This is a genomic window from Herbaspirillum frisingense GSF30 (assembly GCF_000300975.2).
Classification (GTDB): Bacteria; Pseudomonadota; Gammaproteobacteria; order Burkholderiales; family Burkholderiaceae_D; genus Herbaspirillum; species Herbaspirillum frisingense.
Window position 1 is genome coordinate 1 of record NZ_AEEC02000003.1, and the last position, 55,023, is coordinate 55,023.

60 protein-coding genes and 1 pseudogene (1 of these 61 only partly in view) are annotated in these 55,023 nt (G+C 62.5%); 33 read left to right on the forward strand and 28 right to left on the reverse strand.

Annotation, left to right across the window (positions count from 1 at the left end):
• Together HFRIS_RS02765 and HFRIS_RS02770 are read right to left on the reverse strand one after the other, a co-directional pair.
• Positions 1-252, reverse strand: a pseudogene (locus HFRIS_RS02765) (molecular chaperone SurA); the annotation flags it as partial.
• 25 nt (positions 253-277) lie between these two features.
• Positions 278-2,563 (reverse strand): LPS-assembly protein LptD, encoded by a 2,286-nt coding sequence (locus HFRIS_RS02770; protein ID WP_039874126.1) that lies wholly within the window; start codon positions 2,561-2,563, stop codon positions 278-280.
• A 97-nt stretch (positions 2,564-2,660) separates the two neighbouring features.
• Here HFRIS_RS02770 and HFRIS_RS02775 point away from each other — a divergent pair, with 97 nt between their 5' ends.
• The 5 genes from HFRIS_RS02775 to upp all read left to right on the forward strand — a co-directional run bounded on the left by HFRIS_RS02775 (position 2,661) and on the right by upp (position 7,800).
• Positions 2,661-3,692, forward strand: coding sequence for an aminoglycoside phosphotransferase family protein (locus tag HFRIS_RS02775; protein WP_006461701.1), 1,032 nt, complete (start codon positions 2,661-2,663; stop codon positions 3,690-3,692).
• Positions 3,693-3,702: 10 nt separating this feature from the next.
• Positions 3,703-4,419 carry an N-acetylmuramate alpha-1-phosphate uridylyltransferase MurU gene (murU, locus tag HFRIS_RS02780; RefSeq protein WP_006461702.1) on the forward strand — a complete coding sequence of 239 codons (717 nt, stop codon included), beginning with the start codon at positions 3,703-3,705 and terminating at the stop codon, positions 4,417-4,419.
• Positions 4,416-5,762, forward strand: a complete 1,347-nt coding sequence (locus HFRIS_RS02785; RefSeq protein ID WP_006461703.1) for an aminopeptidase P N-terminal domain-containing protein — start codon at positions 4,416-4,418, stop codon at positions 5,760-5,762. Before murU ends, HFRIS_RS02785 begins: the two co-directional genes overlap by 4 nt.
• A gap of 130 nt (positions 5,763-5,892) precedes the next feature.
• A complete protein-coding gene (locus HFRIS_RS02790; protein ID WP_006461704.1) occupies positions 5,893-7,041 on the forward strand; it encodes an FAD-dependent monooxygenase in 1,149 nt (382 codons plus the stop codon).
• A gap of 111 nt (positions 7,042-7,152) precedes the next feature.
• Complete coding sequence (upp, locus tag HFRIS_RS02795) at positions 7,153-7,800, forward strand: uracil phosphoribosyltransferase (protein WP_006461705.1); 648 nt, start codon at positions 7,153-7,155, stop codon at positions 7,798-7,800.
• An 89-nt stretch (positions 7,801-7,889) separates the two neighbouring features.
• Here the strand turns inward: upp and HFRIS_RS02800 are convergent, their stop codons facing one another.
• The 5 genes from HFRIS_RS02800 to HFRIS_RS02820 form a co-directional block, all read right to left on the reverse strand.
• Complete coding sequence (locus tag HFRIS_RS02800; protein ID WP_209442996.1) at positions 7,890-8,405, reverse strand: hypothetical protein; 516 nt, start codon at positions 8,403-8,405, stop codon at positions 7,890-7,892.
• 180 nt (positions 8,406-8,585) lie between these two features.
• Complete coding sequence (locus tag HFRIS_RS02805; RefSeq protein WP_006461706.1) at positions 8,586-10,025, reverse strand: NAD(P)(+) transhydrogenase (Re/Si-specific) subunit beta; 1,440 nt, start codon at positions 10,023-10,025, stop codon at positions 8,586-8,588.
• Entirely contained in the window at positions 10,022-10,336 is a 315-nt protein-coding gene (locus tag HFRIS_RS02810; protein WP_006461707.1) for an NAD(P) transhydrogenase subunit alpha part 2, read from the reverse strand. Before HFRIS_RS02810 ends, HFRIS_RS02805 begins: the two co-directional genes overlap by 4 nt.
• Positions 10,337-10,398: 62 nt before the next feature.
• Positions 10,399-10,761 carry an aspartate 1-decarboxylase gene (gene panD, locus HFRIS_RS02815; protein WP_006461708.1) on the reverse strand — a complete coding sequence of 121 codons (363 nt, stop codon included), beginning with the start codon at positions 10,759-10,761 and terminating at the stop codon, positions 10,399-10,401.
• 90 nt (positions 10,762-10,851) lie between these two features.
• On the reverse strand, positions 10,852-11,967 hold the full coding sequence (locus HFRIS_RS02820) for a Re/Si-specific NAD(P)(+) transhydrogenase subunit alpha (protein ID WP_006461709.1): 1,116 nt from the start codon (positions 11,965-11,967) through the stop codon (positions 10,852-10,854).
• A gap of 166 nt (positions 11,968-12,133) precedes the next feature.
• On the opposite strand from HFRIS_RS02820, the gene HFRIS_RS02825 reads away from it, so the two are divergent.
• The 9 genes from HFRIS_RS02825 to bfr all read left to right on the forward strand — a co-directional run bounded on the left by HFRIS_RS02825 (position 12,134) and on the right by bfr (position 17,581).
• Complete coding sequence (locus HFRIS_RS02825; protein ID WP_006461710.1) at positions 12,134-12,625, forward strand: NUDIX hydrolase; 492 nt, start codon at positions 12,134-12,136, stop codon at positions 12,623-12,625.
• Positions 12,626-12,664: 39 nt separating this feature from the next.
• Positions 12,665-13,771, forward strand: a complete 1,107-nt coding sequence (gene mnmA, locus HFRIS_RS02830) for a tRNA 2-thiouridine(34) synthase MnmA (RefSeq protein WP_039874133.1) — start codon at positions 12,665-12,667, stop codon at positions 13,769-13,771.
• Positions 13,772-13,990: 219 nt separating this feature from the next.
• Positions 13,991-14,179, forward strand: coding sequence for a hemin uptake protein HemP (gene hemP / locus HFRIS_RS02835; protein ID WP_006461712.1), 189 nt, complete (start codon positions 13,991-13,993; stop codon positions 14,177-14,179).
• 95 nt (positions 14,180-14,274) lie between these two features.
• The gene (locus tag HFRIS_RS02840; RefSeq protein ID WP_006461713.1) at positions 14,275-14,598 is read left to right on the forward strand and encodes a hypothetical protein; all 324 of its coding nucleotides are present in this window, start codon (positions 14,275-14,277) and stop codon (positions 14,596-14,598) included.
• 30 nt (positions 14,599-14,628) lie between these two features.
• Entirely contained in the window at positions 14,629-14,856 is a 228-nt protein-coding gene (locus HFRIS_RS02845) for a (2Fe-2S)-binding protein (RefSeq protein ID WP_006461714.1), read from the forward strand.
• 9 nt (positions 14,857-14,865) lie between these two features.
• Positions 14,866-15,564, forward strand: coding sequence for an energy transducer TonB (locus HFRIS_RS02850; protein ID WP_039874138.1), 699 nt, complete (start codon positions 14,866-14,868; stop codon positions 15,562-15,564).
• Between the two features lie 121 nt (positions 15,565-15,685).
• A complete protein-coding gene (locus HFRIS_RS02855) occupies positions 15,686-16,417 on the forward strand; it encodes a MotA/TolQ/ExbB proton channel family protein (RefSeq protein ID WP_039874140.1) in 732 nt (243 codons plus the stop codon).
• A complete protein-coding gene (locus HFRIS_RS02860; RefSeq protein ID WP_006461717.1) occupies positions 16,417-16,833 on the forward strand; it encodes an ExbD/TolR family protein in 417 nt (138 codons plus the stop codon). The genes HFRIS_RS02855 and HFRIS_RS02860 overlap by 1 nt, the downstream gene beginning before the upstream one ends.
• A 268-nt stretch (positions 16,834-17,101) precedes the next feature.
• Positions 17,102-17,581, forward strand: coding sequence for a bacterioferritin (bfr, locus tag HFRIS_RS02865; protein WP_006461718.1), 480 nt, complete (start codon positions 17,102-17,104; stop codon positions 17,579-17,581).
• Positions 17,582-17,682: 101 nt separating this feature from the next.
• Here bfr and HFRIS_RS02870 read toward each other — a convergent pair whose 3' ends face one another.
• A complete protein-coding gene (locus tag HFRIS_RS02870) occupies positions 17,683-18,297 on the reverse strand; it encodes a glutathione S-transferase family protein (protein ID WP_006461719.1) in 615 nt (204 codons plus the stop codon).
• Positions 18,298-18,530: 233 nt separating this feature from the next.
• Here HFRIS_RS02870 and purB point away from each other — a divergent pair, with 233 nt between their 5' ends.
• The 6 genes from purB to HFRIS_RS02905 all read left to right on the forward strand — a co-directional run bounded on the left by purB (position 18,531) and on the right by HFRIS_RS02905 (position 24,170).
• On the forward strand, positions 18,531-19,898 hold the full coding sequence (purB, locus tag HFRIS_RS02875) for an adenylosuccinate lyase (protein WP_006461720.1): 1,368 nt from the start codon (positions 18,531-18,533) through the stop codon (positions 19,896-19,898).
• A gap of 353 nt (positions 19,899-20,251) precedes the next feature.
• Positions 20,252-20,776, forward strand: coding sequence for a cytochrome b (locus HFRIS_RS02885; RefSeq protein WP_006461723.1), 525 nt, complete (start codon positions 20,252-20,254; stop codon positions 20,774-20,776).
• Between the two features lie 52 nt (positions 20,777-20,828).
• The gene (locus HFRIS_RS02890) at positions 20,829-21,392 is read left to right on the forward strand and encodes a YceI family protein (RefSeq protein ID WP_006461724.1); all 564 of its coding nucleotides are present in this window, start codon (positions 20,829-20,831) and stop codon (positions 21,390-21,392) included.
• Positions 21,393-21,485: 93 nt separating this feature from the next.
• Complete coding sequence (locus HFRIS_RS02895) at positions 21,486-22,058, forward strand: YceI family protein (RefSeq protein WP_006461725.1); 573 nt, start codon at positions 21,486-21,488, stop codon at positions 22,056-22,058.
• A 213-nt stretch (positions 22,059-22,271) separates the two neighbouring features.
• Positions 22,272-22,907 (forward strand): pyridoxamine 5'-phosphate oxidase, encoded by a 636-nt coding sequence (gene pdxH / locus HFRIS_RS02900; protein ID WP_006461726.1) that lies wholly within the window; start codon positions 22,272-22,274, stop codon positions 22,905-22,907.
• A gap of 57 nt (positions 22,908-22,964) precedes the next feature.
• Complete coding sequence (locus HFRIS_RS02905; RefSeq protein WP_006461727.1) at positions 22,965-24,170, forward strand: SAM-dependent methyltransferase; 1,206 nt, start codon at positions 22,965-22,967, stop codon at positions 24,168-24,170.
• A gap of 95 nt (positions 24,171-24,265) precedes the next feature.
• Here HFRIS_RS02905 and msrA read toward each other — a convergent pair whose 3' ends face one another.
• Entirely contained in the window at positions 24,266-24,799 is a 534-nt protein-coding gene (msrA, locus tag HFRIS_RS02910; RefSeq protein WP_006461728.1) for a peptide-methionine (S)-S-oxide reductase MsrA, read from the reverse strand.
• A 203-nt stretch (positions 24,800-25,002) separates the two neighbouring features.
• Between msrA and HFRIS_RS02915 the strand changes: the two genes are divergently transcribed.
• Entirely contained in the window at positions 25,003-25,512 is a 510-nt protein-coding gene (locus tag HFRIS_RS02915) for a flavin reductase family protein (protein ID WP_006461729.1), read from the forward strand.
• 62 nt (positions 25,513-25,574) lie between these two features.
• Here the strand turns inward: HFRIS_RS02915 and HFRIS_RS02920 are convergent, their stop codons facing one another.
• The 10 genes from HFRIS_RS02920 to HFRIS_RS02965 all read right to left on the reverse strand — a co-directional run bounded on the left by HFRIS_RS02920 (position 25,575) and on the right by HFRIS_RS02965 (position 35,600).
• On the reverse strand, positions 25,575-26,312 hold the full coding sequence (locus HFRIS_RS02920) for an OmpW/AlkL family protein (protein WP_006461730.1): 738 nt from the start codon (positions 26,310-26,312) through the stop codon (positions 25,575-25,577).
• Between the two features lie 370 nt (positions 26,313-26,682).
• A complete protein-coding gene (locus HFRIS_RS02925) occupies positions 26,683-27,735 on the reverse strand; it encodes an L-threonylcarbamoyladenylate synthase (RefSeq protein WP_006461731.1) in 1,053 nt (350 codons plus the stop codon).
• 16 nt (positions 27,736-27,751) lie between these two features.
• Positions 27,752-28,957: a 5-(carboxyamino)imidazole ribonucleotide synthase gene (locus HFRIS_RS02930; RefSeq protein WP_039874148.1), complete on the reverse strand. Its 1,206-nt coding sequence runs from the start codon at positions 28,955-28,957 to the stop codon at positions 27,752-27,754.
• A complete protein-coding gene (gene purE, locus HFRIS_RS02935) occupies positions 28,954-29,451 on the reverse strand; it encodes a 5-(carboxyamino)imidazole ribonucleotide mutase (protein ID WP_006461733.1) in 498 nt (165 codons plus the stop codon). The genes HFRIS_RS02930 and purE overlap by 4 nt, the downstream gene beginning before the upstream one ends.
• Positions 29,452-29,455: 4 nt before the next feature.
• On the reverse strand, positions 29,456-30,352 hold the full coding sequence (locus HFRIS_RS02940; protein WP_006461734.1) for a phosphoribosylaminoimidazolesuccinocarboxamide synthase: 897 nt from the start codon (positions 30,350-30,352) through the stop codon (positions 29,456-29,458).
• Positions 30,353-30,449: 97 nt separating this feature from the next.
• Positions 30,450-31,514, reverse strand: coding sequence for a class II fructose-bisphosphate aldolase (gene fba, locus HFRIS_RS02945; protein ID WP_006461735.1), 1,065 nt, complete (start codon positions 31,512-31,514; stop codon positions 30,450-30,452).
• A gap of 26 nt (positions 31,515-31,540) precedes the next feature.
• The gene (gene pyk / locus HFRIS_RS02950) at positions 31,541-32,974 is read right to left on the reverse strand and encodes a pyruvate kinase (RefSeq protein WP_006461736.1); all 1,434 of its coding nucleotides are present in this window, start codon (positions 32,972-32,974) and stop codon (positions 31,541-31,543) included.
• A 198-nt stretch (positions 32,975-33,172) separates the two neighbouring features.
• A complete protein-coding gene (locus tag HFRIS_RS02955) occupies positions 33,173-34,363 on the reverse strand; it encodes a phosphoglycerate kinase (protein WP_006461737.1) in 1,191 nt (396 codons plus the stop codon).
• A gap of 122 nt (positions 34,364-34,485) precedes the next feature.
• On the reverse strand, positions 34,486-34,809 hold the full coding sequence (locus HFRIS_RS02960; protein WP_006461738.1) for an AzlD domain-containing protein: 324 nt from the start codon (positions 34,807-34,809) through the stop codon (positions 34,486-34,488).
• Positions 34,806-35,600 (reverse strand): AzlC family ABC transporter permease, encoded by a 795-nt coding sequence (locus HFRIS_RS02965; protein WP_006461739.1) that lies wholly within the window; start codon positions 35,598-35,600, stop codon positions 34,806-34,808. Before HFRIS_RS02965 ends, HFRIS_RS02960 begins: the two co-directional genes overlap by 4 nt.
• A 228-nt stretch (positions 35,601-35,828) precedes the next feature.
• Between HFRIS_RS02965 and HFRIS_RS02970 the strand changes: the two genes are divergently transcribed.
• The 5 genes from HFRIS_RS02970 to HFRIS_RS02990 all read left to right on the forward strand — a co-directional run bounded on the left by HFRIS_RS02970 (position 35,829) and on the right by HFRIS_RS02990 (position 39,184).
• The gene (locus HFRIS_RS02970) at positions 35,829-36,749 is read left to right on the forward strand and encodes a branched-chain amino acid transaminase (protein ID WP_006461740.1); all 921 of its coding nucleotides are present in this window, start codon (positions 35,829-35,831) and stop codon (positions 36,747-36,749) included.
• 84 nt (positions 36,750-36,833) lie between these two features.
• A complete protein-coding gene (locus HFRIS_RS02975) occupies positions 36,834-37,034 on the forward strand; it encodes a zinc-finger domain-containing protein (protein WP_006461741.1) in 201 nt (66 codons plus the stop codon).
• A gap of 68 nt (positions 37,035-37,102) precedes the next feature.
• Complete coding sequence (locus HFRIS_RS02980; RefSeq protein ID WP_006461742.1) at positions 37,103-37,537, forward strand: YybH family protein; 435 nt, start codon at positions 37,103-37,105, stop codon at positions 37,535-37,537.
• Positions 37,538-37,599: 62 nt separating this feature from the next.
• Entirely contained in the window at positions 37,600-38,592 is a 993-nt protein-coding gene (locus tag HFRIS_RS02985) for a YheT family hydrolase (RefSeq protein WP_006461743.1), read from the forward strand.
• Entirely contained in the window at positions 38,585-39,184 is a 600-nt protein-coding gene (locus HFRIS_RS02990; protein WP_006461744.1) for a DUF2946 family protein, read from the forward strand. The genes HFRIS_RS02985 and HFRIS_RS02990 overlap by 8 nt, the downstream gene beginning before the upstream one ends.
• Positions 39,185-39,199: 15 nt before the next feature.
• Here HFRIS_RS02990 and HFRIS_RS02995 read toward each other — a convergent pair whose 3' ends face one another.
• Positions 39,200-40,756: a M48 family metalloprotease gene (locus tag HFRIS_RS02995; RefSeq protein WP_039874239.1), complete on the reverse strand. Its 1,557-nt coding sequence runs from the start codon at positions 40,754-40,756 to the stop codon at positions 39,200-39,202.
• A 112-nt stretch (positions 40,757-40,868) separates the two neighbouring features.
• Between HFRIS_RS02995 and moaC the strand changes: the two genes are divergently transcribed.
• Complete coding sequence (gene moaC, locus HFRIS_RS03000) at positions 40,869-41,375, forward strand: cyclic pyranopterin monophosphate synthase MoaC (protein WP_006461746.1); 507 nt, start codon at positions 40,869-40,871, stop codon at positions 41,373-41,375.
• 75 nt (positions 41,376-41,450) lie between these two features.
• Here the strand turns inward: moaC and HFRIS_RS03005 are convergent, their stop codons facing one another.
• The 6 genes from HFRIS_RS03005 to recA all read right to left on the reverse strand — a co-directional run bounded on the left by HFRIS_RS03005 (position 41,451) and on the right by recA (position 47,563).
• Positions 41,451-41,957: a pilin gene (locus tag HFRIS_RS03005; protein ID WP_006461747.1), complete on the reverse strand. Its 507-nt coding sequence runs from the start codon at positions 41,955-41,957 to the stop codon at positions 41,451-41,453.
• Between the two features lie 150 nt (positions 41,958-42,107).
• Positions 42,108-42,824: a TerC family protein gene (locus tag HFRIS_RS03010; RefSeq protein WP_006461748.1), complete on the reverse strand. Its 717-nt coding sequence runs from the start codon at positions 42,822-42,824 to the stop codon at positions 42,108-42,110.
• Between the two features lie 258 nt (positions 42,825-43,082).
• Positions 43,083-43,964 carry a succinate--CoA ligase subunit alpha gene (sucD, locus tag HFRIS_RS03015; RefSeq protein ID WP_006461749.1) on the reverse strand — a complete coding sequence of 294 codons (882 nt, stop codon included), beginning with the start codon at positions 43,962-43,964 and terminating at the stop codon, positions 43,083-43,085.
• Positions 43,965-44,065: 101 nt separating this feature from the next.
• A complete protein-coding gene (sucC, locus tag HFRIS_RS03020; RefSeq protein ID WP_006461750.1) occupies positions 44,066-45,226 on the reverse strand; it encodes an ADP-forming succinate--CoA ligase subunit beta in 1,161 nt (386 codons plus the stop codon).
• Positions 45,227-45,831: 605 nt separating this feature from the next.
• Complete coding sequence (gene recX / locus HFRIS_RS03025; protein WP_039874152.1) at positions 45,832-46,296, reverse strand: recombination regulator RecX; 465 nt, start codon at positions 46,294-46,296, stop codon at positions 45,832-45,834.
• A 217-nt stretch (positions 46,297-46,513) separates the two neighbouring features.
• Positions 46,514-47,563 carry a recombinase RecA gene (gene recA / locus HFRIS_RS03030; RefSeq protein ID WP_006461752.1) on the reverse strand — a complete coding sequence of 350 codons (1,050 nt, stop codon included), beginning with the start codon at positions 47,561-47,563 and terminating at the stop codon, positions 46,514-46,516.
• 425 nt (positions 47,564-47,988) lie between these two features.
• Here recA and HFRIS_RS03035 point away from each other — a divergent pair, with 425 nt between their 5' ends.
• The 4 genes from HFRIS_RS03035 (at position 47,989) to HFRIS_RS25145 (ending at position 51,759) form a co-directional block, all read left to right on the forward strand.
• Positions 47,989-49,617 carry a tetratricopeptide repeat-containing response regulator gene (locus tag HFRIS_RS03035; RefSeq protein WP_039874154.1) on the forward strand — a complete coding sequence of 543 codons (1,629 nt, stop codon included), beginning with the start codon at positions 47,989-47,991 and terminating at the stop codon, positions 49,615-49,617.
• A 2-nt stretch (positions 49,618-49,619) separates the two neighbouring features.
• Complete coding sequence (locus tag HFRIS_RS03040) at positions 49,620-50,225, forward strand: sensor histidine kinase (RefSeq protein WP_006461754.1); 606 nt, start codon at positions 49,620-49,622, stop codon at positions 50,223-50,225.
• Between the two features lie 214 nt (positions 50,226-50,439).
• Positions 50,440-51,405 carry an aliphatic sulfonate ABC transporter substrate-binding protein gene (locus HFRIS_RS03045; RefSeq protein WP_006461755.1) on the forward strand — a complete coding sequence of 322 codons (966 nt, stop codon included), beginning with the start codon at positions 50,440-50,442 and terminating at the stop codon, positions 51,403-51,405.
• A 123-nt stretch (positions 51,406-51,528) separates the two neighbouring features.
• Positions 51,529-51,759, forward strand: a complete 231-nt coding sequence (locus tag HFRIS_RS25145) for a hypothetical protein (protein ID WP_152486618.1) — start codon at positions 51,529-51,531, stop codon at positions 51,757-51,759.
• A gap of 38 nt (positions 51,760-51,797) precedes the next feature.
• Here the strand turns inward: HFRIS_RS25145 and HFRIS_RS03050 are convergent, their stop codons facing one another.
• Both HFRIS_RS03050 and HFRIS_RS03055 read right to left on the reverse strand, forming a co-directional pair.
• A complete protein-coding gene (locus tag HFRIS_RS03050; protein ID WP_006461756.1) occupies positions 51,798-52,751 on the reverse strand; it encodes a Tim44 domain-containing protein in 954 nt (317 codons plus the stop codon).
• A 210-nt stretch (positions 52,752-52,961) separates the two neighbouring features.
• Entirely contained in the window at positions 52,962-53,378 is a 417-nt protein-coding gene (locus tag HFRIS_RS03055) for a hypothetical protein (RefSeq protein WP_006461757.1), read from the reverse strand.
• A gap of 281 nt (positions 53,379-53,659) precedes the next feature.
• Between HFRIS_RS03055 and HFRIS_RS03060 the strand changes: the two genes are divergently transcribed.
• Together HFRIS_RS03060 and HFRIS_RS03065 are read left to right on the forward strand one after the other, a co-directional pair.
• Positions 53,660-54,370 (forward strand): response regulator, encoded by a 711-nt coding sequence (locus HFRIS_RS03060; protein WP_006461758.1) that lies wholly within the window; start codon positions 53,660-53,662, stop codon positions 54,368-54,370.
• Positions 54,371-54,420: 50 nt separating this feature from the next.
• Positions 54,421-55,023, forward strand: the 5' portion of a protein-coding gene (locus HFRIS_RS03065; RefSeq protein WP_006461759.1) for a sensor histidine kinase. The gene runs 996 nt beyond the window's last position; the window shows 603 of its 1,599 coding nt (coding positions 1-603); the start codon lies at positions 54,421-54,423; the stop codon falls past the right edge of the window.

The window sequence follows — 55,023 nt, forward strand, 5'->3', positions numbered from 1 at the left end:
GGCCGGGGTGGCCACCGCTGCCGCAGGTGCTGCGGCCGGCGCCGCCGGCTTGGCAGCAGCCGGCTTGGTGGCGGGCTTGGACACCGCCTTGGCCGGTGCAGCCTGCTGGGTGCTGGCCGCGGTCTCGGGCGGTGTCACGGGGATGATGGTCGTCGCGAATTGCGCATGCGCATTGCTGATCACGCCCAGCATGCACAGCAGCGCGGTCACTGTTTTGGTTGTTGCGAGGTGTGGTGTACGCATATTACGCATGGACTAATCGTTGGTTCGTAAAAGGTTAGAAGTTGTTGTTGCCGGTCATGGAGTCCGGCAGGTTCACGTTCTGGTAACCGGGCACGCTGCTCTTGATCGCCTCCATCGGGTTGGAACCGATCTTGGAGAAGCCGTTGAGTTCGAGCTGGATGAAGAAGCCCGTGGACGCCTTGGTAGAAGACGTCGGGATGCGCTGCGCGACCACCCGGAAGACCCAGCAATCGGCCTTGTATTCGAAGCCGGCCAGGCCTTCGGCCACGGTGCGGTCGGGGATGGAGTAGTTCATGCGGCCCACGGCGTAGATACGCTGGGTCAGGGGCCATTGACCGGAGATGTCCACCTGCTTGAGCGGGTCGAGCACGCCGGTGTAGGGATTGATATAGGTACGGTCGAGACGGTATTGCAGGTTCAGCACGCGCTTGGGGGCGGGCTGCCAGCGGATGCCGAAGGTCGAACGCACCATCTGGCGCAGGGTTTCGCTGTACTGCACCGTGTTGTCGGTGGAGAATTCGCGCGTGATCTGGCCACCCAGTGCCAGCAGCAGGTCGGACTTGCTGCCCAGGTTCGTGGTCGTGGTGCCACTGATGCCGACCTTGGGGTCGGTGAAGTAATAGCGTTGACCGACTGCGGCGCGCAGGCGCTCCAGGCCGTTCTCCTCGATCAGGCGGGAGGTCACGGCAGCGGTCAGCTGGTTGGCATCGCTGATACGGTCGTGGCCGACGAAGCGGTTCTCGGTGAAGATCTGGGCAAAGTTGAAGTCCGCCAGGCCGGAATCGAAGACCGGGAATTGTGACTGATCGCGATAGGGCGTACGTACGTAGAACAGGCGCGGTTCCAGTGTTTGCGTCATGCTGCGGCCGAGCAGGTTGGATTCACGCTCGAAGATCATGCCCGAGTCCAGCGACAGGGTCGGCAAGGTACGCGAGAAGGTGGTCGGCTGCCCAACTGAAGTGTTGTTCAGGCTGTATTGCGTGGCATCCAGGATCACCTTGGGCGTGATGAAGTAGCCGGGACGGATGATCGGATACGACACGGTCTGCGTCACATAGCTGCGATCGCCCCCGACCAGGTCGCCGCTGCTGAAACGGGTGAATTCGGCGACCGTATTGAAATCGAAGCCGCCGACGTCATAGCGGGTACCGTTGAAAGTCAGCTGCGGTACACGGTCATAGGGCTTGGAAATCGGGGCATTGACGTCCTGCAGCAACTGGTACTTGGAGACCAGGCCGGTCACGTTCCAATACGTGCTGCTGTAGCTGAGGCTGACATTACGCGGCAACAGGCGCTGCGTGCTACCAGTGATGGAATGCGCGAAATCGGATGGGTAGTCGTTGTCGGAAGCCTTGTTCAGGTTCCACGCCAGCTGCAGGCCGGGGGCCAGGGTCTGGTTATGGATCGAGGACAGCGAATAGCGCCCCGTGCCTGTAACCCGGTCCTGGATGCCCTCGACATAGGCGACACCGTTGTAGCTATCGCCCATGTAACGGGTTTCGGCCCCCATTTGCAGGCCGCGACGGGCGATGTACTTCGGCACCAGCGTCAGATCATAGTTGGGCGCCAGGTTGAAGTAATAGGGTACCGCGACTTCGGCCCCACCATTGGTGGTCATCCCGATGGTGGGCGGCAACACACCAGACTTGCGCTCGCCCGACAAGGGGAACGACATCCAGGGTGCGCCCAGGATGGGCACATCCTTGAAATAAACCAGACCGCCATGCATGACGCCCTCGTCACGGCCGCTGTCCAGGTCCATGGTATTGGCGCGCAGGTACCAGTCCGGGTCCGGGGCTTCGCAGGTGCTGTAGGTGCCACGGGTCACCTGCGCCTCATCGTCGGAGATGAAATCGATGCGTTCGGCCTTGCCGCGTCCGCCGTTCTTGCCCAGCAGATAAGTCGGCTTGGTCACGTAGCCCGCGCCGGTGCCCATGTTCATCTGGGCATAGTCGCCCGTGTATTGGTCCTGCAGGCGCTGCATCCAGACGTGCCCGGTCGCTTCGACCTCGTCCTGGATGATGCGGTATTCGGCCTTGTCGGACTTGATGGTGGTGCTGCCCTTGACCAGTTCGACGTCGCGATCGAGGTTGACCTGGCGATCCGGACGGCCGGTCATCTGCTCGGCACTGACATTGACCGGGGCGTCCTGGTCCTGCGCCGGGGTGGGTGCTGGCGAGGCCGTGGGCAGGCTCATCTGCGCGTGCACGGAAAGCGGCAACAGGGCCGAGGCCGAAGCCACCACCATTGCCGAAGAAAACAGACGCGCCAGCCGCCAGTTGACAGTACGTTCAGTTAAAGACTTGGAAAACCGGATCATGAAAAGAGAGGCTAGATACCGTGCAGGCGGATTTTTTGGGGTTAATCCCTTATTATATGGGAACTCAACCACGTCCAACGATTTCCTCAGATAGTTCATGTCTTCACCTGGTTCAAACCCCGATTCCCGCCTGTCCGAACTGCAAGCCTGGCTGGCTACCCTGGCCGCCACTCCCGTGCTGCCCTCTTCCCTGCGCCCGGCCTCGGCCGACGCCAGTTTCCGCCGATATTTCCGCGTGGATACAGCGGACGGTGGCACGGCCATCGCCATGGATGCCCCGCCGCCGCAGGAAGACGTGCGCCCCTTCGTCAAGGTCGCCAGTCTCTTCGGCGAAACCGGCGTGACCGTGCCCAAGGTGTTGGCACAGGATGCGGAACGCGGTTTCCTGCTGCTTTCGGACCTGGGTTCGACCACCTACCTGTCGCAACTGTCGGCCGATAGCGCGCACGCACTATACATGGACGCGATCGAGGCCCTGGTACTTTTACAAGCGCAAAGCAAGCCCGAAGCGCTGCCAGAGTATGACCGGCCGCTGCTGCTGCGCGAGCTGGAACTGTTCCGCGAGTGGTATATCGGCAAGCACCTGGGCGTGACGCTCACCGACGAGCAGAATGCGGTACTGGACAAGACCTTCGACGCCATCCTGGCCAACAACCTGGCGCAAGCGCAGGTCTATGTGCATCGGGACTACCATTCGCGCAACCTGATGGTGATGCCCAAGGGCAATCCGGGCATCCTCGATTTCCAGGATGCGGTCTATGGCCCCATCACCTATGACCTGGTTTCGCTGCTGCGCGATGCCTACATCCAGTGGGACGAGGAAATGGTGCTGGACTGGGCCATCCGTTACTGGGAAAAGGCGCGCCGCGCCGGCCTGCCAGTGACACCCGACATCGACAGTTTCTACCGTGACTTCGAGTGGATGGGCCTGCAGCGCCATCTGAAGGTGTTGGGCATCTTCGCCCGTCTGTGGCACCGCGATGGCAAGGATGGCTACCTGAAGGACATCCCGCTGGTGATGGAATACACCCTCAAGACCGCGCGCCGCTACGTGGCCTTCACCCCGCTGGTGCGCCTGATCGAAAAGCTGGAACAGGAACACGCACCCAAGTTCGGCTACACCTTCTGAGGCGCCGACCATGAAAGCCATGATCTTCGCCGCCGGACGCGGCGAGCGGATGCGTCCGCTGACCGATACCTGCCCCAAGCCGCTGTTGAAGGTCCGCGGCCGGCCGTTGATCGTCTGGCAGATCCTGTCGCTGGTGCGCGCCGGCATCACCGAGATCGTCATCAACCATGCCCATCTGGGGCAGATGATCGAAGACACCCTGGGTGACGGCAGCCGCTACGGTGCGCAATTGCGCTACTCGGCCGAAGGCACGGCGCTGGAAACCGCAGGCGGCATCGCCCAGGCGCGCCACCTGCTGGGCGAGGAGCCTTTCATTGCAGTATCCGGCGACATCTGGTGCCCGCACTTCGATTACTCCGAACTGCTGAGCGTGCTGGAAGACGAAGACCCGTGGGGCAATCCGCTGCCGGAAGACAAACGCGACATAGCCTGGCTGTATCTGGTCAAGAATCCGCCCTTCCATCCCGCAGGCGACTTCGCACTGAACAATTTTGCCCTCTCCAATGACGGTGAACCCAAGCTGACCTTCGCCAACATTGGCGTGTACCGCCCGCAGATGTTCGATGGCATCACCCCTGGCGAGCATGCCAAACTTGGCCCGCTGCTGCGCGAGTATGCGGCGCAAGGCCGTATCGGTGGTGACGTCTATCGCGGCGTGTGGCACAACGTCGGTACCATCGAACAACTGGAAGCACTGAACCAGCCGCCCCAAGGAAACCCGCCATGAGCTTCGACGCCACTCCCTTCGCCGCCCGCCGGGCGCGTCTGATCGCCAGCCTGCAACAAGCCGGAGGGGGCGTGGCCATCATCCCGACCGCACCCGAGGTGATGCGCAACCGCGATGCCGACTATCCGTATCGCCATGACAGCTATTTCTACTACCTGACCGGCTTCACCGAACCTGAGGCGATGCTGGTGCTGGTCGCCGGCAAGGAAAACCGAAGCATCCTGTTCTGCCGCGACAAGAACCTGGAACGCGAGATCTGGGATGGCTACCGTCACGGCCCGCAAGCCGCACAGCAGCTGTTCGCCCTGGACGCCGCCCATCCCATCGAGGAACTGGACAAGAGCATGCCGGCCCTGCTGGCCGACGCCCGCGCGGTCTACTTTGCACTGGGCCAGGACGAGAAGCGTGATGCGCAATTGCAGCGCTGGCTGCAAGGCGTGCGTGCACTGGCCCGCAGCGGCGTGTCGGCGCCGGGTGCCGTGGTCGATGTGAACGTGCTGCTGGACGACATGCGCCTGTTCAAGGACGCCTTCGAGATCGACCTCATGAAGCGCGCCGGCGTCATTTCCGCAGAGGCGCATTGCCGCGCCATGCGCATCTGCCGCCCCGGTCTGCGTGAATACCACCTGGAAGCCGAGCTGCTGCACGAATTCCGTCGCAACGGTTCGCAATATCCGGCCTACGGCTCCATCGTCGCCACCGGTGCCAACAGTTGCGTGCTGCACTATCGCGCCGGCGACGCCGAGATCAAGGACGGCGATCTGGTACTCATCGACGCCGGCTGCGAACTGGACAGCTACGCCTCCGACATCACCCGCACCTTCCCGGCCAACGGCCGCTTCAGTGGTCCGCAAAAGGCACTGTATGAGATCGTGCTGGCCGCGCAGGCGGCCGCCATCGCCGAAACCGCACCGGGCAAGCGTTTCATGGACGGACATGATGCCGCCGTGCGCGTACTGGCGCAGGGCATGCTGGACACCGGCCTGCTGGACAAGAGCAAGGTCGGCTCGCTGGAGGACGTCATCGAAAAGGGCGACTATCGTCAGTTCTACATGCACCGCACCGGCCACTGGCTGGGTATGGATGTGCATGACGTGGGCGACTATCGCGATCCTGCCACCGCCGACGGCAGCAAACCCTGGCGTACGCTACAGGCGGGCATGGTGCTGACCATCGAACCTGGCATCTATGTGCGTCCGGGTGAAGGCGTGCCAGAACAGTTCTGGAACATCGGTATCCGCATCGAGGATGACGCCCATGTCACCCCCGCCGGCTGCGAGCTGCTGACCACCGGCGTACCCACCCGGGTCGACGATATCGAAGCCCTGATGCGCCAGGGCTGACCGGTGGGCATCGGTATCATCGATGCCCGCGCCCAGGAAGCCACGGCATGCGCCGGATCAAGCCCGGTCGCCGTGGCTCCGCTACAATGACGCCTTCCCGAATCTTTCATCCAAGGCATCATCCGGCATCATGCAACCCGTCGATTTCGATCTGATCATCTGTGGTGGCGGCCCGGTCGGCCAGAGCGTGGCCGGTCTGCTGGCACGTCGCCAGCGACCTGCGGCGCGCATCGCCTTGATCGACATGAAGACGCCCGAGCAGGCCGCCACCGACCCACGCACCATCGCGCTTTCCTATGGCAGCCGCCAGATCCTGGAAGAACTGGGCGCCTGGGACGACATCGGCCGCAGCGCCACCGCCATCGAACAGATCCACGTCTCGCGCCGCGGCCATTTCGGCCGCACATTACTGGACCGCAAGGACTACGACCTGCCAGCGCTGGGCTATGTGGCCCGCTACGGGGAAGTCAACCGGGCGCTGGCGACCGCCATCGCGCCATTGGGATTGACGCTGATGCGACCGGCCGAGGCGCAGGACATCAGCGAAGAGGACGACCACGTTGCCGTCACCCTCAAGGACGGCCAGGTGCTGCGCGCTGCACTGGTGATCCAGGCCGAGGGCGGCGTCTTCGGTGAGCAGCAGCAAAAGACCCTGCAGCGTGACTACCAGCAACTGGGCGTGATCGCCCATGTGCATGCCGACCAGCCCGTCGCGCACCGCGCCTTCGAGCGCTTCACCGATGAAGGCCCGCTGGCGCTGCTGCCGCAGGACGATGGCTATGCCTTGGTCTGGTGTGTCCGTCCGGCCACCGGCGAACAGCTGCTGGCGCTGGACGACACCGCCTTCCTGGCCGCCCTGCAGCGTACCTTCGGCGAGCGGCTCGGGCGCTTCACCCGCATCAGCCCACGCCACGCCTTCCCGCTGGGCCTGAACGCCCGCCCCGGCCAGGGCCGGCGTGTCGTGGCCATCGGCAATGCCGCGCAGACGCTGCATCCCGTCGCCGGCCAGGGCCTGAACCTGGGCCTGCGCGACGCCCGTGTACTGGCCGATGTGTTGGCCCGTGACCTCACGCCGCAAGCGCTGCAGGCCTTCGACCGCCAACGTGACCAGGACCGGGGCCTGACCATCCGCCTGACCGACCTGATGGCGCGCATCTTCGCTGGCTCACCCCAGGGCTCGCCGCTGCAGGCCGCGCTGGGCCTGTCGCTGGGGGCCATCGACCTGCTGCCCGGTGCGCGCGCCCTGCTGACCGGGCAGATGATGTTCGGCCGTCGCTGATGCGAATAAAGCTGCATACGCGCGGTAGCAGTCCGTCGCGCATGCGGTCAGGAAATGCGACAATGCTGACTCGCGGCGCCAGCCGCCCCACCTAGCAGACACGCATTTGCCATGAAACAAGACCCGCGCTTCAAGAACCTCTTCATCCTCGACCATCCGCTGATCCAGCACAAGCTGTCGCACATGCGCGACAAGCGCACCTCCACGCGTACCTTCCGCGACCTGCTGCGCGAAATCACGCTGCTGATGGGTTATGAAATCACGCGTGATCTGCCGCTGACCACCGAGACCATCGAGACCCCGCTGGTCACCTACGAGGCGCCGGTGATCGCCGGCAAGAAGCTGGCCGTGGTGCCGGTGCTGCGCGCTGGCGTGGGCATGAGCGATGGCCTGCTGGAACTGATTCCTTCGGCCCGCGTGGGCCACATCGGCGTCTACCGTGACGAGAACCACCTGCCGGTGGAATACCTGGTGCGCCTACCTGACCTGCAGGACCGCATCATGATCCTGTGCGACCCCATGGTGGCCACCGGCAACTCCGCCGTCTATGCCGTCGATGCGCTGAAGAAGCGCGGCGTGCCGGCTTCGCACATCGTCTTCGTGGCACTGGTCGCCGCCCCGGAAGGCGTGCAGGTCTTCGCCGATGCGCACCCAGACGTGAAGCTCTATGTCGCCTCGCTGGACTCTCACCTGGACGAGGACGCCTACATCGTCCCGGGCCTGGGCGATGCAGGGGATCGTATCTTCGGCACCAAGTGAGCATAAAAACGGCCCGCGCTGCAGTTCGTGCAAACGCGGGCCGATTCATCTGAACGGCCGCATGCTGCGGCCCCTCTTGCTTCGCTGGATTACTTGACGGCAGCGCCGCTGGCTGGTGCGGAGGTGCTGGCGGTCACCGGAGCCGATGCCTGGGTCGGCTGCACTGGCGTTGCAGGCACCGCCTTGTTCTGCTCAGTGCTGACCCTCTTGTCGACCACAGCCGACTCGCCCATCTTCACCGGCAACTGACTGGGGTAATCATATCCATTGCCACGAGAGTGGTCGACGATGGCGCCAATGCCACCGCCGAAGATGATGTTGCCCCACATTGAACCGGCAGCCCGCGATATTGCCTTGAGCAAACCGTCTGGAGTTTCGTTGCGCTTGCAGACCACGTCCAGGTCTTCGTTGGATTTGCGAACCTGCACGTTGGCAGGAGAGGTCGCGGTCCAGGAGCCTTTGTCGTTGCTGAGGATGCAGGCGGCTTCCACCGGCTTGTCCTGGTAGACGGTCGTTACCGACACGGTTTGTGTATCGCTTTGCGTAATGGTTGAGCAGCCGGAAACCAACACGACGCAGAGCGTCGTGAACGTCATTCTCATCATGGATTTTCCCCTTGGATTTTTGATCTATTCAGTCTTGCCGTACTGCCGGGCCGGAACGGTGATCGGCGGCATGCGCCCCTGAAATTGAGCATGCTAATACGGCTTGCAAATTGTACAAGATGTACTTTAGTGCAAGCCGTCGGAAGATCAAAAAATTCGCGGGGATGTTTATGCCATCGATCAGTCCACCGCCTTGACCATATCCTCGATGACCTTCTTGGCATCGCCAAAGACCATCATGGTCTTGTCCATGTAGAACAGTTCGTTGTCCAGCCCGGCATAACCGGCGGCCATGGAGCGCTTGTTCACGATCACGGTCTTGGCCTTGTAGGCCTCCAGGATGGGCATGCCGGCGATCGGCGACTTCGGGTCCTTGGCGGCCGGGTTGACCACGTCGTTGGCCCCCAGCACCAGTACCACATCGGCCTGGGAAAATTCGCTGTTGATGTCTTCCATCTCGAAGACCTGGTCGTAGGGCACTTCGGCCTCGGCCAGCAGCACGTTCATGTGACCGGGCATGCGACCGGCTACCGGGTGGATTGCATACTTCACGGTCACGCCGTTGTGGGTGAGCTTTTCGGTCAATTCCTTCAGGGCATGCTGGGCGCGCGCCACTGCCAGGCCGTAGCCGGGCACGATGATGACGGTCTCGGCATTGCCCATCAGGAAGGCCGCATCATCGGCCGAACCGGACTTGACATTGCGCTGCTGCTGCGCGCCGCCACCGGCGGCGGCGGCCTCACCGCCAAAGCCGCCCAGGATCACGTTGAAGAAGGAGCGGTTCATCGCCTTGCACATGATGTAGGACAGGATCGCGCCGGACGAGCCGACCAGCGAACCGGCGATGATGAGCATGGAATTGTTCAGCGAAAAGCCGATGCCGGCTGCCGCCCAGCCGGAATAGCTGTTGAGCATCGAGACCACCACCGGCATGTCGGCGCCACCGATGGGGATGATGATCAGCACGCCCAGGGCGAAGGCGATGGCGGCCATGATGATGAAGGGCAGCCAGTTCTGCGTGAGGACGAAGATGATGCCGAAGCCGATCATCGCCACCGCCAGCAGCAGGTTCAGGAAGTGCTGGCCGGAGAAGTTGACCGGGGCGCCCTGGAACAGGCGGAACTTGTATTTGCCCGAGAGCTTGCCGAAGGCGATTACCGAACCCGAGAAAGTGATGGCACCAACGAAGGTACCGATAAAGAGCTCCACACGGTTGCCCACCGGGATGGCTTGCCCATGGCCGGAAATGCCCAGCGCCCAGGGTTCGGCCACGGCCGCCACCGCAATGCAGACCGCCGCCAGGCCGATCAGCGAGTGCATCGCCGCGACCAGTTCGGGCATCTTGGTCATTTCGACGCTGCGCGCCAGGTAGGCGCCGATGCCGCCGCCCACGATCACGCCGGCCGCCACCAGCAGGTAGCCGATGTCACCGGAGGCATTGCCGCCCTCGCTCTTGAGCTTCACGATCAGGGCCAGGGTGGTCAGTACCGCGATGAGCATGCCGGCGATACCGAAGCTGTTGCCGCGTCGTGCCGTGGCCGGGTGCGACAGGCCTTTGAGCGCCTGGATGAAGCAGATCGATGCGATCAGGTACAACAGGGTCACCACATTCATGCTCATGCTTGTTCTCCCGACTTGGCCTTGGGCTCTTTCTTCTTGAACATTTCCAGCATGCGCTGGGTCACCATGAAGCCGCCGAACACGTTGACCGCCGCCAGCGCCACGGCCAGCGTACCGGCAATGCGGCCCACCGTGCCTTCGGTCAGGCCTGCGGCCAGCATGGCGCCGATGATGATGATGGCCGAGATGGCATTGGTCACCGCCATGAGCGGTGTGTGCAAGGCGGGAGTGACGGTCCAGACCACGTGGTAGCCGACATAGATGGCCAGCACGAAGATGATCAGGTTGATGATGGTGTGGCTGACTTCCATGTTGTTCCTCCTTGTGGCACGACCGGCCGAAGCGGCTGGCCGTGCGGATTATTGGTGAGGGGTCAGATCGCTTTGAGGCTGGTGATGCGGTTCTTGTCGTCCACGAAGACGACCTTGGGCTTGTAGGTGGCGACTTCTTCATCGCTCATTGGCGCATAGGTGCAGATGATCAGCAGGTCACCCAGATGCGCCAGGCGGGCAGCTGCGCCATTGAGCGAAATCTCGCCGCTGCCGCGCTTGCCACGAATGGCATAGGTGGAGAAGCGCTCGCCGTTGTTGACGTTGTAGAGCTCGATCTTCTCGAACTCGCGGATGTCGGCCGCTTCCAGCAGGTCTTCGTCGATTCCGCAGGAGCCTTCGTAGTTCAGGTCACACTGGGTGACCGAGGCGCGATGGATCTTCGCGCGCAGCATGATGCGTTGCATGTACTTCTTCCTTCTTTGTTTCCGTGGGTGATGATTTGCGGCTAAAGGGCCGGGATTGCCCGGGTTTTCCGCCGCCCCGGGCCGGCAGATTCATTTGCGCAGGATTTCGCCGCCCTGGCAGAGCAGTGTGGCCGCGACGATGTCGTCTTCCCGGTTGATGACCAGCTTGCCCTCGGCGTCGATGATCAGTTTCAGGAAGTCCAGCACGTTGCGGGCATACAGGGCCGAGGCATCGGCCGCCACCAGGGCCGCCAGGTTGCCTTCGCCGATGATGTGCACACCGTGCTTGATGACGGTCTTGCCGGGTTCCGACAAGGGGCAGTTGCCCCCCTGGTCGACCGCCATGTCCAGGATCACCGAACCGGGCTTCATGGCCTTGACGGTCTCTTCACTGATGAGCACCGGTGCCTTGCGGCCGGGGATCAGGGCGGTCGTGATGATGATGTCAGCCTGTCTGGCACGTTCATGCACCAGTTCTGCCTGGCGCTTCATCCAGTCCGGTGGCATGGGGCGGGCATAGCCGCCCACGCCCTGGGCGATTTCCTTCTCTTCGTCGGTCAGGAAGGGAACATCCAGGAATTTGGCGCCGAGCGACTCGATCTGCTCCTTCACGGCCGGACGTACATCAGAAGCCTCGATCACCGCACCCAGGCGCTTGGCGGTGGCAATGGCCTGCAGGCCGGCCACGCCGGCACCCATGATCAACATGCGGGCGGCCTTGACGGTGCCGGCGGCAGTCATGAGCATGGGCATGAAGCGCTGGTAGGTATTGGCCGCCATCAGCACGGCCTTGTAGCCGGCGATGTTGGCCTGCGAAGACAGCACGTCCATGGATTGCGCCCGCGTGGTACGCGGCGCGGCCTCCAGGGCGAAGGCTGTGAGCCCGGCGGCGGCCATGGCGGCGATGTTGTCGGCATCGAAGGGGTTGAGCATGCCGACGATCACCGTGCCTGGCGTGATGCGGGCCCGCTCGCTCTGGCTGGGCGCCCGCACCTTGAGCAGGATTTCGGCGCTGTAGACCGCCTCGGCACTGCCGATGCTGGCGCCGACGGCGACATAGGCCTCGTCAGGAATGCTGGACTTGATCCCGGCCCCGGATTCGACCATCACCTCGTGCCTGGCGGCCACCAGTTTCTTGACGGTTTCGGGGGTGGCGGCGACACGGGTTTCTCCGTCCCGGCTTTCGGCGGGGATCGCTATCCTCATTCCTGGCTCCTTTTTTTGTGGATTCTTGCCCCAATCTTACACGACTGCCCTTGTCGGCCAAGTAATTTACCGATCCATGAGAACCGCCGCAGCCGCTTGTGTGGCGAGGGCTGGCGCTGAAGAGTCGGCCCCGACAGGGTAGAATGCCGGATTCACGAGGTCATCAATGTCTGAAGTCTGGAAACCCTCTGTCACCGTCGCCGCCGTCATCGAGCGCGACGGCCGCTTCCTGATGGTGGAAGAACATAGCGCCGGCGGGCTGCGCATCAACCAGCCGGCCGGGCACCTGGAACCGGGCGAGTCGCTCATCGAGGCAGCGGTGCGCGAGGCGCTGGAAGAATCAGCCCACGTGTTCAGCCCTACCGCTCTGGTCGGCACCTACCTGTCGCGCAACGTGTCGTCCTCCCGCGGCGGGATGTCGGTTACGTACCTGCGCTTCGCCTTTGCCGGGACGGTCGGCGATGCACTCGATCGACCGCTGGATGAAGGCATCGTGCGCGCCCTCTGGATGACACGCGACGAACTGGCGGCCTGTGCCCAGCGCCACCGCAGCCCGCTGGTACTGCGCTGCGTGGACGACTACCTGCGCGGCCAGCGGGCACCGCTGGAGCTGGTGCATACCGATCCCAGCGCGATCGGGGACTTGCCGGATCATTGAGCGACAGCAGCGCTGCCTGTCGCATAGAACGGAAACAACATGAGCAAGAAAAGAGTAGTCATCGGCATGTCGGGCGGCGTGGATTCGTCGGTTTCGGCATGGCTGCTGAAGGAGCAGGGTTATGAAGTCATCGGCCTGTTCATGAAGAACTGGGAAGATGACGACGATTCGGAATATTGCTCCACCCGCGAAGACTGGATCGACGCGGTCAGCGTGGCCGATGTGGTCGGGGTGGACATCGAGGCGGTCAACTTCGCCTCCGAATACAAGGACCGCGTCTTCGCCGAATTCCTGCGCGAATACCAGGCGGGACGCACACCCAACCCGGACGTGCTGTGCAATGCCGAAATCAAGTTCAAGGCCTTCCTGGACCACGCCATGAAGCTGGGCGCCGATCTGATCGCCACCGGCCACTATGCGCGCGTACGCCAGGGTCCTCAGGGCGACTTCCAGCTGCTCAAGGCGATGGACGCCAGCAAGGACCAAAGCTACTTCCTGCATCGCCTGAACCAGGAGCAGCTCTCGCGCACCGTCTTCCCGCTGGGGGAGATCCACAAGACCGAAGTGCGCAAGATCGCCGAGCAACTGCAACTGCCCAATGCGAAAAAGAAGGATTCGACCGGTATCTGCTTCATCGGCGAGCGGCCCTTCCGCGAATTTCTCAACCGTTACCTTTCCTACAAGCCGGGGCCGATCAAGACCGCCGATGGCCAGACGGTGGGCGAGCATGTCGGCCTGTCGTTCTATACGCTGGGCCAGCGCAAGGGCATCGGCATCGGCGGCCTGAAGGCGCACCAGAATGCCGACGGCCATGGCGACGCCTGGTACGTGGCGCGCAAGGATGTGGACAACAACACCCTCTACATCGTGCAAGGCCATGACCACCCCTGGCTGCTGTCGCCCACGCTCTCGGCCGGCCAGGTCAGCTGGGTCGCTGGCCACGCGCCGCAACTGCCGGCGCTGTCGGCCAAGACGCGCTATCGCCAGGCTGACGTCCCCTGTGGCTTCAGCGACGCCGGTGCCAGCTTCTCGCTCGCCTTCGACAATGCCCAGTGGGCCGTCACGCCGGGGCAATCCGCCGTGTTGTACGACGGCGACGTCTGCCTGGGTGGCGGCATCATCGAAACTGGCGCATTGCCCGACTAGACATTCCTGTAGATCAACATTCTGACGCCCCGACGGTGATTTCACCTCGGGGCACTTTCTTTTGGGCAACATCTCGGCGATGGGTGGCCTTGAACTGTCAGCCTGATGGCTCCAGATGATAAAAATTATCAATCACACCGATAAAAGGGCTTGCAATCCGGCCGCAAATGGCAAATAATCTAAATAAGAATTGTTCGCATTTAATAGGAGGTGATTGTAATGAGCCAACTGAACGACAACAGCATGGAACGTCGCAACAAGCCGGGCACGACCGCCAACGGAACTCCGATCACCCGCATCAAGAGCACGGACCTGTTCCGTCAGATGCGCGAACTGGAGATCGATCATGGCGGTCGCATCTACAAGCTGCGACTGACGCAATTGAACAAGCTGATCCTGACGGCCTGATCCGGTCGTCTTCAGGAGAAGGTGGATAAACAGGCCAGCCAGCGTCGTTCGTCATGACGCGTCGCCAGCCAAGCTAGCCCAGCGAGGAGAGTTTGATGGTTACCGAGAACATGACGTCCGCATTTGTGGAACCCAACAACGCACCGGCCCAACCTGAACTTCTGGTGTCCGCCGTGTTGCATCTGATGTCGCACTACACCGCCAACAACAGCCAGGAAACGCAAAGCTGCGTGAAGCTGGCCTCGGTGATCGAAAGACACCTGAAAGCGCTGGCGGAATTGCCCAACCTGGCGCCGGTACTGCGGGCGACCTGCCAGCAGTTGTCGGAACAATGGGCGCATGTGGTGGAACGGACGATGCCGCCGCCGGAAAAATTCAATTTCTTCTCGCGCATGGTTGCAGGAGCGAGATCTGCATAGAGCCTGATGAAGCAGGCAGCAAGGCGTACAATGATCGTATGTGTTTGTAACAACATCTCCGAAGGCAAGATCCATCAGGCGGTCGATGCAGGCATGACGTCCATGGCCGAGTTGCGCAAGCAGCTCGGCGTGGGTACTTGCTGCGGCAAGTGCCATTCCTGCGCCAAGAATGTCCTGCGCGAGTGTCTCAGCAATACCCGACAAACACAGCAGGGCGCCCGTCCGGTGGTATTCCATCCCGCCTTCGCGGCCGCCTGAACAAGATCAATGAACGCCATTTCACCGTCTCTCATGAGTGTCAGCCCACCCAGCGCCCTGTTGCGCCAGGCACGCAAGATCGGCCCGCTGGGCCTGATCATCCTGTTGCACATCGCTTTCTTCTGGGCGCTGCAAAGCGGCCTGGTCAAGCAGGCCGTCAATGCCGTCCCCAAGGAAGTCATCGCCACCTTCATCGTGCCGGAAAAGGCCCCTGAACCGGCACCTCCCAAGGCCGAGCCGGCCCCGCCCAAGCAGGTGAAGATCGTCAAGAAGGTGGTGGCGCCGCCCAAGCCGGTTCCGGTCACGGAAACCCCGACCCCGACCAGCATCACCGCACCACCGCAACCGCCGCAGCCGGCCACGCCTGCGCCTCAGGCAGCCGCCGAGCCGACCCCGGCACCGGCCGCACCACCGGGTCCGGTCCTGCCCAAGCAGATCACATCCGGCATCGAATACATCGAGAAACCGAATCCGAGCTACCCCAGCGTCTCGCGCCGCATGGGTGAAGAAGGCGTGGTCGAGTTCCGCGTCACCGTCAACACCAGCGGCCGCGCGGAAAAGGTGGAGATCACCAAGTCCTCAGGCTATTCCCGCCTGGACGATGCCGCGCGTACGGCCATCATGCGTGCCGTGTTCAAGCCCTACATCGAGAACGGCAAGGCCATCACCGTCAGCACGGTCGGCAGCCTGGCGTTCCGCCTGAACTGAGACCGCTGATAGCGGACCACGCAGCACTGGACAACATCGACAGCATTTTGCCGGGCCTGGCCCGGCATCGTATCCGTTTCATCATCCCCTCATCTGATAGACACAAATAGAAGGAAATATCATGGAAGTTAGTCCCTACGGATTGGAAAGCCTCTGGGCGCAAGGCGATTTCGTGACCAAGGGCGTCGCCGTCCTGTTGCTGGCCATGTCGATCGCATCGTGGTACGTGATCATCACCAAGGCGCTGCAGCTGCTGCGTTTCCGCAAGGCCTCGGCGGCCGCTGGCCACCAGTTCTGGGATACCACCAGCCTGCCTGAAGGCGTGGCCACCCTGGGTCAGGAAAATCCCTTCGCCGATGTCGCCCGCGCCGGCGTCACCGCCATGAGCCACCACACCGCCCACAAGGGCCACCTGCATGACCAGCTGTCGGTGAGCGACTGGGTCACCCTGTCGCTGCGCCAGGCCATCGACGAAGCCTCCGGCAAGCTGCAGACCGGCATGGCCGTGCTGGCTTCGGTCGGTTCCACCGCTCCGTTCGTGGGTCTGTTCGGTACCGTCTGGGGCATCTATCACGCGCTGGTGTCCATCGGTACCACCGGCCAGGCCAGCATCGACAAGGTCGCCGGCCCCGTGGGCGAAGCCCTGATCATGACCGCACTCGGCCTGGCCGTGGCCATTCCCGCCACCTTTGGCTACAACGCCCTGGTACGCGGCAACAAGACCACCATCGCCAAGCTCAACAAGTTCGGCTTCGACCTGCATGCCCTGTTCGTCACCGGTGCCCGCGCCGCCGATGAAGATGGCCAGCCCAATGGTGGCAAGGCCAAGCTGACCGCCGTCGGGAGGGCATGATGGCAATGGGTTCCCTGTCCGATTCGGACGACGACTTCAATCCGGAGATCAACACCACCCCGCTGGTGGACGTGATGCTGGTGCTGCTGATCATCTTCATCATCACCATCCCGGTGATGAACCACGCGGTCAAGATCGACCTGCCCAAGGCCAGCAGCCAGCCTGACCAGGTCAAGCCGGAAAGCATCAACCTGTCCATCGACGCGACCGGCAACGTCTTCTGGAACGAAGAAAAGATCGACAGCAGCGAGCTGGGTGCGCGCATTGCCGTGGCGGCCCAGAAGCAACCGCAGCCCGAACTGCACCTGCGCGCCGAACGCACCACCCAGTACGAAAAGGTGGCGCAGGTCATGGCGGCCGCGCAATCGGGCGGTCTCGCCAAGATCGGTTTCGTGACGGATCCCGAGAAAAAGTAAGCCGCGAAACAAGCCGCGATGCGACCGCCTGCCGGTCGTCCGATGTCCATCCCAAGGGATGGCCGGAAAAACCTCCCTCGCCCGCCGACGGAGGTTTTTTCGTTTTCATTCACTCGCAGCAACAAAGGCAAGAATGATTCGCGCTAATTAATGATGAAGATTGGAAACGGCTGCGCTATGATCCGTCCGTCAACGCCGTGGCCAGGCAGCCATCCGCCCCCCAGCAAACGCGGCTCCCCCTTCAATCCCCCATTTTTTCGAGGTGCCCATGAAAGGCGATCCCGCAGTCATCAAGTTGCTCAATGCCCAGCTGACCAACGAACTTACCGCCATCAACCAGTATTTCCTGCATGCCCGCATGTACAAGCACTGGGGTCTGGACAAGATCGGCGCCAAGGAATACGCCGAATCCATCGGCGAAATGAAGCATGCCGACAAGCTGATCGACCGCATCCTGATGCTGGACGGCCTGCCCAACCTGCAGGCGCTGCACAAGCTGATGATCGGTGAAAACACCAAGGAAATGATCGAATGCGACCTGAAGCTGGAACAGGCCGCCCACAAGACCGTCAAGGAAGGCATCGCCACCTGCGAACAGCATGGCGACTATGTCTCCCGTGAACTGTTCCAGATGATCCTGGACGACACCGAAGAACACATCGACTGGCTGGAAACCCAGCTGGACCTGATCGACAAGGTCGGCATCCAGAATTACCTGCAAAGCCAGATGTCGCCGGCCAGCGAATAAAGCTGCACTGCCCAGGCAGACAAACAAAAAGCGCGCTCGGTTGAGCGCGCTTTTTTGTTGACCTTGTTCTGTGGACCTTGTCCCCTACAGCAGGGACAGCCTCAGAGGTGCGGCACCGTATCCTTGAACGACACCCGCTCCGACACCTTGTCGAACAGGCGCGCCAGTTGCGGATAGTCATCGCGCCAGGCCTGATCCGGGAAGCGGAAGCTCAGCCAGCCCAGTGCACAGCAGACCGCCACATCGGCCAGGGTGTAATGATTGCCCACGCAGAAAGGCTTTTCGCCCAGACCCTCGGCCATTGCCTTGAGCGAGGCCTCGACCTTGCTCCACTGGCGCTTGATCCATTCCGGGCTCTGCTGCTTGGTCGGCCGCATGGTCTTTTCCAGGCGCACCAGCACGGCAGCATCCAGCATGCCGTCCGCCAGCGCTTCCCAGCACTTGATCTCGGCGCGTTCGCGACCATTGGGGGGCAGCAGCTTGCCCACAGGGGTCAGGGTATCGAGATACTCGACGATCACGCGGGAGTCGAACATGGCGCCACCGTCATCCATCAGCAGGCAAGGCACCTTGCCCAGCGGATTGTTTTCTTGGATGGTGGTCGATGCGCTCCAGACATCTTCCAGGATGAATTCGTAATCGATCTTTTTTTCAGCCATCACGACGCGCACCTTGCGCACGAAGGGACTGGCATTGGAGCCGATGAGTTTTAGCATAGCAAGTGGAGTAATGATCTGAGTCGATTATAACATTCGCATTTCTTGGCAAAATCGTGAAGAGTAATGCCTGGGACGGAAAGCAACGGTCGGCCAACAACGCGTGCTGGCCGGAAAACTGGGCTGCCCAGCGCGCGGATGGTAAAATGCCGGCCTCGGGCGATTCGGGTTTTTAGGCAAATGCCTCTGAAAACTCGCCAATCTTCAGTCAACGCATCTCATCCGTTTCCATCATGTCCCTCTCTGCTCTCTCGGCCCTGTCCCCGCTGGACGGCCGCTACGCCTCCAAGACCGATAAACTGCGTCCGCTGCTCTCCGAAGCGGGCTTCATGCACCATCGCGTGAAGGTCGAGATTGCCTGGCTGCAAGCCCTGTCGGAGGCCGGCTTTGCCGAGATCAAGCCGTTCTCCGCCGAGGCGCGCGCCTTGCTGGACAAACTGGCCGCCGACTTCACCGAGGCCGACGCCGCCCGCATCAAGGAAATCGAAGCCGTCACCAACCACGACGTGAAGGCGGTCGAATACTGGCTCAAGGAAAAAGTGAAGGATGTGCCGGAGCTGGTGGCCGCCTCCGAATTCATCCACTTCGCCTGCACCTCCGAAGACATCAACAACACCTCGCACGGCATGATGTTGAAGGCCGCCCGCGACACCGTCGTGCTGCCCTCACTGCAAGCCGTGATCGCCCGCCTGACCGAACTGGCGCACGAGCACGCCGCCGTGCCGATGCTCTCGCGTACCCACGGCCAGCCGGCCAGCCCCACCACCCTGGGCAAGGAAGTGGCCAACGTCGTGGCACGCCTGCAACGCGCTGCCAAGCGCATCGCCGCCGTCGAGATCCTGGGCAAGATGAATGGCGCCGTGGGCAACTACAACGCCCACCTCTCGGCCTACCCGCAGACCGACTGGGCCGCCTTCTCCAAGCAGGTGGTGGAACAGCGCCTGGGCCTGGTCTTCAATCCCTACACCATCCAGATCGAGCCGCATGACTACATGGCCGAACTGTTCGATGCCGTCGCCCGTACCAATACCATCCTGCTGGATCTGAACCGCGACATCTGGGGCTACATCTCCCTGGGCTACTTCAAGCAACGCACCAAGGCTGGCGAAATCGGTTCCTCGACCATGCCGCACAAGGTCAACCCGATCGACTTCGAGAACTCCGAAGGCAACCTGGGCATGGCCAACGCCGTGTTGAAGCACCTCGCCGAAAAGCTGCCGGTCTCGCGCTGGCAGCGCGACCTGACCGACTCCACCGTGCTGCGCAACATCGGCGTGGGCTTCGGTTATACCGTGCTGGCCTACGATAGCTGCCTGCGCGGCCTGAACAAGCTGGAAGTGAACCCGCAACGTCTGGCCGACGACCTCGACGCCACCTGGGAAGTGCTGGCCGAGCCGGTACAGACCGTGATGCGTCGTTATGGCATCGAGAATCCGTATGAACAACTGAAGGAACTGACCCGCGGCAAGGGTATTTCCAAGGATGCGCTGCGTGACTTCATCAACGGCCTGGCCATCCCCCAAGAGGCCAAGGACCATCTGCTGGCCATGACCCCGGCCAACTACATCGGCACCGCCGTGGAACTGGCCAAGACCATCTGATCCTGCCAGTCCCGCTCGCCCGCCTTTGGAATGGCGCACAGCAATGTGCGCCATTTTTCATTTGCGCAGAGAATAAACTGAAGCAAAACTGATTACTCGCAAAACCGGATGGCTGAAGTACCATTTCGACCAGTAATGCGAGTAGCCAAAGCTCTTTATACTCATCAGCGTCAAAAAGAGTGGCATCATCCCTTGCCGCCGGGAATGCAAGGCCTTGGCACCGCGCATCTCGTGAAGACTTCGCATTGAAGACTTCATGCCGAACACTTCCCCCGACGCAAGAACGAACTGCCCGCCCTGCAGAACCATTGCAGAGCTAGCCGCTCCAACCGCCACCAACTTCTGCCTGCCCTATGGATCGCTACACCAAACCCGCCGTACTGCTGCACTGGCTGATTGCCCTGCTGATCATTTCCGCCTTCGGGCTGGGCCTGACCATGGTCGACATTCCTGGCCTGACGCCGACCAAACTGAAGTATTTTTCCTGGCACAAGTGGCTGGGTGTGACCGTCCTGGCCCTGGTCTGCGTGCGCTTGCTGTGGCGCCTCACGCACAAGGCACCGGCCTACCCGCGCAACATGCCGCAATGGCAGCAATCGGCTGCCCATGGCCTGCACCTGGGCCTGTACGTGCTGATGTTCGCCATTCCTGTTTCCGGCTATCTCTACAGCCTGGCCGCCGGCGTGCCGGTGGTCTACCTGGGCGTGGTGCCGCTGCCGGTGCTGATCGCGCCCAATCCCGAACTCAAGCCACTGCTCAAGGCCACCCATTACTGGCTCAACATGACGCTGCTGGCGGCCTTCGCGCTGCACGTGCTGGCCGCGCTGAAGCACCAGTTCATCGATCGTGACAATATCTTCAAGCGCATGCTGCCCTGAACCTGCATCGCATGATTCTTCATATCTTGCTCGTTTTTACACGGAACCCGACATGACCCTCTCCCGCTTCATTCGCCCCTCCCTGCTGGCCCTGGCTGCCGCTTCCTTCACATTGGCTGCACAAGCGGCTCCGTTAAAAGTGGATGCCGCCAAGAGCGCCGTGACCGCCACCTTCAAGCAGCTCAACGTCCCGGTGGACGCCAAGTTCAAGAAGTTCACCGCCACCATCGATTTCGATGCCGCCAAGCCGGCCGAAGGCAAGGCTTCGGTGGAGATCGACGTCGCCAGCTTCGACCTGGGCGAGCCTGAGTACAACAAGGAAGTGCTGAAGAAGGAATGGTTCAACGCCGCGCAGTTCCCCAAGGCCACTTTTGTCACCAGCAGCATCAAGCCGGCCGGCAGCGGCAAGTTTGACGTGGCCGGCAAGCTGACCATCAAGGGCAAGAGCACCGACGTCTCCTTCCCCCTGACCGTGAAGAAGGAAGGCAGTACCCAGGTCTTCGACGGTACCCTGCCCATCAAGCGCCTGACCTACAACATCGGCGAAGGCGAATGGAAGGACACCGGCATGGTGGCCGATGAAGTCACGATCAAGTTCCACATCGTCGCACAGTAAGCCAACAATAAAACAGCAGCTCCGCGCCATGTCGCACCGCCTCGCAGCGGGCTTCCCCCAGCGCTTTTTTCTCTCAACAAGGAATCGAATCACATGAAACTGAACCACCTCCTGCTCGCCCTGGTCGCCGCTGGCGCCGCCGTTTCCGCCAACGCTGCCGACACCTACAGCATCGATCCCAGCCACACCTATCCCAGCTTCGAAGCTGACCACATGGGCGTGTCGATCTGGCGCGGCAAGTTCGACAAGACCAGCGGCACCGTGACCCTGGATCGCGCTGCCAAGACCGGTACCGTCGACATCATCGTGGACACCGCCTCCATCGACTTCGGCATGAGCAAGATGAACGATCACGCCAAGAGCGCCGATATGTTCGACGTCGCCAAGTATCCGACCGCCGAGTACAAGGGCACAATCAAGTTCAACGGCGACAAGCCGGCCACCGTGGAAGGCAACCTGACCCTGCATGGCGTCACCAAGCCGGTCACCCTGACCCTGAACAAGTTCACCTGCATCCAGCACCCGATGCTCAAGCGCGAAGTCTGCGGCGGCGACGCCTCGGCCACCTTCAACCGCGCCGACTTCGGTATCGACTACGGCGCCAAGTATGGTTTCTCCACCGAGACCAAGCTGGCCATCCAGGTCGAAGCGATCAAGACCAACTGATTCGCTTTTCCAGCGCAGAGGTGAAGCTCTGCAGCAGGAAGCAAGCAAAAGCCGATGCGATAATGCATCGGCTTTTTTGTTTGTGCGGCTTGCTTGCGATCATGGAGCAATTTGCCGCAACGCCGCACAATGGCTCGCATTCGCCGTTTTGCTGCCCTGCAAAACTTTTTAAAACGCGCTAATCTAAGCGCCGTTCCCCAAGGAGCAAGTAGCATGTCGTTAGCAGACCTACGTAAAGACTACAGCCGCGCCAGCTTGTCCGAGCTCGATACCGCCGCCGACCCGATCGACCAGTTCGCGATCTGGTTCGATGAGGCGACCCGAGCGCAGATCCCCGAGCCCAACGCCATGAGCGTGGCCACGGTCGGGGCCGATGGACGCCCCTCGTCGCGCATCGTGCTGATCAAGCAGTTCGACCAGCAGGGCTTTACCTGGTTTACCAACTACGACAGCCGCAAAGGCGTCGACGTCGCCGCCCAGCCTTACGTGGCCTTGCTGTTTCACTGGGTAGAACTGGAACGCCAGGTTCGCATCGAAGGAAAGATCGAACGCGTTACCAAGGAAGAAAGTGACGCTTACTTCTACAGTCGCCCCTTGGCCAGCCAGCTCGGTGCGATTGCATCGCAGCAGAGCCGTACCGTGGCCGACCGCGAGACGCTGGAACAGCAATACGAAACAACCAAGCAGCAATTCGGGGAGCATCCATCCCGCCCGGAGCACTGGGGCGGCTACCGTGTCATTCCCGATCGCATCGAATTTTGGCAAGGCCGCCCCTCCCGCCTGCACGACCGCGTGCTCTACACGCGTGATGCCAACGGGCAATGGCAGCGGCAGCGCCTGCAGCCCTGAGGGAAGTAGCATGCCTGGCAGGGCGCAAAGCATTCATCACTGACGCGGAGGAAAATCGTGTTTTGGGAAAAGAAGCTTGACGCCTGGGTGGAAAACATCCGCAATGTATCCGCCCTGCCCCTGCGGCTGGTGCTGTGGAACGGACAGCAGTACGACTTCGGCACCGGCGCGCCGGAAGTCACCTTGAAAGTCCCGCATGCATCGGCCATCACCTCGCTGTTGACGCCCTCCCTCTCCAACCTCGGCGAAGCCTACGTCGAGGGCAAGATCGAAGTCGAGGGCAAGGTCAAGAACATCATCAACGTGGCCAATGCCCTGGCCGCCAACACCCTCAAGGCCGAAGGCCGGCTGGGCCGCATGGTGCGCAGCGTGACGCACACCAAGAAGCGCGACGCCGAAGCCATCCAGTACCACTACGACGTTTCCAACGACTTCTACAAGCTGTTCCTCGACGAGAACATGGTCTACTCCTGCGCCTACTTCGAGAATGGCGACGAGGACCTGGGCAGCGCGCAGTTGAAGAAGATCGACCACATCCTGGAAAAGATCCAGCTCAAGCCCGGCCAGACCCTGCTCGACATCGGCTGTGGCTGGGGTGCGCTGGTGCTGCGGGCGGCGCAGAAGTACGGTGCCCGCTGTGTGGGGGTGACGCTGTCGAAGAACCAGTATGCGCTGGCGCGCGAACGGGTCGAAGCCGCCGGGCTCTCGGACCGCATCGACATCCGCCTGCAGGACTACCGCGATGTCACCGGCAGCTTCGATCGCATCACCTCGGTGGGCATGTTCGAGCACGTCGGCATCAAGAACCTGCCGGGCTACTTCGCCCAGATCCGCAAGTTGCTGGCCGATGGCGGGATGGCAATGAACCACGGCATCACCAGTACCGATATCGAAAACGGCGAGTCACCCTACGGTGCCGGCGAATTCATCGACAAGTACGTCTTCCCGGCCGGTGAGCTGCCGCATATCAGCACCGTGCTCAAGACCATGCAGGAGGGGGGGCTGGAAGCCTTCGACGTCGAAAACCTGCGGCGCCACTATGCCCGTACCTGCGGCATCTGGGCCGATAACTTCGAAGCCAATACCGAGGCCATCCACAAGGTTACCGACGAGAAGCATTACCGCATCTGGCGCGTCTACCTGGCCGGCAGCTCCTATGGCTTCGAACGCGACTGGATTTCGCTCTACCAGGTCATCTGCACCAAGGCCGGCAACAGCGCACAGACGCTGCCATGGTCACGCAAGTACATTTATCAAAATTAAGATTTCGCCGACACCATCAAGCAAGAACGGGCATGCCGCGGCATGCCCGTTCTGCTTTCTGCCCCACGCATCCGGGCAGTACCTGTCTCACCTCGCTATGCCGGCTTGCTCTTCTCGGCAAACACCTCGCGCAGCTTGGCCACCTTGGGCGCAACCACGAAGGCGCAATAGCCCTGAAACGGATGCTGCACAAAATAGTTCTGGTGATAATCCTCGGCCCGGTAGTACGTCTGCGGCGCCGATAGCTCGGTCACGATCGGGGCATCCCACACCAGGGCCATCTCGGCGATGATGTGTTTCGCGACGTCATGCTGCACCTCGTCCTGGTAATAGATCACCGAACGGTACTGGGTACCGACGTCGTTCCCCTGGCGGTTCAGGGTGGTCGGATCGTGGATGGTGAAGAAGATCTCCAGGATCTCGCGATAGCTGATCTGCTGCGGATCGAAGGCCAGCTTGACCACCTCCGCATGCCCGGTCTGCCCGCCGCACACCTGTTCATAACTGGGATCGACGACGCTGCCGCCGGTATAGCCGGACTCCACCGACTGCACGCCCCTGACCTGCTGGTAAACCGCTTCCAGACACCAGAAGCAGCCGCCGCCCAGTACTGCGATTTCCGTGGCCATGCTGTTCTCCCGTTGAGTTGCTTGTCGTAAAACTTTACTCCAATTCAGCACTTCATGTATGGCTGACGTGAATGATTGTCAAGACTGCGCCGCAGCATGACGGCGGCAGAAGCAGGCCGTATCCGCTATCATGTGCACATCTGCGCCATGCCGGCTGACCGCAACAATGCGGCCCGGGCGCCCCGACCCAGACCAAACTCCCGATGCACACACGTTTTCCCCGCGCCGACGCGCGCCAGTTCGACGCCGCGCATTTCCGCCAGGCCCTGTCCCAGTTCGCCACCGGTGTCACCGTCATCACCACCCGTCTGGCCGATGGCACCCTGCTGGGCCTGACCGCCAGCTCCTTCAATTCGGTCTCGCTGGACCCGCCGCTGGTGCTCTGGAGCCTGGGCACGCGCGCCAACAGCATGCCGGTCTTCTCCGGCAATTCGCATTACGTCATCAACATCCTCGGTGCCGAGCAGGCGCATCTGGCGCAGCAGTTCGCCAGCAGGATGGAAAACCGCTTCGAGGGCGTGCCCTATACGCTTTCGCGTACCGGGCAGCCAGTGCTGGAGGGCGTGTCGGCCTGGTTCGAATGCCACAACCGTAGCCAGTATCCGGAGGGCGACCACGTCATCTTCGTGGGCGAAGTCGAACATTGCGAAGTCCAGCCGCAATCGGCACTGGTCTTCCACAACGGACGCTTCAGTAAAACCGAAGACGTCTGAGCACCACAGTGATGGACGAAAAAAAAGCGCCCTCGGGCGCTTTTTTTTCGTCCGGGACCCGCTTAGAACTTGTAGCCCACCGACAGGAAGGTCACGATCGGATCCAGCGTGATGGTGGTCTTGTAGCGCTGGGGACCCAGGGCCGCGGCGGCACCGGCCGGCTGTGCGGTGATCTCGGCATCGGTCTTGAGCGGAATGTAGGACACCGACAGGCTGGCCGACCAGCGGTCGTTGAAGGCATAGGTGGCGCCGCCGGTCAGCACGGGCGACCAGGAGGAGCTCAGCGAGGCGCTGGCGGTACCACCGGTGTTCAGCGATGCCGAGTTCTGGAAATTGCGCGACAGCGACACGTCCGAATACCACACATAGGTCACGCCGGCGCCCACGAAGGGACGGAAGGTGTCATTGGCACCACCGAAGTAATACTTGGCGACGATCGCCGGGCTCCACTGCTTGGCCTTGCCCAGTTCGCCCAGGGCTTGCAGGTCACCGGTACCCTTGAGCTTGAACTCGGGCGGAATGCCCAGGTCGGCGGTCAGCGCGAAGTTGTCGGTGAAGAAGTGGGTGAAGGCGATCCCCACGGTATCGGCATTGCTGACCGAGGAGGTGCGGTTGGGATAGCTGGCAGCGCCCGGACCGTTGAGTTTGGTCAGGCCGCCGCTGGAATCCTGCGGTGCCAGGTGGAACCAGCCCAGGTTGACCACGTTGCTGCCCGCCGTCTGTGCCATGGCCGGCGCAGCAAAGGCTGCCATCACGGACAACGCGGCGAGTTTGGGCAAGAAGGAAAATTGTTTTTGCATTGCTGTCTCCAAGAGTTTGCGGGCGTGGCCCGGATTTTTTATTCCCGACGGCTGGCGTCTGACGGGATTGTGTTCACGGCTGGTTACCGTTTTTCTTTATTCAGCGTAAGTTCACGTAACTGCGGATCACCCCGCTTTTACGCTGATGAAACAAAAAGAACGCGCGTGCTATTCTTTGGAGATACTATGCCAGCTTTGTCATATTTTGTATAGAAGTTGTGAAGCCCCCGTCGGACCCTGTAGGCTTTTGACAACCGGCGACTGACCTACTGACCGCAGAGTCAGTACCAGCGCGGCTGACAGCGCGGGAACAGCGCGACAGCAGGAGTTCGGGGGAGCGAGAAAACAGGAAGGGGAAGACGGCCTCAACTCAAGCGTTGAGCAGTCTTTCCAGCACGCCTTGCGAATCAAAGGCCGCACGGCGCAGCCTGTCGTTGACACCTTGCCACGCCGGCGCCGCCGGCAGTGACTCGACCACGATCAGGTCGGCACCGGTATGGTCCATGTCGCGCAGCGCAGCATAGAGATCGTGTGCATAGGCGTCGACCGACGCCGGCATGGCGCGCACGACCGTCGCGCTTACCTTGCCTTCGTGCTGCGCACCGCCGATCAAGGCCACCTTCTTGCCGATGGCGGCCAGGCGCGCCAGCACGTCCTGCAGCCGGCCCGGCTCAACCTGCACCACCGGCGTATGCGGCGCATAGTGGGCGTCGAGGGTGCCGGAAGCACGTGGCGCGGTGGCGTCGGGCGTGGCCAGCGGCACGCCGAGCACGGCGGCGATGCGGTCCGCGCTGATCTGGCCGGGGCGCAGCAGCACCGGGCCGTGGGTCTCCACCCGCGAGAGATCGACGATGGTCGACTCGATGCCGACTTCACTCTGCCCACCATCGAGCACGTAATCCACCAGGCTGTCGGGATCGCTGCCGAATTCCTCGCGGACATGGTCTGCCGTGGTCGGGCTGACGTGACCGAACTTGTTGGCGGAGGGGCCGGCGATACCGCCCTTGCCGCCACGGAATTCACGCAGCAGCGCCTGCGCCACCGGATGCGAAGGGCAACGCAGTCCCACCGAATCCTGGCCACCGGCCACGGCGTCGGGGATATGCGCAGCGCGCTTCAGGATCAGGGTCAGCGGACCGGGCCAGAACGAGGCGATCAGGCGTCTCGCTTCCACCGGGACCGATGCCGCCCAATAGCCGATGTCGGCCTCCGGCGAGACATGCACGATCACCGGATGATTGGCCGGTCTCCCCTTGGCCGCATAGATGGCAGCAATCGCCGCCGGGTTCTCGGCATCGCCGCCGAGACCATAGACAGTCTCGGTCGGGAACGCCACCAGGCCGCCCTGCTCCAGCTTGCGGGCGGCATGCATGACGGCGGCGGCATCGATATGCGGGGCCGGGGATGTGCTCTTGTCGTTCATCGCCTGATCCTGCCGCTTACAGTGGGATGCCCAGGATGCCGCAGGCCGCAGCCAACTGCCGCTGCGCACCTTCCAGGGTGGCACCGGTGAAGGTGACATGACCCATCTTGCGACCGCGTCGCGCCTCGGCCTTGCCGTACAGGTGCAGGTGCGCACCGGGCAACGCCAGGACCTGGTCCCAGGCCGGTTCGCGCTGGCTGTCGCCATCGCCTTCATACCAGACGTCACCCAGGATGTTGAGCATGACCGAGGGCGAATGCTGGCGCGTATCGCCCAGCGGCAATTGGGCCATGGCGCGGGCCTGCTGTTCGAACTGGCTGGTGACGCAGGCGTCGATGGTGTAGTGACCGCTGTTGTGCGGACGCGGCGCCATTTCGTTGACCACCAGCGCGCCATCCTCCAGCACGAAGAATTCGATGCACAACACACCCACGTACTGCATCGCACCGATGATCTGCAACGCTGCCTGCTGCGCGCGCTCGGCGGCATCCGGCTTGATGTTGGGACCGGGGACGGTGGTGGTGAAGAGGATGCCATCGCGATGCACGTTCTCGGCGATCGGATAGACCACGGCCTGGCCATCATGCCCCCGCGCCACCAGCACGGAAACTTCATAGGCCAGCGGCAGCATCTTTTCCAACACGCAGGTCACGCCCTGCATGGCGGCGAAGGCCGTGCGCACTTCCTCGACACTGCGCACGCGCACCTGGCCCTTACCGTCATAGCCCATGCGGGCGGTCTTGAGGATGCCGGGCAGCAGGTTCGCATCGAGACCGTCGATGTCGGCTTCGGTATTGATCACCAGATGCGGGGCCGGCAGTACGCCGGAACGCGATCCGCACTCGGTGAAGAAAGCCTTCTCGGCCGTGCGGTCCTGGGCGATCGACACGCCCGAGGCCGCCGGTGCCACGAAGGTCTGGGCCGCCAACGTCGCCAGGCTCCTGGCCGAGACATTCTCGAATTCGGTGGTGACCGCAGCGCACAGCGCACCCAGCTCGGCCAGCGCCGGACCGTTGTCGTAGGCGGCGGTGATCAGACGGTCCGCCACCTGACCGGCCGGACAGTCGGCATCGGCTTCCAGCACGGCGACCTTGAAGCCCATGCTCTGCGCGGCATGCGCGAACATGCGCCCCAACTGGCCGCCTCCCATCACACCTAGCCAGGTGGCCGGGGTGGTCGAGGGAACGGCAGGGCTAAGCGAGGGTACGGACTGCTGGGTCATACAGGCAACTTCATATCGAGAGCGACTTGCGTCTGGGTCTTGCGGAAGGCTTCCAGCTTCTCAGCCAGCGCCGCATCAGTGGTGGCCAGCATGGCGATGGCCGACAGGGCCGCATTGGCAGCACCCGCTTCGCCGATGGCGTAGGTCGCCACCGGAATGCCCTTGGGCATCTGCACGATGGACAACAGCGAATCTTCACCGCGCAGATACTTGGACGGCACCGGCACGCCCAGCACCGGCACGATGGTCTTGGCGGCGATCATGCCCGGCAGGTGGGCAGCACCACCGGCACCGGCGATGATGGCGCGCAGGCCGCGCGCACGGGCGCTCTCGGCATAGGCAAACATCTGGTCCGGCATGCGGTGCGCGGAAATCACCTGCGCTTCGAACGGGACGCCGAAGTCCTTAAGGACGGCGACCGCATTCTGCATCACCTCCCAGTCCGAGGACGAACCCATGACCACACCCACCAGGGGCTTGACGGTATCGCTCATGATCTCAGTCCTTCAGCTTGTTGCCGGTCAGGCGTTCCAGCGCTTCGCGGTACTTGGCGCCGGTCTTCTCGATGACGTCGGCCGGCAGCGGCGGCGCCGGCGGGGTCTTTTGCCAGCCATCGACGGTTTCCAGGTAGTCGCGCACGAACTGCTTGTCGAAGGACGGCGGCGAGATACCGACCTGGTAGCTGTCGGCCGGCCAGAAGCGCGAGGAGTCGGCGGTCAGCACTTCATCCATCAGGTGCAGCACGCCATTGTCATCCAGGCCGAACTCGAACTTGGTGTCGGCGATGATGATGCCGCGGGTGGCGGCGTAGTCGGCGGCTTCCTTGTAGAGCTGGATGGCGACGTCGCGGATCTTGTGCGCCAGCTCGGTGCCGATGCGCTTCTCGGTTTCCTCGAAGCTGATGTTTTCGTCATGTTCGCCCAGGTCGGCCTTGGCGGCCGGGGTGAAGATCGGCTGTTCCAGCTTGGAAGCCTGTTGCAGGCCGGCCGGCAGCTGGATGCCGCAGATCGCGCCGGTGGCCTGGTAGTCCTTCCAGCCGGAACCGATGATGTAGCCGCGCACCACGGCTTCCACCAGGATGGGCTTCAAGCGCTTGGCCACCACGGCGCGTCCGCGCACCTGTTCCACTTCGGCCGGGCTCACCACGGATTCCGGATCGACACCGGTCAGATGGTTGGGCACGATGTGGCCGAGTTTCTCGAACCAGAAATCGCTCATCTGGTTCAAGACCTTGCCCTTGCCCGGGATCGGTTCGTTCATGATGACATCGAAGGCCGACAGGCGATCGGTGGTCACGATCAACAGCTTGTCGTCGCCGACGGCGTAGTTTTCGCGGACCTTGCCGGTGCCCAGCAGAGGCAGGGAAGTGATCGAGGATTTGTACAGACTGCTCATGATGGTCTTTTCGTAAAGTCAAAAACCGGAACCGCCATGTTCAGGGCGATTCCGGTCGGTTAGTGCCGGCGCTTGATTGCTCAGCGCTGCTCAGCGCTTACTGGACGATCTGCGCCAGTTCGCCGCTCTTGTACTTCTCGGCGATCTTTTCCAGCGAGACCGGCTTGATCTTGCCAGCCTGGCCTTCGCAACCGAAGGACAGGAAGCGTGCCTTGCAGACCAGCTTGGCGGCTTCGCGAGCCGGCTTCAGGTAGTCGCGCGGGTCGAACTTGGACGGGTTCTCGAACAGGTAGCGACGGATCGCACCGGTCATGGCCAGACGGATGTCGGTGTCGATGTTGATCTTGCGCACGCCGTGCTTGATGCCTTCCTGGATCTCTTCGACCGGCACGCCATAGGTTTCCTTCATGTCGCCGCCGAATTCGCGGATCTCGGCCAGCAGTTCCTGCGGCACGGACGAGGAACCGTGCATCACCAGGTGGGTGTTGGGGATGCGGGCGTGGATTTCCTTGATGCGGTCGATGGCCAGGATGTCGCCGGTGGGCTTGCGCGAGAACTTGTAGGCACCGTGCGAAGTACCGATGGCAATGGCCAGCGCGTCGCACTGGGTGGCCTTGACGAAGTCGGCGGCCTGGTTGACGTCGGTCAGCAGCTGTTCGCGGGTCATGGTGCCGTCGGCGCCGTGGCCGTCTTCCTTGTCACCCTTCATGGTTTCCAGCGAACCCAGCACACCCAGTTCGGCTTCGACGGTCACGCCGATGGCGTGCGAAAACTCGACCACCTTGCGCGAGACTTCGACGTTGTACTCGTAGCTGGCCACCGTCTTGCCGTCGGCTTCCAGCGAGCCATCCATCATCACGGAAGAGAAACCGGACTTGATGGCGGCCATGCACACGGCCGGGGACTGGCCGTGATCCTGGTGCATCACCACGGGGATGTGCGGATAGGCTTCCACGGCCGCCGAGATCAGGTGGCGCAGGAAGGCTTCGCCAGCGTATTTGCGGGCACCGGCAGAGGCTTGCATGATCACGGGCGCGCCGACTTCATTGGCGGCTTCCATGATGGCAGTGACCTGCTCCAGGTTGTTGACGTTGAAGGCCGGCAGGCCGTAACCGTTTTCGGCGGCGTGGTCCAGCAGTTGACGCATGGATACGAGAGGCATGATGAAAACTCCAGAACGATGAAAAATCAGTACTCGCCAACGCGCAGAATCTTCAGCGCATTGGTGCCGCCGACCTGGCCGATGGGCTCGCCCCAGGTCACGACGATAAGATCACCCTTCTGCACCACGCCTTGCGCCAGCAGCAGATCCTGGGCGCCCTTCAACATGGCTTCGGTGTCAGGCGCCTGGGCCAGTTCCAGCGTATGCACGTTGCGGAACAGCGAGGCCTTGCGGCGCGTGGCGACATTGGGGGTGATCGCGAAGATCGGGATATCGATGTTGTGACGGCTCATCCACAGGGCAGTCGAACCGGATTCGGTAAGCGCTGCAATGGCCTTCACGCGCAGGTGGTGCGCAGTGAACAGTGCGCCATAGGCGATCGACTGGTCCACGCGGGTGAAGCGCAGGTTCAGGAAGTCCGCGTCCAGTTGCACATTGTCGGAGCGCTCGGCTTCCAGGCAGATGGCATGCATGGCTTCCACGGTTTCCACCGGGTACTTGCCGGAGGCGGTCTCGGCCGAGGTCATCACGGCATCGGTGCCATCCAGCACGGCGTTGGCGACGTCGGAGACTTCCGCGCGGGTCGGCACGGCATTGACGATCATGGACTCCATCATCTGGGTCGCGGTGATGGTCAGCTTGTTGGAGGCGCGCGCCATCTTGATCATGCGCTTCTGCAGGCCCGGCACGGCGGCATTGCCCACTTCCACGGCCAGGTCGCCACGGGCCACCATGATGCCGTCGGAGGCGTCCAGGATTTCCTGCAGCAGCGGGATCGCTTCGGCGCGTTCGATCTTGGCGATCATCATCGGCTTGTGGCCGAAGGGTTCGCCGGCCACGTTGGACAGCTGGCGTGCCATCTCCATGTCGGTGGCGTTCTTGGGGAAGGACACGGCCACGTAGTCGGCCTGGAAGCTCATGGCAGTCTTGATGTCGTCCATGTCCTTGGCCGTCAGCGCGGGCGCCGACAGGCCGCCACCCTGGCGGTTGATGCCCTTGTTGTTGGACAGTTCGCCGCCGATCTTGACCACGGTATGGATTTCATTGCCCATCACGCGCTCGACCTTGAGCACGATCAGGCCATCGTTCAACAGCAGAACGTCATTGCCCTTGAGGTCACGCGGCAGTGCCTTGTAGTCCAGGCCCACGCGCTCCTGGTTGCCCATCTGGCAGTCGGAATCGAGGATGAACTTGTCGCCGTTGGCCAGCATGATCTTGCCATTCTCGAACTTGCCCACGCGGATCTTGGGACCCTGCAGGTCGGCCATGATGGCGACCTTCTTGCCGCATTCGTCGGCCACTTCACGCACCAGGGTGGCGCGGTCGATGTGATCCTGCGGCTTGCCGTGCGAGAAGTTCAGGCGCACCACATCCACGCCGGCGCGGATCATGCGGGTCAGGGTCTCGCGGTCGCTGGAAGCGGGGCCGATGGTGGCGACGATTTTTGTTGCTCTGGACATGAATACCTTCTGGTTGCGACTTGGTGATAGAAGCCCGCTGCCCGGCCCGATGCAGGGCCGATCAGGCGGATCGCTTCCGCCCCGGACGCGCGTCTCGGACGCGTCCTCGTTGGTGATGCTACAGACTCAGAATTCGGATGGCCCCGGATGGGACCACGAGACGCCGCACCCGGCAGCGGGGTACGGCGCCGGTCTTGCTTACTGCGCGCGTTGCAGCAGGATCTCGACCGCAGGCAGGGTCTTGCCTTCCAGGAATTCCAGGAAGGCGCCGCCACCGGTGGAGATGTAGCCGACCTTGTCGGCGATGTGGTACTTGGCGATGGCTGCCAGGGTGTCGCCACCACCGGCAATCGAGAAGCCCGGCGAGGCGGCAATGGCGCGCGCCAGGGTCTCGGTGCCACGGCCGAACTGGTCGAACTCGAACACGCCCACCGGGCCGTTCCAGACGATGGTGCCGGCGCGACCCAGTTGCTCGGCCAGCACGGCAGCGGTCTGGGGACCGATGTCGAAGATCATGTCGTCGTCGGCGACATCCTCGGCCGCCTTCACGGTAGCCACGGCGGTCGGCGAGAATTCCTTGCCGACCACGACGTCGGTGGGGATGGGCACCGAGGCGCCGCGCTTGGCCATCAGATCGATGATGGCCTTGGCGTCATCCACCAGGTCCGGCTCGGCCAGCGACTTGCCGATCTTCAGACCGGCGGCCAGCATGAAGGTATTGGCAATACCGCCACCGACGATGAGGTTGTCGACCTTCTCGGCCAGGGTCTTGAGGATGGTCAGCTTGGTGGAAACCTTGGAACCGGCCACGATGGCCACCAGCGGACGGGCCGGCTGGTTCAGGGCCTTGCCCAGCGCATCCAGCTCGGCCGCCAGCAGCGGACCGGCACAGGCCACCGGCGCGAACTTGGCCACGCCGTGGGTGGTGGCTTCGGCGCGGTGCGCGGTGCCGAAGGCATCGTTGACATAGACATCGCAGAGCTTGGCGATCTTTTGCGCCAGCTCGTCACTGTTCTTCTTTTCGCCCTTGTTGAGGCGGCAGTTCTCCAGCAGCACCACCTGGCCCGGCTGGACGTCCACGCCGTCGACCCAGTTGGCCACCAGCTTGACCTCGCTGCCCAGCAGTTCGGACAGGCGCTTGGCCACGGGAGCCAGCGAATCCTCGGGCTTGAACTCGCCTTCGGTGGGACGACCCAGATGCGACGTCACCATCACTGCAGCGCCTGCCTTCTGGGCTTCGCGGATGGCCGGCACCGAAGCGCGGATGCGGGTATCTTCGGTGATATTGCCGGCATCATCCTGCGGCACGTTCAGATCGGCACGGATGAAGACGCGTTTGCCTTGCAGTTGATTGGCAGAAACCAGATCGCTCAGTCGGTTGAATTTCATAGGTAGGAATTCGAAGAAGGGGGCGAAAAACGTCGTATTTTACTCCAGCCTGACCTGCTCCTGACGGCTTTTTGCCAGCCCGGACAAGATCCCGGGCGCTTCAGGCTGGTGTGCGTAAAAATTCACATGAACCAACGCAACAGTGTAAAGAGTGACATTCCTGCCACAATAGTTCCCAGAAGATGACGCGTTGCCGCAAAGAAGATGGCGCCGCCGATGCCGGCCAGCAACTTGGGATTGGTCAGGCTCAGGTCGATCACCCCGCGCGCGCTGACCAGGTCAGGGAAGATGATGGCCGCCATGGCCGCCGCCGGAGCGTAGCTCAGGGCGTGCTTCAGGCGTGGCGGCAGCTTGACCGCGTGGCCGAACAGGAAAAAGCCGCTGCGCGTGACCAGGGTGGACACGGTCATCAGGACGATGGCGCCCCACACATACCATTCACTCATGCGGCCGCCCCTTCATCCTTTTCTTTTCCCGGAAGCAACTTGTCGGCCAGCATGGCCGCGCTCATCCCCAGCACCATCGCCAGCAGCAGACCCAGACGGTAGGGCAGCTCCAGCGCCAGCACCGCGACCGTGCCGGAGACCACCACCCCGGCCAAGGCCGGCAGGCTGCTGGTCATGGGGATCATGATGGCAATGAGTGCCAGGGTGCCGGCGAAACCGATGTTCCAGCTCTCCGGAATCTGGCTGGCCAGCAGGATGCCGATGGTGGCCCCGAGTTGCCAGGCCACCCAGCCCGGATAGCAGATCGCAGCAAAATACCCGATCTTGCCTGCAGGTTGACCGAAGGTCGAGGGGGGAAAGCGCTGCGGGAAGAAGGCCATCGAGATATCGCCGTTGAAGAAGCCGTACCACACCCGGCGATACCAGGGCAGGTGCTCGAAATGCGGCGCCACGGCGGCCGAGAAGATGACAAAGCGCAGGTTGACGATCATGGCCGTGAAGAACACCACCAGCAGCGGCACGCCGGTCGCCAGCAAGGGCAGTACGGCGAACTGGGCCGAGCCGGCATAGACCAGCAGGCTCATGCCCAGCGACTGGAAGATGCTCATCCCCGACTTGACCATGGCCATGCCCGAGACCACGCCCCAGGCCAGCACGGCCGGTATGGTCGAGGCACTGGCGCGCCAGCCTTCCTGGAAGGCGTCCTTCTCGATGCGGCGGGCGGTGGCGGGATCGTGCGGCGCTGGCTGGCCTGCCGATCCTGATCCCTTCTCGCCTGTCTCCTTCTGCATTGTTGTTCCGTTACGCGTATTGGATGCGCCGGCCGGGAATGCCGGTGCATGTGACGATGTGTGCATTTTCACTCAGGTCTTTCATTCTACAGATGAAAGTTTTTGCTCGCGTGAATCCGCTAAAATGCAGTTCCTTGGCCGGTTCGTCCGCGCCGGGCGTTTCATACCGAATTTTCGCTTTCTGCACATTCTGCATTTTCTGCAATCACCGCATACAGGGAGATGACCATGTCCATGGCTGACCGCGACGGCAAGATCTGGAAAGACGGCGAGCTGGTCGACTGGCGCGACGCTACCGTCCACGTACTGACCCACACGCTGCATTACGGCATGGGCGTCTTCGAGGGCGTACGCGCCTACAAGACGGCCGAGGGCACGGCCATCTTCCGCCTGAAGGAACACACCCAGCGCCTGTTCAACTCGGCCAAGATCTTCCAGATGGAAGTGCCGTTCGACCAGGAAACGCTGGCCCAGGCGCAATGCCAGGTGGTGCGCGAAAACCAGCTGGAATCCTGCTACATCCGCCCGCTGATCTGGATCGGCTCGGAAAAGCTGGGCGTGTCCGCCAAGGGCAACAAGATCCACGTGGCCATCGCCGCCTGGCCGTGGGGCGCCTACCTGGGCGAAGACGGCATCAGCAAGGGCATCCGCGTGAAGACCTCTTCCTTCACTCGCCACCACGTGAATGTGTCATTGGTGCGCGCCAAGGCCTGCGGTTATTACATCAATTCCATCCTGGCCAACCAGGAAGCACTGGCCGATGGCTACGACGAAGCCCTGCTGCTGGACACCGAGGGCTATGTCTCGGAAGGTTCCGGCGAAAATGTCTTCATCGTCAAGAACGGCAAGCTCTATACTCCCGACCTGGCCTCCTGCCTGGATGGCATCACCCGCGACGCCGTGCTGACCATGGCGCGCGACCTGGGCATCGAGGTCATCGAGAAGCGCATCACCCGCGACGAGATGTATTGCGCCGATGAAGCCTTCTTCACCGGCACCGCCGCCGAAGTCACACCGATCCGCGAACTGGATCGCCGCGTCATCGGCAATGGCGGCCGTGGCCCCATCACCGAGAAGCTGCAGACTCTGTTCTTCGACGTGGTGGCCGGCCGGGCGCCGCAGTACAAGCACTGGCTCACGCTGGTGTAAATGGCAGCGGCGGCCGCCAGAATATCGATTCGCAACACCCGACCTTAACGTTTCAACAGTCAATCGCAAGCAACGGAGAACAAGATGAGCCAAGCTCAAGCATCGCAGGGCGTAGTCCTGCTCGAAGGTAAGGACCTGCCAGCCCACTGCCCCAGCCCGGGCATGACCGCCTGGAATTCGCACCCGCGCGTGTTCCTGGAACTGGACGCGCACGGCGCGGCCAAATGCCCATACTGCGGTACCCAGTACCAGTTGAAACCGGGCACCGTGGTCAAGGGCCACTGAGCAGAAGTTTCAAGCCAGACACGAGAGGGCCCGCAAGGCCCTCTTTTCATCTGATCCGGAGATTTGTCATGCCGCGCACCAAACTGATCCATGGCTCGCCCGATGAAATCGAGGCCGCCTACTACGACGCCCTCGCCCGCGCCGACCTGGAGGCGCTGATGGACCTGTGGGCCGATGACGAGGAAATCGTCTGCATCCACCCCGGCGCACAACGCCTGGTGGGCCACGCGGATATCCGCGCCGTGTGGGAAGACATCCTCTCCAACGGTGGCCTGCATATCCGGCCACGCCAGCTGCACGTGTCGCAGAACATGATGACCTCGGTGCACAGCGTGGTGGAAGAAATCGACCACGGCGGCGAAGGCCCGCCCGATGTGCACGTCATCGCCACCAATGTCTACCTCAAGACCGCGCTGGGCTGGCGCCTGGTGATGCACCACGCCTCGGTCGCCCCGGGCGCAGCGCCGGCCGAAGCCGTCGTCAGCGCAGCCATGCTGCACTGAGTACGGCCGTTTTCCGTTTTCTATCCTCCACAGGCAGCATCGAACACGAGCAAGGCCGCATCATGCTTTACATCCCGCCCCGCTGGCTTCCCGGCGGTCATCTGCAGACCATCTATCCCTCGGCCTTCCTGCCCAAGCCGGCCGTGCGCTACCGGCGTGAGCGCTGGGAAGCGCCGGATGGCGACTTCGTCGATATCGATTTCGTCGACGGCCAGCCGGGACGTCCGCTGCTGGTGCTGTTCCACGGGCTGGAAGGCTCCTCGGACAGCCACTACAGCCGCGCCCTGATGGCCGAGGTGCAACGGCGCGGCTGGCATGGGGCGATTCCGCATTTTCGCGGGTGTTCCGGCGAGATCAACCTGGCGCCGCGTTTCTATCATTCCGGGGACACGGCTGAACTGGACTGGATCATCCGCCGCATGAAACTGCGCCAGCAGGACCTGGCCGCGACGCACCTGTATGCCAGCGGGGTCTCGCTGGGCGCCAATGCGCTGCTGCGCTGGCTGGGGGAATCACAGCACCAGGCCGAGATCGTCGATGCTGCCTGCGCGGTGTCGGCGCCGCTGGACCTGGCGGGTGGCGGTGCGGCACTGGCGTCGGGTTTCAACCGGCTCTATACCTGGGTTTTCCTGCGCACCATGCGGCCCAAGTGCCTGGCCAAGCTGGACCAGTTCCCGGGCCTGTTTGATCGCGAAGCGCTGCTGTCGGCCCGCGACCTGTACACCTTCGACAACATCGTCACCGCCCCGCTACACGGCTACCGCAACACCGAGGATTACTGGGACCGCGCCAGCGCCAAGCACATCCTCAACGACATCAGCGTGCCCACGCTGGTCCTGAATGCGCAGAATGATCCCTTCCTGCCGGCGCGTCACCTGCCCCGCTCGGCGGCGCCGGAAGTGGTGCTGGAATACCCGGAGCAAGGCGGCCATGTCGGCTTTGCCGCCGGCGGCCCGCCCGGCAACCTGGCGTGGCTGCCGCGCCGCTTGCTGCATTTCCTGGAGGGCAAGTCGGAGAGCGCCTTCCCGGCCCCTACGGAGCTGGCCCATGGATGAGATCGTGCAGCAGGCCATGGCCCGCTGGCCCAACGTACCTCATTGCTTCGGCTGGCTGCGGCTGGATGCACGAGGTGGCTGGCGCATGCGCGACGAGCGCGCGCAACAACTGGACTTGCCGGGCGACCTGATCCGCCACCCTGCCCTGCTGGCCTTCATTGACCGCAATTACGCCAGCGATGCGGCCGGCCGCTGGTATTTCCAGAACGGGCCGCAGCGGGTCTATGTGGATCTGGAATGGATGCCGCACATCCTGCGCACCCAGCCGGACGCACAGGGCAACCTGTCACTGGTGCTGCATACGGGGATCGCAGTCGATGTGGCGACAGCCGCCTGGATGGATGAAGCCGGTCGGCTCTATCTGCGTGCCGGTGAGCTGATTGCCGGCGTCGATGATCGCGACCTGGCGCATCTGTTGCCCTGCCTGCAGATGGACGATGCGGATGAGGATGCCCTGCTGCGCTGGCTGGAAGGGGCCGATGAGGTCACCCCCCGTTTCAAGCTGGGAGGCCGATCGCTCCCGCTGCAGCGCGTGGCTGGCAGCCAGCTGGAACAACGCTTCAGCTTCGTCAGCCGCCCGCGCCAGGACTAGGGCCGTGTGTCGCGGCTAGCCACGCTCCTTCATGTCTTTCTGTTCATCTTTCCAGCGCGCCTTCCATTCACGCTCGCGCGCGTCGATCTGCGACTGGTCGTAGAAGGTGGCATCGGGCGCCTTGCGCGCAATGCCCAACTGATCGATGGCCGCCAGCAGGCTGCCATTGAGCGCATACGATTCAGCCAGCGCCATGTGCTGCAAGGCCTGCTTGCCCTGGGCCGCGTAGACCTTGGCCAGCAACTGCTGGACCTGGGCATCGGCACGGTAGAGCTGGGCCTGATCGCGCAGGTAGGCCACGGCCACGTCGTAGCGTCGGGCGGCGATCAGGGCATCGGCATACTGGCGCGCGATGGTGCGTGAAATCGGAAACTGCTGGCGCAGGCTGTCGGCCAGTTGCAGCGCCTGCGGGGCTTGCTTGCGGGCGATCTTGATATCGATGTCGAGGCTGCCGAACATGATGCCGGTCTTCATCGGGATGGCAGCTTCCTGAGCTTCCTTCAAGGCGGTCTCGGCCTGGTCGAAGCGGTTCTGGCGGTAGTAGGTGTAGGCCAGCCCGTACTTGGCGGCGGCGGTCTGCAACTTGGTGTTCTGCTTGGCCTGGTCGGTGAATTTCTGCACATTGTCGCGCAAGCCCTGCACGCTGTCGTTCTGCAGCACCTGAGTGCGCGCCCGCACTAGCTGGAATTCGGGATTGTCCACACGCTGCTTGTAGCGCTGGTCGCGGATGCGGGCCTCGATGTCGGCGATACGGTCGGTGGTCAGCGGGTGCGTCATCAGGTATGGCGGCACGGCGTCGGTGTAGTTGCGCGAGGCCGCCTGCAGACGACCGAAGAAGGTGACCATGCCGGAAGGATCGAAGCCGCCATCACGCATGATCTGCAGGCCGATGCGGTCGGCTTCGCGCTCGGCGTCGCGGCTGAAGTTGAGCTGGCGCTGCACGGCCAGGCCGGTACCGCCCATCATGGTGGCCATCGCCGCATCGCCCCCGGCCTTGGACACTCCGGCCAATGCGCCCAGCACGATGGCGGCCAGCTGGATCATCGAGTTCTGCTTCTGCTGGCCCAGCATGCGGGCAATGTGGCGTTGCGCCACGTGACCAATTTCATGCGACATCACGCCGGCCAGTTCGGACTCCGATTGTGCGGCCAGCACCAGGCCGCTGTTGACGCCGATGAAGCCGCCCGGCAGCGCGAAGGCGTTCAGCATGGGGTCGCGCACCATGAAGAACTGGAAATCGAAACCGGCTTCGCCTCTCACCTCGGGATGGATGGAGACCAGGTTCTGGCCGAAGTTGTTGAGGTATTCCGAAATCGGGCCGTCGTCGACATAGTCGCGGTCGGTCCGGATGTCACGCATGATTTCCTCACCCAGCTTGCGCTCCATCAGCGGCGAAAGACCTTCGCGTTCCGTATCACCCAGCGTGGGCAAGCCCTGGGCCACGCCCGGATGGGGTAGCAGGGTCAAGGGCGCCGCCGGCAGCAGCAGCAAGGCCGCACTCAGATAGCGGGCCAGCAACCGGCGCGCGGGGAGACGGAAACGGCGGGACACATCGGAAACGGTGGGTGGCATGGACGACATCGGTAACGGTCAGGGCTGGCGTGGAAGTCGGAGCAGCGCGGGCTGCGGGCTGGCTGCTATGATACCCGCTCCTTTCCCTCCATTTCACCTAGAGCGAATCAGCATGAACACATCCGGCGAACACGCGCCCAACGGCGGCCTCACTCACTTCGACCAGGGCGGACAGGCGCACATGGTCGATGTCGGCGGCAAGCACGAGACCCACCGGGTGGCCCTGGCCACTGGCGTGATCCGCATGCAGCCGGCCACGCTGGCCATCATCGAGGCCGGCACGGCCAAGAAGGGCGATGTCCTGGGCATCGCCCGCATCGCCGCCATCATGGCGGCCAAGCGCACCGGCGACCTGATCCCCCTTTGCCATCCACTGGCACTGACGCATGTCTCGGTGGAGTTCGAGACCGACGCCGGCAGCGCTTCCGTGCGTTGCACCGCACGTGTGGAAACCTTCGGCAAGACCGGTGTGGAAATGGAGGCATTGACCGCCGTGCAGGTGGGTCTGCTGACGGTCTACGACATGTGCAAGGCAGTCGACAAGACCATGGTCATGACTGACATCTGCGTGACCGAGAAGCGCGGCGGCAAGAGCGATATCACGATGGCGCGGCCCTGAAGCGCCACGGCTCCCTGAAATGAAAAACGCGCCTGACGGCGCGTTTTTTCTTGGCATGTCAGACCAGGCAGCGGATCAACCGCGGCAGTTGGCCGGTGCGTACTTGGCCGGCAGGGAGCCGGCGGCAAAGCCGGTGTTGGCAGTGGCACCTTCCGGCGTGGCGGCCTGTTTCACATCCTTGGCGGCGCACTGCCACTGGATGGTGCCGGAGCTGATGGTCGGGGTCAGCGTGAGCGTACCGCCCTCACCTACGCGTGCGCTGTAGGTGATGGTGATGACACCGCCCACGCCGCGCTTTTCCATCGGCGAGACGTCGATCTTGCTCACGTTGTCGGTGGGCGTGAAGGTCGGCAGGCCCAGTTGCGCCACGGTGAAGACGCCGTTGTTGGAGCTGATCTGTTCGGTCACGGCCAGCTTGTACGGCTCGGCCAGGTTGAAGCCCTCAGCCACGCGCGCGCGGGCGATATAGTCCTGGTATTGCGAAGCGCCCAGCATGGCGAGAATGCCGATGATGGCCAGCGTGACCATCAGTTCAAGCAGGGTAAAGCCGCGTTGGGCGCGACGGGAGACGACTGGTTTCATGGATTCCTCGTGAAGGTGATAAGGGCGCTTCCAGTATCGGCAGCGTTGGCTAGGCCGACTAGCGAATAAATTGCGAAACTAACAGTTTTGAAGCGGACCGGCGCTGACCTGCGTCAATCGCCACCGGGTCCATCCCGGGGCCAGACGGGCCTATGCCTGCTTCCTGCGCTTGAGCGTGAGGCCGGTCAGCACCACTCCGATGGCGCCCACCAGGCCGGGCAGGCTCAAATGCACGGCGGCGCCGGGCAAGACGAATTCGGTATCGGCGATGAAATCCCGCAGCCAGGACTGCACGGCGCTGTCGCTGAAGATCATGCCACCGGCGATGTAGCCCAGGAGAGCCGCGCCCAGGGTGACGATCACCGGGAATTTTTCCATCAGCTTCAATACCAGCGTGCTGCCCCAGACGATGATGGGAATGCTGACCACGATGCCGAACACCACCAGCAGCAACTGGTGCTCGCCGGCCGCCTGCTCAGCGGCGCTGGCGATGGCGATCACGTTGTCCACGCTCATCACCAGGTCGGCAACGATTACGGTCTTGACGGCGCCCCACAGGCGGTCACTGCCGTTGACGTCGGTGTGTTCGTCATCCTCGTTGAGCAGCTTGATGCCAATCCACAGCAACAGGACGCCGCCCAGCAGCTTCAGGAAGGGCAGTTGCAACATGGTGACGGCAAAGGCGATCAGGGCGATGCGGATGCCAATCGCGCCCACGGTACCCCAGACAATGCCCTTCATGCGCAGATTGTCCGGCAGATTGCGGCAGGCCAGCGCGATCACGATGGCATTGTCGCCACCGAGCAGGATGTCGATCAGGATGATCTGCGCGACCGCGACCCAGTTCAGGTTGGCCAGGAATTCCATGCTTGTCCTTTGCGAAAACGTGTCCGCCAGAGAAAGCGGCGTATGGCAGGATGACCACGGTCACCGAGCTTAGTGCCGTCACAGCCTTCTGTGCTAGCTCTGGTCGATGCGCGCCCGTCCTCACGACAGACTTCGCGCCTTCCATAAAACAACATGGGGAGCCAGAGCTCCCCATGCTGGTATTGCGTGTGCTACAGGTCTGGCTGAGCTTGCCTTTCGCCCGCCTCCGAGGAGACCGGCGAAAAGCGGCCGGCAATCTTACAGCACCGACTTCAGCAGGCGACCCATTTCCGACGGGTTGCGGGTGACCTTGATGCCGCACTCTTCCATGATGGCCAGCTTGGCTTCGGCGGTATCAGCACCACCGGAGATCAGGGCACCTGCGTGGCCCATGCGCTTGCCCGGGGGCGCGGTCACGCCGGCGATGAAGCCGACCACCGGCTTCTTCATGTTGTCCTTGATCCAGCGCGCAGCGTTGGCTTCGTCAGGACCACCGATTTCACCGATCATGATGACGGCATCGGTGTCCGGATCGTCGTTGAAGGCCTTCATGACGTCGATGTGCTTCAGACCGTTGATCGGGTCGCCACCGATACCGACGGCGGAGGACTGGCCCAGACCCAGGGCGGTCAGCTGGCCCACGGCTTCATAGGTCAGGGTGCCGGAGCGGGAAACCACACCGATGCGACCCTTCTTGTGGATGTGACCCGGCATGATGCCGATCTTGATTTCGTCCGGAGTGATCAGGCCGGGGCAGTTCGGGCCCAGCAGCAGGGTCTTGGAACCGGCCTTGGCCATGCGGTCCTTCAGGGCCAGCATGTCACGCACGGGGATGCCTTCGGTGATGCAGATGGCCAGGTCCAGGTCGGCTTCGACGGCTTCCCAGATGGCGGCAGCAGCGCCGGCGGGCGGCACGTAGATCACCGACACGGTGGCGCCGGTGGCGTTCTTGGCTTCGGTGACGTTGGCATAGATGGGGATGCCTTCGAAGTCTTCACCGGCCTTCTTCGGGTTCACGCCGGCGACGAAGGCATTCTTGCCATTCGCGTAGTCGCGGCACATGCGGGTGTGGAACTGACCGGTCTTGCCGGTGATACCTTGGGTAATGACCTTGGTGTCTTTGTTGATGAGGATCGACATTTCTCTTCCTTGACTGTGATGCCTGCGCCGCTGGCGGCGCCCGGTGCTGCAATTGCTCGCAGCCGGCGGCTCGCGCCGCGCAGGCTTTCGTGTTGGGTTACTTACTTGGCAGCTGCCACGACCTTTTGTGCGGCTTCTTCCATGGAGTCGGCCGAGATGATCGGCAGACCGGAATCGGCCAACAGCTTCTTGCCCAGGTCTTCGTTGGTGCCCTTCATGCGGACCACCAGAGGCACCTTCAGCGAGACAGCCTTGGAAGCAGCGATCACGCCTTCGGCGATCACGTCACAGCGCATGATGCCGCCGAAGATGTTGACCAGGATGGCCTTCAGTTCGGGGTTCTTCAGCATGATCTTGAAGGCTTCGGTGACCTTCTCGGTGGTGGCACCGCCGCCCACGTCCAGGAAGTTGGCCGGCTCGCCGCCGAACAGCTTGATGGTGTCCATGGTGGCCATGGCCAGGCCGGCGCCGTTGACCAGGCAACCGATGTTGCCGTCCAGGGAGATGTAGGCCAGGTCGAACTTGGAGGCTTCGACTTCAGCCGGATCTTCTTCGTCCAGATCGCGGTAGGCGACGATTTCCGGGTGGCGGTACAGGGCGTTGGAGTCGAAGTTGAACTTGGCGTCCAGAGCGATGACCTTGCCGTCGCCGGTCAGGATCAGGGGGTTGATTTCAGCCAGGGAAGCGTCGGTTTCCCAGTAAGCCTTGTACAGGCCTTGCAGGTTCTTGCGGGCTTCCGGGATGGAAGCGGCCGGCACGCCGATCTTGGCGGCCACGTCGTCGGCTTGCGCGTCGGTCAGGCCATCGATCGGGTCGATGATGACGTTGTGGATCTTTTCCGGGTTGCTGTGGGCAACTTCTTCGATGTCCATGCCACCTTCGCTGGAGGCCATCAGCACGACCTTTTGCGAAACGCGGTCGGTCACCAGGGAAACGTACAGTTCCTTCTTGATGTCGGCGCCTTCTTCGATCAGCAGGCGACGCACCTTCTGGCCTTCAGGACCGGTCTGGTGGGTGATCAGTTGCATGCCCATGATCTGGTTGGCGTATTCCTTGACCTGTTCGATCGACTTGGCCACCTTCACGCCGCCGCCCTTGCCGCGACCGCCTGCATGGATCTGGGCCTTGACGACCCACACCGGGCCGCCCAGCTTCTGGGCTGCCGCTTCGACTTCGTCGACCGACATGCAAGGAATGCCGCGCGGCACGGTTACGCCGAACTGGCGCAGGATTTCTTTACCCTGATACTCATGGATTTTCATGGGAGCTTCCCTTTAGACACTGAATGAATAAAACTTGCCGGATTGAAATTCGGTAGCCGGCAGCATGCCGGCCGACGAGAAAGCAGACAGCAACCCGCAGGCGGGTGTCACATCCGGAGACGGACGGAGACGGGCGCAGGCGTGAGCTGCGCGGGTTGCTAGTGAATTCGTAGAATTGGGCATGTGCATGCCGTCTGCTTTAGTTGGTCTGATATTCGAAACGCGCCAGCTTGCGCCGAAGCGTCCGCATTATCCATTCCTGCTGCTACATGGGCCTTGCATCGTTGCGCCGTTTTGACAAACCGGCAACACGCGATATCTCCTCAGGCTTGCGCGCCGCAGCAAAAACTTCCGAATTCTAGCACAGGCCGGCGGGGCTGTTAGCCGGTAGCGCTAACAGAAGACCGAAAGGGATAGCTTTTCCATATGGCGGGACAGATGGCTGCCATCTGCGCAAGCTGCTGGAAGAAGACAGGGACAAGGGGAACGCAACTGCGGTGGTGAATGGCTGGCCGGGAATGCCCAGGATGCGAGTGCGCACCGGATGCGAGCGCAGGGCGACACCCTCTCGGGCTCAGCGCATCAAGAGACCCAGTTGTCCCCGCTCACGACGATTCCTCCTCGTCGCTCCACGCGGTCTGCAAGGCTTCGCGGATACTGCGGTGGGAAAAACCGCGCTGCTGCAGGAAGCGCATCTGCTTGGCCCGAGTTTCAGCATCGGCCGGCGGCGCACTGAATTTGCGGCGCAAGACCTGCGCGGCGCGCTCGCCCTCTCCTGCTGCCAGGTCGGCCTTCAACTCGGCGATGGCTTCCCCTTCAATGCCGTGTCCATGCAACTCGGAAAAGATGCGCTGGTTGCCATAACGGGCCGAGCGGCGATGCACCAGCGATTCGGAAAAGCGTTCTTGAGAAAGGAAACGGGACTGCTCCAGCCACTGCAGGAGCGCGTCGATGTCATCACCCTCTTGCGCGTAAGGGGCAAGCTTACGCGCAAGTTCCAGGCGACTATGCTCACGTGAAGAGAGATATTTGAGCGCCCGTGCTTTCAGGCTGATCGGCGGTCTGGGCATGACGTTCGACTACACGGGCGATGTGACGGTGAAGAACACGAAGAAAAAACGATGGAACCGTATTGCATTGAAACGAGGCAGCAACAGAACGATGCGGCCGGTACTTCAGCTCCACTCCCGGCCGGACCGGCGCCGGGGGCGAAGCGGGACAGGCACCACCATGACCTCAAGGCTCAGGCAAACCCTGCCGCCGCGGTGGTACGTGAAGACCTTGGGATCAGGAGGCTGGTGCCTCGGCGGTGCCACCTGCCAGTTCAGGCACGCCCAGTGCGACGCGGACCTTGTTCTCGATCTCGCGCGACAGTTCCGGGTGTTCCTTCAGATAGTTACGAGCGTTGTCCTTGCCCTGGCCGATGCGCTCGCCGTTGTAGCTGTACCAGGCGCCGGACTTCTCCACGACCTTGTGCTCGGAGCCCAGATCCAGGATTTCGCCTTCGCGGGAAGTGCCTTCGCCATACAGGATGTCGAAGTGAGCTTCGCGGAACGGAGGTGCAACCTTGTTCTTGACGACCTTGACCTTGGTTTCGCTGCCGATGACTTCGTCACCGGACTTGATGGAGCCGGTACGACGGATGTCCAGGCGCACCGAGGCGTAGAACTTCAGCGCATTGCCACCGGTGGTGGTTTCGGGATTACCGAACATGACGCCGATCTTCATGCGGATCTGGTTGATGAAGATGACAGTAGTATTGGTGCGGTTGATGCTGCCGGTCAGCTTGCGCAGGGCTTGCGACATCAGACGGGCCTGCAGGCCGGGCAGGGAGTCGCCCATGTCGCCTTCGATTTCGGCCTTGGGCGTCAGCGCTGCCACGGAGTCCACCACGATCAGGTCGACCGCACCGGAGCGCACCAGGGCGTCGGTAATTTCCAGGGCCTGTTCGCCGGTGTCCGGCTGCGAGATCAGCAGGTCGTTCAGGTTCACGCCCAGCTTTTGCGCATAGGTGACGTCCAGTGCGTGCTCGGCGTCGATGAAGGCGCAGGTGCCGCCCAGCTTCTGCATCTCGGCGATCGATTGCAGGGTCAGGGTGGTCTTGCCGGAGGACTCCGGACCGTAGATCTCGATGACGCGGCCACGTGGCAGGCCACCGATGCCCAGCGCGATGTCCAGGCCCAGGGAACCGGTGGAGACGGCCTGGATTTCCTCGGCGACGACGCCGTCTTCCATGCGCATCACCGAGCCCTTGCCAAACTGCTTTTCAATCTGTGCCAACGCGGCGGCCAGCGCCTTGCTCTTCTCAGAGTTGTTCGCAGCTTTTTTGTCGTCCATAAATCTCTCTCGGCAAAATGTCGTGAAGAAGGGGTTCAGGGGGGAGTCTTGCGGTCTTGCTGATGTTGCCCGGAGGCAGAGGATGATGACCGCCCCGATAGAGCGATACTGTATAAAAAAACAGTGCTTCGTGCAAGCGTTTTTGTGTGCATCAGACACAAACGCTATCAGGCAACGATAATCGGCGGCCGAAAACCACAATTATAAGAAAGCTGGCCCTTGAGGAAGTCCAAATTCAAAGAGGAATGATGCATGGAAGGAAAAAAAACGGCACACTCGCGAGTTGGTAGGAATAATTCGTCAGCTATGCGTCAATGAACGCGTACAGCAAGTCATCTCGCCAGTTATTGCATCGCAGCAACATCAGCACATCCGGTGTCGCCTGCCGCAATCAAGACCGATAGATCGTTAGACAGACAGTTCTCATGAGTTTAGTGCCCTTCAGCCATATCAGCGCCCTGCGCTGCCTGGTCATCGACGACATGCCGACGATGCGCCAGAACATCCGCATGCACCTCGGGCAGCTCGGGGTGACCAAGGTGGACCAGGCCGCCACGCCGGATGAGGCTATCCGTTTCGTGCAGTCTGGCACGTATGACCTGATCATCTGCGACTACAACCTGAACAAGGAAAGCAACGGCCAGCAGCTGCTGGAGTTCTTCCGCACCCAGAACATGCTCTCGCCGACCTGCATGTTCATCATGGTCACCGCCGAGAGCGGCTACAACCTTGTGGCCAGCGCCGCCGAGTTCCAGCCGGACGCCTACATGCTCAAGCCGCTGACGGCCAGCCGCATCGCCGAGCGCGTGGACCGCCTGCTGGAAAAGCAGCACGCCATGCTGCCGGTGACCGAGAAGATGAAGCGCAAGGACATCTCCGGTGCCATCCTGGAATGCGACAACGTCCTCAAGGCAGCGCCCAAGTGGATCGTGGAAATCATGAAGACCAAGGGCACGCTGCTCATCGACCAGCGCCGCATCGACGAAGCCCGCGAAGTCTACAAGCAGGCGCTGGCCATGCGCGACGACCTGGTATGGGCCAAGATCGGACTTGCCCGTTGCAACATCGTGGCTGGCCAGATGGACGACGCCCGCATCATCGTGGAAGAAGTGCTGGCGCAGAACAAGCAGTTCATCGCCGCCTACGACCTGCTGGCGCAGATCGACGAGGCACAGGGCAACCAGGAAGGTGCACTGGAGGCGCTCACCAAGTCGTCCGAGATCATCCCTTCGGCGCGCCGCAGTCGCCTGGTGGGTGATGTCGCCTACCGCAGCGGCCACCTGGACCAGGCACGCGAAGCCTATGACAGGGTACTCAAGCACACCAAGGGTTCTCTGACGGCACAGCCCACCGACCTGCTGTCGCTGGCGCAGGTACACGTCGACAGTGGCGACCCCGACGCCGCGCTGCGCCTGCTGGAGGCCGCACCGCGCCGCTACGAGGAATCCAACATCTTCGTCTCGGCGCAGGCCGCTGTCCAGGCGCAGGCCTACGTGCAGCTGGGCGACTCGATCTCGGCCCAGCAGGCGTTCGAGACCGCACGCCAGGCTGCCGCCAAGGAGTCCTCCGACACCACCACGCTGGCGCTGGCCAAGGCCGCCTTCTCGATGGGCAAGGACGAGGAAGGCGCCAAGCTGATCGCCGAGGCCATCAAGTCCGATCACGAAAACACAACCCTCCAGATGCTGGCACGCAAGGTGCTTGCCGATACTGGCCGGGCCGGTCTGGCCGAAGAGCTGATCGACGGTGCCGTCAAGCATTGCATGAGCATCATCGCCGAAGCCAACGCCCTCATGCGCAGCGCCAAGCCGGACGAATCGCTGGCCAAGCTGGAAGAGGCGCTGGCCAGCATGCCCGAGAACACTGGCGTGCTGCTGGCCTCGGCGCAGCTGCATCTGCTGTGGATGAGCCAGCGCGGCTGGAATGAAGAATACGTCAAGCGCGTGCGCCGTTACCTGGCCACGCTGGATCGCCTTATCCCGGGCAACGATAGAGTCGCGAAGATGCACAAGTTCCTGCGCGATACCCTGAGCAAAGTAGCCCCGAAGAGCTGACCATGGACCCCAAGCTTGCCGCGATCATCATTCACGACATCAAAAACTCCCTGGGCGTGCTAGAGGGGGAATTGCGCCGCCTGTCGGACGACGTGCCACGCGCCCAGCAGGCCCATGTCACCTGCCTGGCCCTGCAGGAAAAGCTGATCGCCTTCCTGACGTTGTACAAGGCTGATTCGCAAGGCCTGCGCGCGCAGGTCGAGGCGGTCTCGCCACTGGATTTCCTGGAGGCACTGGCGCGCGAGCAGGCGGTCAGCCGCAGCAGCGAGATCGCCCTGACCGTGGACGAGAGCGATATGCCGGTCATCGGTTTCTTCGACGAACACCTGGTGGCCCTGGCCCTGGAAGCAGCCCTGCAGAACGCCGGGCGTTTTGCCCGCACCCGTATCGTGCTCGGCTGCCGCAAGCATCCGGAAGGCGGGGTGATCTTCACCGTGCGTGACGACGGCCCCGGCATCGGCACCCAGGAAAAGAAGCCCTCGACCGGCCTGGGCATGGACCTGTGCAATGCGATTGCCACCGCCCACAACAAGGAGACGCGCCACGGGGAGGCGCGCCTGTCCAATCATCCGGACGGCGGCGCGCTGTTCGAGCTGTGCCTGCCCTGAAACGGGTCGGCAAAGGCGCGATCGACTGATCGGCTGATCGACCCATGGCGCCAGCGTCACATACGCAAAGCGCATATCCAAGTGTGAAAATAGTCGTTCTGTCACCCGGGCTTCGTGCTTAGAGTGCTGGTTTGTCGCGCCGCTACGCGGGTATGGCCCCATCCGGGTCGTTCACAGGCGGCGTCGCCCTTCCCTATCTCACGAGAACGAATCCATGCGACGAAGACATTTTCTCGGCCTGGCACCGGCCGCGCTCGGCCTGGGTGCGCTGCTGCAGCCGAATGCTCAGGCCCAGAACGATAACAAGACCATCCGCATCGGCTACCAGAAGTCATCCACCCTGCTGACCATCATCAAGGCCAATGGCACACTGGAAAAGCGTCTCGGACCGTCCGGCGCGAAGATCAGCTGGCACGAGTTCACCAGTGGCCTGCCGCTGCTGGAAGCGCTCAATGTCGGCGGTATCGACCTCAGTGCGGACGTTGCCGATACGGTTCCCGTATTCGCCCAGGCGGCCGGGGCCAAGCTGGCCTATGTGGCACAGGAGTCACCCTCGCCATCGGCCCAGGCCATCGTCGTGCGTGTCGATTCGCCGCTGCGCCAGGTGAGCGAACTCAAGGGCAAGAAGATTGCGGTGACCAAGGCTGCCGGCGTGCACTATCTGCTGATCGCCAGCCTGGAAAAGGCGGGCCTGAAATTCAGCGATGTCGATGCCGCCTATCTGTCGCCAGCCGATGGGCGCGCTGCATTCGAACGTGGCAGCGTCGATGCCTGGGTGACCTGGGATCCCTTCCTGGCGGGTGTGCAGCGGCAGTCGCAGGTGCGCATTCTGGCCGATGGGCGCGGCGTGGCAGACTATCAGCGTTACTACCTGGCCTCCGCCAGCTTTGCCCAGGCGCGTCCGGATGTCCTCCAGGTAGTGTTCGATGAATTGAAGAAGGCAGGGATACAAGCCAAGCAACAGCCCGACCAGACGGCTGCCTTCCTGGCGCCGCTCTGGGGGCTCGATGCACAGACCATCGTCCTGGCCAACAGCCGGCGCAGCTATGAGGTGCGCGCCATCAGGCTGGATGCATTGGGCGAACAGCAACGTATCGCCGATACCTTCTTCGCCGCCGGCCTGCTACCCAGAAAGGTCAATTCCAGCGATGTCGCGATCTGGACACCGGGGCAAGGCTGACCATGGACGGCCTGGATCGCATCACCCTTCTGTTGCTGGCTTTTCTGGTTGTGGTGGCGCTGCTGTTTCCGCTTTCGGAAGGACGTGCCCACCGACGCGAAAAGCACAGGCAGGATAGACGGGATGAATGAAACGAGCGCCGCTGATGCGGTGCTTTTTTTTGCGCAAGGCAAGGATGGGATGTCGGTACGAAACAGCTCAAGACGGGAACAGCGTCTTTGCGGAACACTTCCTGAAAAACGACTGGCGTGGAATGCACAAAAAAAACCGCCGGCAAAAGCCGGCGGTAAAACGGACTGGCGACGCTCATCCACTAACCGCCGCCTTCCGCGCCAAACTGATACTTCAAACTGATACTTGCTACATGAACTTCATGGACTGTGGTGCTGCGATCACGCCGACACCGGGTCCAGCTGCTGGATACCTGCCAGCACCCAGCCACCCTGGCCGGCAGCCGGCTTGGACAGGTTCCAGATTTCGGCGAACTGGGCAGGCGAAGCAGTCGGATCTTCCTTGATGAAACCGAAGAACTTGACGCTGGCCAGGTAATCATTGCCCACGGTCTCCACGCCAAGCACTTCAGCATCCAGAGAGACCACATCGGTCTGGTTGGAAGCAGCGCCGCGTTCCTGGATCTGCAGACGCAGCTCGGCGAACATTTCGGGCGTGGTGAATTCACGGATGTCGTTGATGTCGGCCTTGTCCCATGCCGCTTGCAGGCGGATGAAATAGGTCTTGGCATTGCGCACGAAGCCCACCGTGTCGAAGCCCGCCGGGACGCCGTAGGCCGGGACCGCTTCGGCATTGCCGAAACCGCCACCGAAACCACCTTGCGGTGCAGCTGCAGGCGCTTCGCCGGTCTTCAACATCGAGCCGATCTGGGGCGTGGCCGAGGCATTGTCAGAGGCTTGCGGCGCCGCGCCAGCCCAGGCCGGCGTCGGCTGCGAAGCTTCCTGCTTGCGACGGAACAGACGGATCACGAACATGATCGCCAGGGCGATCAGGGCCACGGTCAGGATGGTGCTGATCATGCTGGCCAGGGCGCCACCCAGGCCGAAGTGCGACAGCAGTGCGCCCAGGCCCAGGCCCAGCAGCGCGCCACCCAGCAGGCCCTTCCACATGCTCGGCTTGGCTGCGGCAGCAGCCGGTGCGGCGGCAGGCGCGGCCGGCTTGGCGGCAGCGGCCTGGTTCTGTTGCATCGGGGCAGGACTCTGCGCCTGACGGCTGGCGCCGGAGGACTGTTTGCCGATCGAGCCGCCACCGCCAAGACGCTTGGCTTCGACGGTCGAAATGCCAACAGACAGCGTCATCACCGCCACTATCAGCGCGACAAATGCTTTTTTCATGCTTTCTCCTAGAGGATTCTGATGATGTGATGCGGTCACATCGGCCGTAATTCGTAAAACTGGTGAGGTACCCAGGCTGGTTCAGCGCCGGCGCAGGCAGGCGGGCGCAGGTCGCGAACGCGCATGTCACTGCAGTCGCAGCACGCGTGGCCTCAGGGGTTCAAGGGCAATTCAGCGGGCGCGGCAGGACAGTCGCGCTAGGCGACGGGATCAGGCCCGGGGAGGACGTCCTGCGCGAGGCAGGAAGGGAGGTTGCATGGCGGCATCGCTACGCAGAGCGGGCGCCAGACGGGAAGTTTGCGGCACGACGGCCAGCGACTGGATCAGCACGGGTTCGTCGCCGATGCCCGCGTGCGTGGAAAAATCTTCACCGCTGTCAGCATAACCGGCACCGTCATCGTCATTGACGGCGGCGTCGGCCACCACGGCGTGCGACTGGTCGTCGGTAGCGGCATGGTCAGCCAGGGAAACGGTCTTGGCAGCAAGATGCTGCACCGCCACGGTGGCGTGGGTCCGAACCGGGACGGAGAAATCGGTTGCGGCCATCGAGCTGGCGTACGTCAGCACCGCTGCAAAAACTTGCACCGGTAACAGACAGATCAGCAGAAGGACCCACAAACGTTTCATCAGATTTTCCAGCAAATGATGCGAGAAATTATATCAACAAAAATTGCGCTGGCAGCAAGTAAATGTTGCCGGCCTCGATACTATAAGGCCAAAGCGTCATAGTTCAATGCGCTATCCCGGAATTGTTACATTTCATGCGATCGGCGCATCAAGCTGCCCGGTTTATCAGGATTTCCCTGATTTGCATTGGCAATTGAATTAGTGGAATATGAAGGAAAATTACCATAACAATTCAACCATCCGAGACAAATCAGCCGAGTCCGACTCGCTGACCGATTCCTATGCGCATCCTCCTTGCTGAAGACGACAGCGTACTGGCCGACGGTCTGACCCGGTCCCTGCGCCATTCCGGCTATGCCGCCGATTGTGTCAAGAATGGCGTGGAAGCCGATTCGGCGCTGTCGACCCAGGACTTCGATCTGCTGATCCTGGACCTGGGCCTGCCCAAGATGTCGGGCCTGGAAGTGTTGCGCCGCCTGCGCGCACGCAATTCGCGCCTGCCGGTGCTGATCCTGACGGCCGCCGATTCCGTCGAGCAACGTGTGCAAGGCCTGGACCTGGGCGCCGACGACTATATGGCCAAGCCCTTTGCCCTGTCGGAGCTGGAAGCCCGGGTGCGCGCCCTGACCCGGCGCGGCGCCGGTGGCGGCCCCACCGTGATCAAGCACGGCCCGTTGTCGTTCGACCAGGTCGGTCGCATCGCCTATATCGGCGAGCAGATGCTGGAATTATCGGCGCGGGAACTGGGACTTCTGGAAGTATTATTGCAACGCACGGGTCGCCTGGTCTCCAAGGAACAACTGGTGGACCACCTGTGCGAATGGGGAGAGGAAGTCAGCAACAATGCCATCGAGGTCTATGTCCATCGTCTGCGCAAGAAAATCGAGGTCGGCGGCGTACGTATCGCTACCGTGCGCGGGCTCGGCTATTGCCTGGAAAAACTCCCCGAAGCCGGTACCGCACCGCTGGTGGCATCCAACAGCGTGGCCTGAGCCAACGCCCTCCCCCTCACACATCGCACGCGCGCCCGCGCTGATCCGTCATGACAGCGCGTGATCCCTCCGCCGCAGCGTCCGCCACGCCCGAGCCGCAGACGCAGTCGCACCCCGAAGCCCAGCCCGGCCAGACACCCCGCAAGAAGCGGCGCGCCGCCCTGGCCACGCAACCGGTAGAGCGCATCCAGCGCTCGCTGTTCGGTGAAATCCTCGACTGGATGCTGGCCCCGCTGCTGCTGCTGTGGCCGATGAGCATCGCCATCACTTACCTGATCGCCCAATCGATCGCCAACCAGCCCTTCGACCGTGCCCTGGAAGACAGTGTCACCGTACTCGCCCAGCAGGTCTCCGAAGTCAACGGCAAGGTGGTCGCGCGCCTGCCGGTCTCGGCCCGCGACCTGCTGCGCGCCGACGACATCGACAACATCTACTACAAGGTCACCGGCCCCAACGGCGAATATGTGGAAGGCGACGTCGACATGCCGCAGCCGCCGGCAGAAGAAGATCGCAGCACCATCGGTACCGTGCAGTTCCGCAACGACATCCTGCACGGCAGCGATGTGCGCATCGCCATGCTGCAGGTGGACCTGCGTCGTAGTCCGGCCCAGCGCGCCGCGCAGCGCGAGCCGCGACTGGCCACGGTCCAGGTC

Bases quoted from the DNA above. Each gene is read 5' to 3' on its own strand.
- HFRIS_RS02770 (WP_039874126.1), bottom strand. From the start codon at position 2,563: ATGATCCGGTTTTCCAAGTCTTTAACTGAACGTACTGTCAACTGGCGG.
- HFRIS_RS02775 (WP_006461701.1), top strand. From the start codon at position 2,661: ATGTCTTCACCTGGTTCAAACCCCGATTCCCGCCTGTCCGAACTGCAA.
- murU (WP_006461702.1), top strand. From the start codon at position 3,703: ATGAAAGCCATGATCTTCGCCGCCGGACGCGGCGAGCGGATGCGTCCG.
- HFRIS_RS02785 (WP_006461703.1), top strand. From the start codon at position 4,416: ATGAGCTTCGACGCCACTCCCTTCGCCGCCCGCCGGGCGCGTCTGATC.
- HFRIS_RS02790 (WP_006461704.1), top strand. From the start codon at position 5,893: ATGCAACCCGTCGATTTCGATCTGATCATCTGTGGTGGCGGCCCGGTC.
- upp (WP_006461705.1), top strand. From the start codon at position 7,153: ATGAAACAAGACCCGCGCTTCAAGAACCTCTTCATCCTCGACCATCCG.
- HFRIS_RS02800 (WP_209442996.1), bottom strand. From the start codon at position 8,405: ATGATGAGAATGACGTTCACGACGCTCTGCGTCGTGTTGGTTTCCGGC.
- HFRIS_RS02805 (WP_006461706.1), bottom strand. From the start codon at position 10,025: ATGAGCATGAATGTGGTGACCCTGTTGTACCTGATCGCATCGATCTGC.
- HFRIS_RS02810 (WP_006461707.1), bottom strand. From the start codon at position 10,336: ATGGAAGTCAGCCACACCATCATCAACCTGATCATCTTCGTGCTGGCC.
- panD (WP_006461708.1), bottom strand. From the start codon at position 10,761: ATGCAACGCATCATGCTGCGCGCGAAGATCCATCGCGCCTCGGTCACC.
- HFRIS_RS02820 (WP_006461709.1), bottom strand. From the start codon at position 11,967: ATGAGGATAGCGATCCCCGCCGAAAGCCGGGACGGAGAAACCCGTGTC.
- HFRIS_RS02825 (WP_006461710.1), top strand. From the start codon at position 12,134: ATGTCTGAAGTCTGGAAACCCTCTGTCACCGTCGCCGCCGTCATCGAG.
- mnmA (WP_039874133.1), top strand. From the start codon at position 12,665: ATGAGCAAGAAAAGAGTAGTCATCGGCATGTCGGGCGGCGTGGATTCG.
- hemP (WP_006461712.1), top strand. From the start codon at position 13,991: ATGAGCCAACTGAACGACAACAGCATGGAACGTCGCAACAAGCCGGGC.
- HFRIS_RS02840 (WP_006461713.1), top strand. From the start codon at position 14,275: ATGGTTACCGAGAACATGACGTCCGCATTTGTGGAACCCAACAACGCA.
- HFRIS_RS02845 (WP_006461714.1), top strand. From the start codon at position 14,629: ATGATCGTATGTGTTTGTAACAACATCTCCGAAGGCAAGATCCATCAG.
- HFRIS_RS02850 (WP_039874138.1), top strand. From the start codon at position 14,866: ATGAACGCCATTTCACCGTCTCTCATGAGTGTCAGCCCACCCAGCGCC.
- HFRIS_RS02855 (WP_039874140.1), top strand. From the start codon at position 15,686: ATGGAAGTTAGTCCCTACGGATTGGAAAGCCTCTGGGCGCAAGGCGAT.
- HFRIS_RS02860 (WP_006461717.1), top strand. From the start codon at position 16,417: ATGGCAATGGGTTCCCTGTCCGATTCGGACGACGACTTCAATCCGGAG.
- bfr (WP_006461718.1), top strand. From the start codon at position 17,102: ATGAAAGGCGATCCCGCAGTCATCAAGTTGCTCAATGCCCAGCTGACC.
- HFRIS_RS02870 (WP_006461719.1), bottom strand. From the start codon at position 18,297: ATGCTAAAACTCATCGGCTCCAATGCCAGTCCCTTCGTGCGCAAGGTG.
- purB (WP_006461720.1), top strand. From the start codon at position 18,531: ATGTCCCTCTCTGCTCTCTCGGCCCTGTCCCCGCTGGACGGCCGCTAC.
- HFRIS_RS02885 (WP_006461723.1), top strand. From the start codon at position 20,252: ATGGATCGCTACACCAAACCCGCCGTACTGCTGCACTGGCTGATTGCC.
- HFRIS_RS02890 (WP_006461724.1), top strand. From the start codon at position 20,829: ATGACCCTCTCCCGCTTCATTCGCCCCTCCCTGCTGGCCCTGGCTGCC.
- HFRIS_RS02895 (WP_006461725.1), top strand. From the start codon at position 21,486: ATGAAACTGAACCACCTCCTGCTCGCCCTGGTCGCCGCTGGCGCCGCC.
- pdxH (WP_006461726.1), top strand. From the start codon at position 22,272: ATGTCGTTAGCAGACCTACGTAAAGACTACAGCCGCGCCAGCTTGTCC.
- msrA (WP_006461728.1), bottom strand. From the start codon at position 24,799: ATGGCCACGGAAATCGCAGTACTGGGCGGCGGCTGCTTCTGGTGTCTG.
- HFRIS_RS02915 (WP_006461729.1), top strand. From the start codon at position 25,003: ATGCACACACGTTTTCCCCGCGCCGACGCGCGCCAGTTCGACGCCGCG.
- HFRIS_RS02920 (WP_006461730.1), bottom strand. From the start codon at position 26,312: ATGCAAAAACAATTTTCCTTCTTGCCCAAACTCGCCGCGTTGTCCGTG.
- HFRIS_RS02925 (WP_006461731.1), bottom strand. From the start codon at position 27,735: ATGAACGACAAGAGCACATCCCCGGCCCCGCATATCGATGCCGCCGCC.
- HFRIS_RS02930 (WP_039874148.1), bottom strand. From the start codon at position 28,957: ATGACCCAGCAGTCCGTACCCTCGCTTAGCCCTGCCGTTCCCTCGACC.
- purE (WP_006461733.1), bottom strand. From the start codon at position 29,451: ATGAGCGATACCGTCAAGCCCCTGGTGGGTGTGGTCATGGGTTCGTCC.
- HFRIS_RS02940 (WP_006461734.1), bottom strand. From the start codon at position 30,352: ATGAGCAGTCTGTACAAATCCTCGATCACTTCCCTGCCTCTGCTGGGC.
- fba (WP_006461735.1), bottom strand. From the start codon at position 31,514: ATGCCTCTCGTATCCATGCGTCAACTGCTGGACCACGCCGCCGAAAAC.
- pyk (WP_006461736.1), bottom strand. From the start codon at position 32,974: ATGTCCAGAGCAACAAAAATCGTCGCCACCATCGGCCCCGCTTCCAGC.
- HFRIS_RS02955 (WP_006461737.1), bottom strand. From the start codon at position 34,363: ATGAAATTCAACCGACTGAGCGATCTGGTTTCTGCCAATCAACTGCAA.
- HFRIS_RS02960 (WP_006461738.1), bottom strand. From the start codon at position 34,809: ATGAGTGAATGGTATGTGTGGGGCGCCATCGTCCTGATGACCGTGTCC.
- HFRIS_RS02965 (WP_006461739.1), bottom strand. From the start codon at position 35,600: ATGCAGAAGGAGACAGGCGAGAAGGGATCAGGATCGGCAGGCCAGCCA.
- HFRIS_RS02970 (WP_006461740.1), top strand. From the start codon at position 35,829: ATGTCCATGGCTGACCGCGACGGCAAGATCTGGAAAGACGGCGAGCTG.
- HFRIS_RS02975 (WP_006461741.1), top strand. From the start codon at position 36,834: ATGAGCCAAGCTCAAGCATCGCAGGGCGTAGTCCTGCTCGAAGGTAAG.
- HFRIS_RS02980 (WP_006461742.1), top strand. From the start codon at position 37,103: ATGCCGCGCACCAAACTGATCCATGGCTCGCCCGATGAAATCGAGGCC.
- HFRIS_RS02985 (WP_006461743.1), top strand. From the start codon at position 37,600: ATGCTTTACATCCCGCCCCGCTGGCTTCCCGGCGGTCATCTGCAGACC.
- HFRIS_RS02990 (WP_006461744.1), top strand. From the start codon at position 38,585: ATGGATGAGATCGTGCAGCAGGCCATGGCCCGCTGGCCCAACGTACCT.
- HFRIS_RS02995 (WP_039874239.1), bottom strand. From the start codon at position 40,756: ATGCCACCCACCGTTTCCGATGTGTCCCGCCGTTTCCGTCTCCCCGCG.
- moaC (WP_006461746.1), top strand. From the start codon at position 40,869: ATGAACACATCCGGCGAACACGCGCCCAACGGCGGCCTCACTCACTTC.
- HFRIS_RS03005 (WP_006461747.1), bottom strand. From the start codon at position 41,957: ATGAAACCAGTCGTCTCCCGTCGCGCCCAACGCGGCTTTACCCTGCTT.
- HFRIS_RS03010 (WP_006461748.1), bottom strand. From the start codon at position 42,824: ATGGAATTCCTGGCCAACCTGAACTGGGTCGCGGTCGCGCAGATCATC.
- sucD (WP_006461749.1), bottom strand. From the start codon at position 43,964: ATGTCGATCCTCATCAACAAAGACACCAAGGTCATTACCCAAGGTATC.
- sucC (WP_006461750.1), bottom strand. From the start codon at position 45,226: ATGAAAATCCATGAGTATCAGGGTAAAGAAATCCTGCGCCAGTTCGGC.
- recX (WP_039874152.1), bottom strand. From the start codon at position 46,296: ATGCCCAGACCGCCGATCAGCCTGAAAGCACGGGCGCTCAAATATCTC.
- recA (WP_006461752.1), bottom strand. From the start codon at position 47,563: ATGGACGACAAAAAAGCTGCGAACAACTCTGAGAAGAGCAAGGCGCTG.
- HFRIS_RS03035 (WP_039874154.1), top strand. From the start codon at position 47,989: ATGAGTTTAGTGCCCTTCAGCCATATCAGCGCCCTGCGCTGCCTGGTC.
- HFRIS_RS03040 (WP_006461754.1), top strand. From the start codon at position 49,620: ATGGACCCCAAGCTTGCCGCGATCATCATTCACGACATCAAAAACTCC.
- HFRIS_RS03045 (WP_006461755.1), top strand. From the start codon at position 50,440: ATGCGACGAAGACATTTTCTCGGCCTGGCACCGGCCGCGCTCGGCCTG.
- HFRIS_RS25145 (WP_152486618.1), top strand. From the start codon at position 51,529: ATGAATGAAACGAGCGCCGCTGATGCGGTGCTTTTTTTTGCGCAAGGC.
- HFRIS_RS03050 (WP_006461756.1), bottom strand. From the start codon at position 52,751: ATGAAAAAAGCATTTGTCGCGCTGATAGTGGCGGTGATGACGCTGTCT.
- HFRIS_RS03055 (WP_006461757.1), bottom strand. From the start codon at position 53,378: ATGAAACGTTTGTGGGTCCTTCTGCTGATCTGTCTGTTACCGGTGCAA.
- HFRIS_RS03060 (WP_006461758.1), top strand. From the start codon at position 53,660: ATGCGCATCCTCCTTGCTGAAGACGACAGCGTACTGGCCGACGGTCTG.